The following is a 56,795-nucleotide window of genomic DNA, read 5'->3' on the forward strand; positions in this document are numbered from 1 at the left end:
CTTCGAGCATCGCGTCGTCGAGCGGGGCGCCGGCCGGTGGGCAGGTGCGGCCTAGCCAGGTGCGGACGAGGCGGCCTTCCTCGCCGGCGCGTGCGGCGTCGTCGACGTACGCGACTGCCAGCGGGAAGCGTCTGCGCAGCATGGCCAGGTTCTTGAGCCCGTCGCCGGACGTCTGGCCGTAGATCGCGCCGAGTACGGCGAGCTTCGCCTTCGCGCGGTCACCGGAGAACGCCTGGTCCGACACAGCCTTGTAGAGATCACCGGGATCACTCGAGACCTCCATCAACGCCGGATCGCGAGAGATCGCGGCGAGGATACGCGGCTCGAGCTGGGACGCGTCCGCGACCACGAGGCTCCAGCCGGGGTCGGCGACGACCGCGCGACGGATCACCTTGGGGATCTGCAAACCGCCACCGCCGTTGGTGATCCAGCGCCCCGAGACCGTCCCACCAGGCACGAACCCAGGCCGGAACCGGCCGTCATGCACCCAGTCCTGCAGCCAGGACCACCCGTTCGCCGTGTAGATCCGATAGAGCTTCTTGTACTCGACCAGCGGCACGACCGCCGGATGGTCGATCGTCTCCAGCTCCCACCGCCGGGTCGACTTCAGCTGGTACCCGGCCTGCTTGAACGCCTTCAGCACGTCCGCCGGCAGATCCGGCCGCACCCGCCGCCCGAACGCCGCCGACACCTCGTCCGCGAGCTCGGTCAGCCGCCGCGGCTCACCGGTCCCGCCGAATCGCTCACCCAGCAGCTCGGTCAGCACGGCGCGATGGGCTTCCGAGCTCCACGGCAAACCGGCCCGGTCCATCTCCGCGGCGACCAGCATCCCCGACGATTCCGATGCCGTGAGCAACCGCATCCGGTCCGGGTACTCCGCCTCTCCATGCCGCCGGAGCTGATCGGCGTACACCCGGAGCAGCGCCTCGAAGGCAACCGGCTCCTCCTGGATCTCGAACAAAGACGACTGCTCACCTGGTACGACGGCGCGCAGCGGCGGATCCGGTGGGACAGGCCCACCGCTCAGCCGCCCCCAAGCCGCAGCCGCCGAGCGTGGCTCGCCCAACCGGCCCGCATGCCCGAGCAGCAACCCTTCGCTGTTCTCGATGTCGTAGCAGCGCTCCACCCGTACGCCGCCGGCCAGCAACCGTGGATAGATCTCGGCAGACGATCGCCACACCCACCGGGACACGTGCGGACGCGAACCGACCGCGCCTGCCAGCGACGGCTCATGCAGCACCGGACCAGCAGGCTGCCCATCCGGATGCAAGGCGACGAGCACAGCCCCGCCACCGTCCTCCGGCGCAATCGCCCACCGTTCATCCACCTCCCAATCCTCACACCTCCCACCGACAGTCCGTCCGCCGGCGACGAGGACGGTTCGATGGCGGCTTGTTCGACGGCTGGCGGGATGTACGGCGTCAGCCGCCAAACAACCCGCCAGCGGGCGGACGGAGCGACCGCCGTCAGGCCACTGGTGTCAGACTGGACTTATGTGGCGGGAGATGGATCTCGACCCGGCGGACGGGACGAAGACCGAGCAGGTCGAGGCGCTGGTCCTGCGCCGGATCGAGCGCGGCGACCTGTCCATCGGCTCACGCCTCCCCTCGGAACGCGTCCTGGCCGATCGACTCGGCGTCAGCCGGGTGACCGTCGTACGAGCGCTGGACCAACTGCGGACAGACGGCGTACTGGAGACCAAACGAGGCTCCGGCACCCATGTCAGACCACTCGACCGCCTACTGGACCCGATCGCGCCGGCCTCGACAGTCACGGCGGGCGACGAGCCTGTCCTAGACCTCCGGTTCGCAACCACAGCGGCACCGCACGACGTGGCGGAAGTGGCAGCGCAAGTAGTCGAGAACGCCCTACCGCACGCCATGGGCGGAGACGGTCCGCCACCCGGCGGGTCGCTGGAACTGCGCCAAGCCCTAGCAGAGCGCCTCACGATCGAGGGCGTGCCGACCGAGCCGGACCAGCTCACGCTGACCGTAGGCGCAGCAGCCGGGCTGAACGCCGCACTGGCCGGACTGGACCTCGGACCGGGGGTAGCGATCACCGAGACACCGACGTACCCCGCTGCCTTCGACCTGCTCCGCAAGCACCGCCTCGACGTGGCCGGCTGGCCCGCAGGCGTCTGGGACACCGACCAACTCGCCCACCTCTGCCGACGGCACCGTCCCAAGGTCATCTACCTCCAGGCCGACAACCACAACCCCACCGGCCTCAGCATCCCGGCAGATCGCCGTACGACGATCATCGAGATCGCCCGCCGGTACGGCGCCGCACTGATCAGCGACGAGACCATGCGACCGCTCTGGCTGGCCAGTGGGGAACAAGCCGAGCCACTGAGTCGCTACCCGCGCACTGTGAGTGTCGGCTCGCTCTCGAAGACGGTGTGGGGCGGACTGCGCGTCGGCTGGGTCCGGACGGGCAAGCAGCTCCGCAGACGCATCAACACGGCCGCACAGCTCAGTGTGGCGTCGCCCAGCGCTCTCGACGACCTCCTGGCCCAGGCCATCATCCAGAAGCTCGACAAGGTGATCGGCCGCCGCCGTACCCGGCTGAGGGCGAACCTGATGGCGCTGGAGGCCGGTCTCAAGACGCTCGACGGTGTGGCGTGGCCCACGCCGACCGGAGGTATGACGCTCTGGCTCGAGCTGACCGAAGTACGCGCACGACGGGTGCTGGAGGCGGCGAGAGAGCACGGACTGCTGTTGGGGGCCGGAGACCTGTTCACACCAGAGGGCACGGACCGCCGTCATATCCGCATTCCGTTCACCGCGCCGCCTGCCACGCTCCGGCTGGTGGTGGCACGTCTGGGTACCGCGCTGGCTCAGTCCACTTGATCCAAGGTGGACTGAGGATCGGTGCCCACTGCCCCCTAATCTGGAGGGGAGCCCCACGACCAGGAGGATGTAGTGACCGAGAACCAGACCCCCCAGACCGGCCCTGTGACCGGCCCTGAGACCGGCACCGCGAAGGTCAAGCGCGGCATGGCCGAGATGCTCAAGGGCGGCGTGATCATGGACGTCGTCACCGCCGAGCAGGCCAAGATCGCCGAGGACGCCGGTGCGGTCGCGGTGATGGCGCTGGAGCGGGTCCCGGCCGACATCCGCGCGCAGGGCGGCGTCTCGCGGATGAGCGACCCGGACATGATCGACAGCATCATCAACACTGTCTCGATCCCGGTGATGGCCAAGGCCCGGATCGGTCACTTCGTCGAGGCGCAGGTGCTGCAGAGCCTCGGTGTGGACTACATCGACGAGTCCGAGGTGCTCACCCCGGCCGACTACGCGAACCACATCGACAAGTGGCAGTTCACCGTGCCGTTCGTCTGCGGTGCGACCAACCTGGGCGAGGCGCTGCGCCGGATCACCGAGGGTGCCGCGATGATCCGCTCGAAGGGCGAGGCCGGCACCGGTGACGTGTCCAACGCGACCACTCACATGCGCCAGATCCGCCAGGAGCTCCGCAAGCTGCAGGGCCTCCCCGAGGACGAGCTGTACGTCGCCGCCAAGGAGCTGCAGGCGCCGTACGAGCTGGTCAAGGAGGTCGCACAGGCCGGCAAGCTCCCGGTGGTGCTGTTCACCGCCGGTGGCATCGCCACCCCGGCCGACGCCGCGATGATGATGCAGCTCGGCGCCGAGGGCGTGTTCGTCGGCTCCGGCATCTTCAAGTCCGGCAACCCGGCCCAGCGCGCCGAGGCGATCGTCAAGGCCACCACGTTCCACGACGACCCCGACGTGATCGCCAAGGTCTCCCGCGGCCTGGGCGAGGCCATGGTCGGCATCAACGTCGACGAGATCCCGCAGCCGCACCGGCTCGCCGAGCGCGGCTGGTGACCAACAGCCTGCAGTCAGTGGACGAGCGGACCGCGCGGGAGCTGCGCGGCCTCGCTCGCGTCCTGGTGCGGTCCGGGTACGCCGACCACGCGGCCATCACCGCTGCGCTGACGGAGGCGGTCCAGGAGGACGCTCCGTCGATGGACGCTGCCGCTCTGGTGCCGCTGCTCATCGGTGAGGCCGTGATGGACCTGAACGCCGAGTCTGCCGAGTGGCCGGCGGCGACGGATCCGGACCGGCTGGACGCCGTACTCTCCGAGCTCGAGAAGCTGGGACTCGTGGTGGTCCGGTACACGTCGGACCACCACGCCGCCCGGCAGGCGCTCGAGGCAGCTCCGGATCCCAAGGGGCTGGTGTTCTTCACCGACACCGACGTCTGGCACGCGGTCGACTTCAGCATGCTCGAGCTCAAGCTGTGGCACCCGGACACCGCGAACGTCGCACCTGGTGAGCCGCTCCTGGAGGACGTACTCACGCTGCTGCACGAGCACGACCTGCCCGCCACGTTCGACGAAGGCCGCATCGAGGTCACGCTCGACTGGAAGCGAAGGGTGACGCTATGACAGTCATCGGTGTGTTTGCGTTGCAAGGCAATGTGCGGGAGCACGTCGCGATGCTGACCGAGGTCGGTGTCGAGGCGCGGCCGGTCCGGCGTCCGTCCGAGCTGGAGCAGGTGGACGCGCTGGTGCTGCCGGGCGGCGAGTCGACCACGATGGACAAGCTGGCCCGGGCGTTCGAGCTGTTCGAGCCGCTGCAGAAGCGGATCGCCGACGGGATGCCGGTCTTCGGCACCTGCGCCGGGATGATCATGCTGGCGAACGAGATCACCGGCGGGATCGAGGGTCAGGAGACCCTCGGCGGACTCGACGTGACGGTACGCCGCAACGCGTTCGGGCGGCAGGTGGACTCGTTCGAGGCGGACCTGGACTTCGCCGCGTTCGACACGCCGTACCACGCCGTGTTCATCCGGGCACCGTGGGTGGAGCGGGTCGGACGGGATGTCGAGGTACTCTCGACGGTGAGCTCGGGCCCCGCCGCGGGTAGGATCGTCGCCGTTCGCCACGATCGGCTGCTGGCCACGTCGTTCCATCCGGAGATGACCGGGGACGCCAGGCTGCACGGCTACTTCGCCGAGCTGGTCCGCGGCCTCTGAGTCGGTAGCAGCAGTAGAAGGGTTGGGTTCGCCATGTCAGGCCACTCCAAGTGGGCCACCACGAAGCACAAGAAAGCCGTCATCGACGCGAGGCGCGGCAAGCTCTTCGCGAAGCTGATCAAGAACATCGAGGTGGCCGCCCGGATGGGCGGCGGCGACCCTGGCGGGAACCCGACCCTGTACGACGCCATCCAGAAGGCGAAGAAGTCCTCGGTCCCGAACGACAACATCGACCGCGCGGTCAAGCGTGGCTCCGGTGCCGAGGCCGGTGGCGCGGAGTACCAGACGATCATGTATGAGGGCTACGGCCCGAACGGCGTGGCGATGCTGGTCGAGTGCCTCACCGACAACCGCAACCGCGCGGCGGCGGATGTCCGGACGGCGATGACGCGGAACGGCGGCTCGCTGGCCGACCCGAACTCGGTCGCCTACATGTTCAACCGCAAGGGCGTCATCGTCGTGGCCAAGGACCAGGACGGGAAGTCGCTGTCCGAGGACGACGTGATGGAGGCCGTGCTCGAGGCCGGTGCCGAGGAGGTGAACGACCTCGGCGAGTCCTGGGAGGTCGTCACCGAGGCCACCGACCTGGTCCAGGCCAGGACCGCACTGCAGGGCGCGGGCATCGACTACGACTCGGCCGACGTCCAGTTCGTCCCGTCGATGACGGTCGAGCTGGACGCCGACGGCGCCGGCAAGATCTTCCGCCTGATCGACGCGCTCGAGGACAGCGACGACGTCCAGAACGTCTACGCGAACTTCGACGTCTCCGACGAAATCATGGCCGAAGTCGGCTGACACAGCCAACGGAGGGCGCGGGAATCCCGCGCCCTCCGGCCTTTACGGATTGACGATCTGGTCGCCGACCAGCGCGAGCGTCTGGATGGCGGCCAGGCCGTAGAGGGCCGTGGTGTTGGTCGAGACCCACTTGGCGGCCTGAGTCGGGTTGAGCGTCGACTTCACCTCTTCGGAGGCCCATGGGAGGTTCGGGCCGTAGCCGTCGCCGGTGTAGAACTCCTTCCACGCCCGCGCGGCCAGGTCGTCGCGATCCAGGCGTACGGCGGCGTACGCGGTGAGCCGGGAGTGGCCCTGGCGGAGGATCAGGTTGCCGAAGTACGCACCGCACTCCGCCGTCTGCTCCTCCCGGGTGGCGTTGAAGAGACGGCAGTACTGCAGCCAGGCCGCCTCGAACGCCGGCATGTCCACCAGGTCGATGATCTCGGCGCAGATCTCCACCTGGCCGAACATCGCGCTGAGGTGCGACACACTGACCGTCTTCGCCGTGACCGGCGCGAACCGTCCGGTGTCCAGGTCGTACAGACCGCCACCGGTGACGAAACCGTTCGGCATCGCGCCGATCGTCTCCATCGTGCCGAGAAGCTTGCTGTGGGCAACGTCCGCCTTCGGCCCCTGCCGCTCCCATTCGGTCAGCCAGGCGGCAGCCAGACCGCTCCAGTCCGTGCCGAGACCGATCGCGAGCGCATGCGGGTCCGGCTCGTACGGCTCGGTCCTGATCTTGCGTAGCGGGTCCAACACCAGGAACGTCTGGTCGGAGTCGACCAGCTCGGACAACAGATCGCCAGTGCGCTCGTCGGCCGTGAGGTAGTAGTAGAACCGCCGGTAGATCGCCGTACTGATGCGCTGCTGCTTCGCGCTGTCCGCCCAGTGCTGTACGCCGTGCCGCGTACCCAGACCGGCCCACTGCCCGAGGTGATAGACGTCGACCTCGCCGGTATGACGGGTCATCGCTTCCGCGAACCGGAAGATGTCGGCCCGTCCGGAGCGCAGGAACGAGTACCAGAGCCACAGATCCGGTGACAGTTCCGAGTTGTCCCACGCATACCCGCCGACGTCGTACCGCCAGACCAGCCGGTCCTCGTCGAACGTGTGCATGATGTCGCCGTAGTCCCAGAACCCGTACCAGTGCCGCGACTCGACCTGGCCCCGGTAGAAGTCGAAGAGGAAGTCCAGGTGGTCCTCGATCGCCTTCTTCGCCGGCACCGAGCGGTCGACGGGCGAGACGAGCCCGCCGAAGACGCGCGTACTGATGAGCTGATCCACCGGATTGATCAGCTGCGGGGGAGTCCGCACCTGGTCGGCCAGGTCGCCGAGCCGGGCGGCCGTCGGCGTCGCCGCAAGCGCCCAGAAGGTGAGCTCGGACGTCCGCGCGATCCCGTACGGCGTACCGAACTTGGGCTCGTAGTCCTCGTAGGTGATCTCGAGGGCGTCCAATTGCTCCGGATACGTGTCCTCGCCCATGCCGTCGTGGTAGAACCGCGTGTCCATCGCGCCGGCGTCCGGCGACCACAGCCACACAGTGACCTCGGCCTCCTCGGTGAACGCACCCCGGATGTCCAGTTGCGTGGGGTGGCGCTGCCAGAAGTCCCTGAGACCGAAGGCGAACCCGCCGCTCACGCCACCGACGTACCCAAGGCCCGACGCGCGTCCGCCTTGGTCGACCGAGACCCAGCCGTACCCCTGCTTGGTCCGCTTCTTCACCGTGAAGCCGTCGGCGTTCAGCTGGCTCAGCGTGTAGTCACCCCACTCGGGGATCCACTTCAGCCGCGTCGTCACCCGCTGGTCCCAGGTGGCCGGATCGGGCAGCTTGGTCCCGGCGATCTGCGCAGCGCGGACGGTGGCACCCGGGTCACGCCGCAAACCGGTGATCCCCTTCACCGCCTCGGAGACCATGCCATGACCCTCGCCGACGAACCGGACATGCCGGTCGTACGCCGCATCGCGCATCGGCACCCGGAAGCGCACCCCGAGGCCCGCGATGTAGTCCTGCTGCCCATCGCGGTCGTACACGAACGTGTGCACCATCCGGACGTTCTCCGCACCGGCCACGAAGTACAGCCGGACCGAGAACGGCAGCCAGGTCTTGCCCTTCTTCGACTTGTGCCGGCCCTCGATCCGGACCACCGCACGGACCGGGCCGGACTGCTCGACGGTGACGCGCGTGATGTCGCTCTCGTAGCGTTCGCGGACGCTGCCGCCTTCCTCGTCCTCGGCGATCTTGTCCTGCTTCAGGTTGACGAGCTGACCTTTGCGCGCGATCAGCACGTCACCACGCCAAATGTGACTGATCAGCTCCGGACCGCTCTTGCGGATCCGGGTCTTGATCACCCCCGTGTCGACATCGACGTACGTCTTCTCGTTCTTGACCGTGACCGGTTGCGGCGGTGCGGCTGCCGTACCCGGGCCGAGGGTGTACGACTCCGCCGGGGCGTCCACTGCGATGGCGTGCGCGCTCCACTTGAGCGAGCCGTCCGGCCAGTAGGCAGTCGGCCAGCTCTGCACGGGTACGGCGCTGCCGTCGGCGGCCTTGAGCGCGAAGGTTTGGTCTGCAGGTACGGCGCCCTTCGGCCACGGCGTACCCCAGGTCGTGACGGCAGCCGTGGTCGGCTTGCCCTCCAGCCAGCTGAGCTTCACTTCTGGTACGTCGGCCACCGCCGTGGAGCGGGTGTCGAGCAGGGACGCCGCGGGGACAGCGGCCATACCTGCTAGGACTGTACGTCGGGAGACCTCCATGCCTTTCCACCTCTGTCGTATCGGTGTTCGGGGATCAGGGACAGGTTCTGGATCGCTGCGAGTGCGTACTGCGACGCGGAGTTGGTGCTGACGAAGGCGGCCTCCTCGACCGGCATCAACGCACCGTCGACCTGGGTCGTCTTCCAGTCCGTCTCCCGTTGCAGAGCACTGCGGTAGAGCTGGTCGCCATCGCCGACGAAGAACTTGCGCCAGGCCAGCCGCGCCAGCTCCGCGTCGCCGGTGCGGGCGGCGGCGTACGCGGCGAGACGGCTGTGCGCCTGGACGAGTGCGATGCCTTGGAGTGGGTGGCCGACCTCAGCGGTCTGCTCCTCCGGTGTGGCCAGGTAGAGCCGGCAGTAGTCCAGCCACGCCTTCTCGAACCCGGGTACGTCGAGGTCCAGGTCGATGAGCTCCGAACAGATCTCGGGGAGCCCGAAGAGCGAGGACAGGTGTGAGACCGCGATGCCGCGCCGGCTGGTGTCGAAGCGACCGGTGGACAGATCCAGCCGCCCGTTGCCGGTGAGGAAGCCGTAGTGCATTGCTGCGATGTCGGCCATCGTTCCGACCAGCCGCGCACGGGCTCGCTCGTCGCCGTGCCGCTCCCACCGCGTGAGCCAGGCCGCAGCGAGTGCACCCCAGTCCACACCGAGCTCGACCGAGAGCGCATGCGGGTCGGGGGCGTAGACGTCGGGTCGCACCTTGCGCTGAGGGTCGACGACCAGCAGCGTCTCCTCGACCGCCGCCAGCTCGTCCATCAGGTCACCGGTCCGCTCGTCCGCGGTCAGGTAGTAGTAGAAGCGCCGGTAGAGCGCACTGGAGATGCGGACCTGCTTGCAGCTGCAGCCCCAGTGCTGCACGTTGTGCCGCGAGCCGAGGCCCTTCCACCGACCCAGGTGGAACACGTCGACCTCGCCGGTATGCCGGGTCATCGCCTCGGCGAACCGGAACACGTCCGCCCGGCCGGTCCGCAGGAACTGGTACCAGAGCCAGAGGTCCGGCGACAGCTCCGAGTTGTCCCACGCGTAGCCGCCGACGTCGTACCGCCAGGTGTGCCGATCGCGGTCGTAGGTGTGCATGACGTCGCCGTAGTCCCAGAAGCCGTACCAGCGCCGGTCCTCGCGCTGGCCGACGTAGTACTGGAACAGGAAGTTCAGCCGTGCCTCGATGTCCTGGTCGTCGGCGGTGGGCAGACTCCAGCTGCCGAAGACACCGGCCTCCAGGAACCGTGCCGGCGCGGCCGCGAGCAGACCGGGGGAGTTGAGCAGGGCAACGTGCTCGGCGAGGTCGTCTGCCGACGGAGTGGTGTCGTGGACTCGCAGCGTCAGCTCGTGCGTCCGGGCGATTCCGTGCGCGTTGCCGAAGCCTGGTTCGTAGTCCTCGTAGGTGATCTCGAGACCTTCGAGCTGCTCGGCGTAGCTGTCCTGGTCCATGCCGTCGTGCCAGTAGCGCACGTCCATGGCCGGCGCGCTGGGCGACCACATCCACATCGTCGCGGTGGCTACGTCCGTGGCCGCGTTGCGGATGTCCAGGCGAGTCGGGTGCAGCTTCCAGAAATCGCGGAGTCCGAATCCGAGTCCGCCGCTGGCACCGCCGACGTACCCGTAGCCGGGTGACCTCGTCCCGGCTGGGATGGTGACCCAGGCGTGCTCCGATCCGGTGCGCTTGCGGAGGGTGAAGCCGTCGGCGCTGCTCTGGTCCAGCGTGTAGTCGTTCCACTGTGGGATCAGGTGGAGCCGGTCCGACACTTCGGGGTTGGGGATGTCCTCGATCGCTCGCCCGGCGACCTGTGCGCGACGTACCTCTTCACCTGGATCGCGGCGCAACCCGGTCAGGCCGCGGACTGCCTCGGTGAGGAATCCGGACGGCCCGGCCAGCCGGATGTGCCGGTTGTGCGGCTCGTCGCGCATCACCACGTCCGCACTGAGACCCAGCCCGGCCAGGAAGTCCCGATCCGGCTCGCCGTCCCAGATGAAGCTGTGCACGATGCGTACGTCGGTCGCACCGGCATAGAAGTAGAGGCGGACCGAGAACGGCAGCCAGTCACCGTGCTTGCCATCCAGCTTGACGACGGCTCTCACGGGCCCGTCCTGTTCGACAATGAGATTGTCAACAATCGCCGTCGTCTGCACGCGATTGTGGGTCAGATCCTCGTCCGGCGCGTCCTGGCGAATGCTGACCAGCCGGACGTCGCGTACGACCTCCTGGTCGTTGTAGACAATCGACGCGATCAGGTGCGGCTTGGTGAGCGTCCACGTGACCTCGCCGGTGGTCACTCGCACGCCGTCCGCAGTCCGCTCGACCTGGACCGGCGTACTCGGCGTCGTCGGCTCTTGACCCGGCACAAGCTCGTACGACGACTCCGGGTGCTCAGCCGGCCCGATCGCGTGGGCCGACCATTTGATCGAGCCGTCGGGCCAGGTCGCGGTGGTCCAGCTCTGCACCGGCGGCCAGGGCGAAGTGTGTGCCCTCGGCAACGGTACCGCGCGGCCAGGGGACACCCCAGGAAACACCTTGCCGGCAGGGAGTTTCCAGCCATTGCAGTGTTGTCATTCTTTCACCGATCCGATCAGGACGCCTTTGGCGAAGTGCTTCTGCAGGAACGGGTAGAAGAACAGGATCGGCAGCGTCGCGACCACCACGACCGCGAACTTCAGGCCCTGCTCGGGGAATGTGACGGTCTCCAACTGCTGCAGGACGTTCGCCGAGTCCGCGTTCGCCGCGGTCAACTGGCGGACGATCATCTGCAGCGTCCATTTCCTGCTGTCGTCGATGTAGAGCAAGGGCGACATGTAGTCGTTCCAGATGCCGACCGCGTAGAACAGCGAGAACGTCGCGATGATCGGCTTCGACAGCGGCAGCACGATCCGCAGGAACACGTTCAGCTCGTTGCATCCGTCGATCCGGGCCGCTTCCTCGAGTGCCTCGGGCAACTCCTGGAAGAAGCTCTTCACCACGATCAGGTAGAACGGGTTGATCGCCAGCGGCAGGATCAGCGCCCAGTAGCTGTCCAGCAGACCCAGATCACGCACCACCAGGTATGTCGGGATCATGCCGCCGCTGAACACCAGCGTGAAGATGACCAGGTTCAGCATCAGCGCGCGGCCGGGCAGGAACCGCTTGGCCAGCGGATACGCCATGGTCAAGGTGAGCGCCAGCTGGATCACCGTGCCGACCGCGGTCACGGCGATCGTGGTCAGCAAGGCGCGGACGAAGGTGTCGGTCGAGAAGATGTAGTGGTACGTGTCGGTCACGAACCGGTGCGGCCACAAGAAGAACGGCCGCGAGCTGATCTCGGACTCGGTCGCGAACGATCCCGCCAGCACGTACAGCAGCGGCAGGACCGTGACGATCGCCAGACCGGTCAGCAACACGACATTCAGTACGTCGAACACCCGGCTGCCGACCGAGTCGTAGTACCGGACCCGTTGTTTCATGTCTTCTCCTCAGAACAGCCCACGCTGGCCGAGCCGCTTGGCCAGCAGGTTGGAGCCGAAGATCAGGACCACGCCGATCACACCTTTGAACAGGCCGACGGCGGTCGCGTAGCTGAACGAACCCTGGGTGATGCCGATGTAGTAGACGAAGGTGTCGAAGACGTCGGCGACATCGCGGTTCAGCGATGTGGTCATCAGCCAGATCTGCTCGAACCCGGAGTCCATCAGGTGGCCCGAGGTCAGGATCGCCATCACCACGATCGTCGGCCGGATCGCCGGCAGCGTGATGTGCCAGAACTGCCGCCATCGGCCGGCGCCGTCCACCCGGGCCGCCTCGTACAGCTGCGAGTCGACCCCGGCGAGCGCGGCGAGGTAGATGATCGTGCCCCAGCCGGTCTGCTTCCACAGCAACTGCATCACGATCAACGGCCGGAACCAGTCGGCCTGTGCGACGTAGTCGGTCTTCTGCCCGCCGACCAGACCGTGGATCCAGTTCGCGATGACCCCGAAGTCCACCGAGAACAGCAGGTAGGTCAGCGACGCGACGATCGTCCAGGAGAGGAAGTGCGGGATGTAGATCAGCGACTGCACCGAGCGCTTCAGCACGCGGACCCGGAGTTCGTTCAGCATCAGCGCGACAACGATCGGCGCCGGGAAGACGAAGACTATTGTCAACAATGCGAGCAGCAGAGTGTTGAACATCAACCGGCCGAAGTCCGGTCCGGTGAACAACTCCTGGAAGTGCTTCAGGCCGACCCACTCACTGCCGGAGTACCCGAGGAACGGCACGTAGTCCTTGAACGCGATGGTCAGGCCGTACATCGGCAGGTACTTGAAGACGATGAAGTACACCAGCCCGGGCAGCAGCAACAGGTAGAGCCAGCGGTAGCGCAGCAGGTCCCGCCACAGCGGCACCGGCCGGGGGCGCCGCTTGCGGCGCGGCGCCTCCGGGGTGGCCTCCGCCGAGGGCGGCACCACCTGGCTCGGGACCAGATCGGTGGCCATCTGTCAGCCGCCGGCCTTGGCGGCCAGGTCGTTGACCTCCTGGGCGATCTGCGTGCCGCCGCCGTCGTACCAGCGCTTGATCTGCGCCTTCAGCTGGTCCTCGGTGATCGCACCGGACAGGTACTTGATCCGGGCGTCCGGGATGATCGTGTCCAGCGTCTGGCCCTTCGAGACCGCGGTCGGCGCGACGATGCTGAGTGCCGGGTTGAAGACTGCCGTCTTCAGGTCCTCGTTCATCAGGACGTCGAAACTCTCCCGCATCGCCCGGCTGGTGGCGTCGTTCGGCCGCGGCTGGTACGCACCGATGCCGACGCCGGCCCGGGTGCCGAGCTGGATGAAGGCCTTGTCCACGTCGTTCTGGATCGCCTTGACCTTCGGATCGGTTTCGTTGATCGGTACGGCGTACTGTCCGTCGGCCTTGAAGTTGCGGCCCTCGATGCCGTTGGCCAGCAGGACCGAGCCTTCCTTCGACTCGAGCTTGTCCAGCGTCTGCAGCACCTGGTCGAGCTGCTCGTCGGTCCGCACGTGCTGCTTGGAGATCGCGATCACCATGTTGTAGCCGGTGAACGGGTAGGAGTGCTTCTCGCCGTCCGGGCCCTTCAGGTTGCCGACCAGCGTGACCTTGTCGAAGTCCTTAGGGTTCTTCTCCTTGAACAGGTCCAGCAGCTGGGTGGCGCGGACGTTGACGTCGATGATCATGCCGCCCTTGCCCTGGACGAACGGGTCGTTCCAGTTCGCGCTGTCCAGGGTGGCGAAGTCCGGATTGACCAGGCCTTCGGTGACCCACTTGCGCAGCCACGCGTTGGCAGCCAGGAACTCCGGAGTGTCGAAGCCGGGGACCAGCTTGCCGTCGCGCTCACCCCAGCCGTTCGGGGCGCCGAACCAGGTCTCGACCACGTCGTACGGGCTGGCGCTGGCGTAGTTGCCAGGCCACTTCGGGATGATCAGGCCGTAGGTGTCCTTCTTGCCGTTGCCGTCCGGGTCCCGCTCGGTGAACGCCTTGGCGATCGCATAGAGGTCGTCGACGCTCTGGGGTTCCTTGAGCCCGAGCTTGGCCAGCCAGTCCTTGCGGATCACGATGCCGGACCGCAGCAGCGGACGGTCCCGGTAGATGCCGTAGGTCTTGCCGTTGGTCTGTGAGTTCTTCGCCCGCTGCTCGTTGTCCGGCTTGAGGTTCGGGTACTTGTCGAGCTTGCCGGTCAGGTCCCAGAACGCGCCGGCCTCGGCCGCCTTGAGGAACGCGGGGCCCTTCTCGTTCACCACCATCACGTCCGGGATCTTGTCCGAGGCGAAGGTGACGTTCGACTTGTCGCCGTACTCGGCGTTCGGCACCCAGGTGATCTTGAGCTTCTTGCCGATCTGCTTCTCGACGGCCTGCTGCAGCTCGCCGCTCGGATCGGGTGCGGTGCCGAACAGCGGCGCCATCACGGTCAGCTCGTTACTGGCCGCCTGGCCTTTGCTGTCGTCGTCGCCGCCGGAGCAGGCAGACGCGGCGAGCAGTGCCGTCGAGGCGGCGACTGCGACGGCGAGACGCCGTCGGGAGAAGATGGTCATGAGTTCCCTTTCAGGTGCAGGCGCGCCTCGTTCTCGGCGAAGAAGCGCAGGCAGAGCCAGGTGTTGAGCTGGATCCAGCCGCCGCCGGCCAGCACGATCCCGAGAACGGGGAACCGGCTGGAGACGTAGGCGATGGACACCGCGACGAACAGCAGGACCAGGGACGAGGCCGGCCGCGCGAGCGCGACCAACGATGCCTTGGGCAACAACTCGCGGACCTTGAGGTCGTAGTGCACGGCCATCGGGAGCAGGTAGGCCGCGATCACACCGAGCGCGACCAGGGCTACGAGGCTGGCCAGCCGGGGGAGTGACGCCTTGGTCCCGAGCGACGCGAAGTACAGGTAGTTGCCGATCAGCAGCACCGCGGCCGCGACCAGCGGGAGTACGACGAGGCAGCCGCGGCGGAACTCGCGGCGGAACGCCGTACGGAAGGCAGGTAGAGCATGAAACGATTCACCAGAAGACCTGCGTCTGGCCAGTGAATATGCTGCGAGCGTCGCCGGGCCGATACCCAGCGCGACACCGCCGACCAACGTGAAGCCGATCCACAGCGCGTTCAACTTGATCGCCCAGACGACCTCGTCCGCGGCCTCGTACAGCCGGATCGACCAACCGGTCGCGCTCATCATGGGCCGCCATCAGGCCGGCGGAAGGCCTTGTCAGGTTGATGATTCATGCGGATCCCTGCCTTGTGACGAGGGTGATTCGGGCGAAAAGTGATGTGACCATATGGTTGAATCGTCTCAATTGTCAACGGCTGGGAAAGCGTTTGTCAGAGAACGGTCAGGCGGGGGCGTGCGGACTGCTTGAAGTCGCAGTCAGGAACGGGAAATCCGCAGGTTCGCGTACTCGCCGATGAGTGGCGCCATCTGGCGGAAGCCGAGCCGGCCGCCGGCCAGCGGCTGGTCGTCGTACCACTGGAAACTGACCAGGTCGTTGATCGCGAACGTGATCTCGCCGCGATGGACCGAAAGCCTCAGTTTGTAAGGACCTTCGGCGTCGAGAACGCCGGGGATCGGGTCCGCGCCCTGGGCGACGAGGTGGAAGCCGTAGCTCTTGCGCAGATTGCAGGTGTGGAACGCGCGCTCGGCCGGCCAGCGGCGGCGGTAGTACGAGACGTGGTACGTGTCCAGGTCGCCGTGGTGGTACTGCTCGTACGGGCCGGTCCTCGGCGCGAGGTCGAAGAGATCCTCGCCGTGGCGGCCCTTCGCGTGGAAGAACAAGATGCAGAGGCCGGGCTCGCGGATCGGCCAGAAATCCCACTCCACGGTGATGTCCGGCGGGAAGTCCTCGGGACACCACAGCACGACGTTCGCGTCCTGTCCGTCCTCGGGTGGTCGCGTGCTCTCCAGCCGCAGGCGACCGAGCGGGAACGAGACGGCCCCGTCACCCTCGAGCCGAAAGCCGTCAAGATCGGCTTCAGACGCGAGCGGGTTCTCGTACAGCACCGGCGGCGCTTGGGTCTGGTCGTGCGGGAGAGGCGGCGTGTGCTGCGCTGGGGTCTGGTCGTCCGGCGTCTGCTGCGCGTTCATTTGCTGCGCCGGGTGTGGTCGCTGGATTCGCGGACGATCAGGTCGGGCTGGAAGATCACCTGCCGGTGCCGGTGCTGCTCGGCCGCCTCGACCTCTTCCTGCAGCAACTCCATCGCCGACCGCCCGAGCATCTCGGCCGGCTGCCGCACAGACGACAGCGGTACGGCGGCCGCCCGGGCGAAGTCGATGTCGTCGTACCCGACGATCGCCATGTCGCGGGGAACCTGCAGTCCGGCGACGGACATCGCCTGCAGGAAGCCGAGGGCGAGCAGATCGTTGGCCAGGAAGGCCGCGGTCGGCCGGGACCGTGGTGGCAGCGCCGCGATCTTCTCGCCGATCACGCGACCCTCCACGACACCCATCACGTCGACCTCGTACCGCTGCAGTTCAACACCGTCGGCCCGCTCGACCGTCGAGGCGAACCCGGCCATCCGGTCGGAGACCTGCTGCATGGTGAAAGGCCCACCGATAAAGGCGATCCGGCGATGCCCGGACTCGATCAGGTGGTTCCCGGCAAGACGTCCGCCGAGCTGATCATCGACCGACACCGAGCAGAACCCGCGATCCGCAGCACGGTCCACGAGGACAACCGGCGTACCGCGCGACACCAACGCCGTCAGCCGTGGATCGTTGCTGTCGAACGGGGTGATCAGGATGCCCATCACACGCTGCTGCTCGAGCTGGTCGAGGTGGTGCCCTTCGCGGACCGGATCGGTCTTGCTGTTGCAGAGCATCACCACGGTGTCGTGCTCGTAGGCGAGCGCTTCGGCGCCTTCTGCGAGGTCGGTGAAGAACGGGTTCGCCACGTCGAGCACGACCAGGCCGACGGTCCGGCTCTTGCCGGCGCGCAGGTGACGGGCGGCCTCGTTACGCACGAACCCCAGCGCGCGGATGCTGTCCTGCACGCGCTGGCGGGTCGCGGGAGCCACGATCCACGGCCGATTCAGTACGTTGCTGACCGTCCCGACCGACACACCCGCGCGATGCGCGACCTCTTTGATGCTGGGCGTTGCCATCGTCCCCCGGTCGCGGCCGTAGATCCTCGTCACAACCACTCTATCCACCCCACGATTGAATCGTCTAAATCCCTCCGCCCCAACGGACACCACCCCGGCTGCTGAAAGGACACCGCTTCGGGGCGGCTGCCTTTCTGGCCGCCTCCTGCGACGAACGGCCGACCGGTGATCCGGGTGGGGGATCGGCGGACAGCACTACGTCGGGTGCAAAGGACACCGCTGCGCGGCGGCTGTCTTCTGGCCGCCTCCGGCGGCAAACGGCCGACCGGTGATCCGTGTGAGGTGATCGGCGGACAGCACCCCATCCGGGATGGAAAGGACACCGCTGCGCGGCGAACCGCCGACCGGTCTCACGCGCGAGGTGATCGGCGGATGCACCGCCGGTCGGACAGGAGAGGACGCCGGTTTGTCGTGGCTGTCCTCTGGCCGGGCGCCGTACGTACGGACAGGAGGTAGTCCAAGAATCTGAGATTTGACTCGGTCCGCTGAGCGGGTGGCGGCGACTCGCGGTCGACTACCTCATGTCCTCAGGTACAGCTCGGCCGTCGGACGTGCCAACGGACAGGCGCGGGTGAGCTCAACGGCCACGACACCGCCGGCCGGTCGGAAGGGACACCGCTTCGCGGTGGTTGACTCTCTGGCCGGCGACCGCCGGCGGTGACGACACAGAGGAGGTGGTCGATGGAGGTGCACCGCCCCCGGCGAGCGAGCGAACCCAGACGGCCGCCGCTGCCAGCTGGACGGGATCGGAGTGTTCGCGGTGGTTGTCCTCGGCCGCGCCGTACCTCAGAACAGGAGGTAGTCCGAGGATCTGGGCTTTGGGTCGGCCTGCTGAGCGGGCGGGTGTGGCTCGGTGCCGACTACCTCCTGTCCCGAGGTACGGCTCGGCTGTCGGACGTGGTCGATGGATGGGCGCGGGTGAGGTGGTGGGCGGGAGGCAGTAGCTGTCGGGTATGAGAGACAGGCTCGGGGGCCGGGGCGGAGTTGTGGGGGGCGGAAGGGCGAACTGCTTGTGGTCATCGGCCCGGGGACAACCACCGGCGTCGGGGGACTAGTCGACGTGGGAGCGGATGCCGGCTTGGTAGGCGTTGATCTGGCGGAGCATTGAGGGGTGGATGTCCAGGGTTCCGAGGTCTTCGAAGGGGAACCAGGCGACCTCGCTGGCCTCGGCGCTGATGGTTGGTTCGCCGGTGATGGGGCGGCCTATCAGGGTGATCTCGAACTCTTGGCGGGTTTCGCCGTCGGAGTACTTCACGATGTGGCTTGGGTCCGAGTAGATGCCTAGGAGGTCGGTGACCTCGGCTGTGATGCCGGTTTCTTCCCAGCACTCTCTGACTGCGCATTCGCTCGGCGTCTCGCCGAAGTCCTGTGCGCCGCCGGGTAGCGCCCACTGGCCGGTGTCACGACGCTTCTGTAGGAGGAGTTGGCCGGCGTCGTTCACCACGAGCAAGTTGCAGGCCGGGACGAGCGAGTTGGGGGCGGGGGCGTCGGGGTCGCCGTAGTACTCGGTGCGCGTCATTCAGCGTCAACTCCGGGTCGAATTGTCAGCACCAGCGGTTCCGCAGGGCCGTCGCCGAGCGGGCCGCCGCGTGCTATCCAACCCACGCTGGCGGGGTTATGTGACTCGTGGGTAACATCACCGTATGGCGAGTCGGGTGTTGGGGATGTGGGAGCGGTTGCGGGGCCTGCCGGGTGGGGAGCGGGTGTTTTCGCGGGCGTTTACGTGGCAGGCGCCGTACTTTCGGTCTGTTCGGCCGCGGTTCGTGCAGGTGAGTCCCAACTACGCGGCGCTGGTGTTGCCGAAGCGGCGGGCGGTGCAGAACCACATCGGCACGGTGCATGCGATTGCCGTGTGCAACGGTCTCGAGGCGGCGATGGGGGCGTTGGCGGAGGCGACCGTTCCGGTCGGGAAACGCTGGCTGCCGAAGGGGATGGAGGTCGCGTACCTGGCCAAGTCGACGTCCGATCTGACCTGCTCGGCCGAGACGGATCCGGATGCTTGGACGGCGGGGCCGGATGTGCCGGTGCGGGTCCAGGCGACGCGGGATGACGGCACGGTGGTTGTCGAGGGCACCATCCATCTCTGGGTGACGGACCGGAAGTAATGGTGAGCAGCGCGCCGAGGGCTCACGTAGGGTCTTCGGCGTGATGGATGCGCTGCGGGTGGTGGATGTTTCCGAGGCTGATCTGGACTCGGTGTGGGAGGTCCGGCTGCGGTCGTTCGGGCCGGGTGGGGACAAGGACAAGTGGCGCGAGGATGCGCTGCGGTTCATCGAGGACGGCCGGTACGTCGGAGTGGCCGACGGGGATGTCGTCGTCGCGGCGGCCCGGATCTGGCCCTTCCAGCAGTGGTGGGGTGGCCGACGGGTCCCGATGGCCGGTATCGCGGGCGTCGTGGTGTCGCCGGAGTACCGCGGCCGCGGGGTCGGCAGCATGCTGATGCGCGGGGTGCTGCAGCGCAGTGTCGAGATGGGCTGTCCTCTGTCCGGGCTGTATCCGGCGACGACTGTGCTCTACCGGCACCTGGGGTACGAGTTCGGCGGCGGCCGGTACAAGTTCTCCTTCCAGTCCTCCGACCTGCGGTCGCTCGGCGGCAAGGGCGTGGCGCTGCGGAAGGCCGGGCGGGAGGACGCTCAGCTGGCCATCGATCTGGCGAGCAGGGTGCACGAGAGCCGCCGGTCCAACGGTCCGCTGATCTGGCCGCTCGCCCAGGTGGAGTCCTGGCTGGAGGACGAGGCCAACTTCGCGTACGTCGCCGACGACGGTTTCGTCGTCTACAACTGGTCCGAGCAGAACCTGTCCGTCGACGAACTGATCGCCGGATCCGAGGAGACCACGCGGGCGTTGTGGGCGACGGTCGGATCGGGTGCGTCGATCGCCCGCACCGTGCACGCGTACACGCCGCCGACCGATCCGATCAACCTGATGGCCGAGCACGAAGCGGACTCCGCCGCGAACGTCTCGCGCTGGATGCTGAGGCTGCTCGACGCCCCAGCCGCGATCGCGGCACGGGGTTTCGCACCCGGTGCAGCAGTGGAGGTCGGCCTGCGGATCGACGACCCCGACGTACCGGCGAACACGGGCGACTGGCACCTGTCTGTCGCCGACGGCGCCGGCAGTCTCACGTCCGCGCAGCCGTCTGGCGACGCACTGCGCCTCGGCCCGCGTGGACTGGCTGGTCTGTACGCCGGTACGCCGCTGAACACCCTGCGATCGGCGGGACTGGCCACGGGCGCCGGAGCGGTCGATCAAGCGATCGACACGGCCTTCGGCGGCCCCACGGCGTACATGCTCGACTTCTTCTGAGGCGGGGCGGCGCGTCGATTTCCGGGGCCTCGCGGGCGGCCGTTAGGGTTGTCGAACAAACGTTCGGAGGTGATCCATGCGCGTGCTCGGCGTCGACCCGGGATTGACCCGGTGCGGCCTCGGCGTCGTCGAGGGCACCCCGGGCAAGCCGCCGGCGCTGGTCGCGGTCGGAGTGATCCGGACGCCGGCCGAGCTGGACGTGTCCCGGCGGCTGGTGCAGATCGAGGCCGAGCTGGACGAGTGGATCAGCAAGCACCGGCCGGATGCGGTCGCGGTGGAGCGGGTGTTCGCGCAGCACAACGTGCGCACAGTGATGGGCACTGCGCAGGCTTCAGGGGTCGCGATGGTGGTGGCTGCTCGGCGCGGTCTACCGGTGTCGCTGCACACGCCGAGTGAGGTGAAGGCGGCGGTCACGGGTTCGGGACGGGCCGGCAAGGAGCAGGTGACGACGATGGTCACCCGGATCCTCAAGCTGGCCGAGCGTCCGACGCCCGCCGATGCCGCCGACGCGTTGGCGCTGGCGATCTGTCAGGTCTGGCGCGGCGGCGTGACCAGCAAGCTGCAGGAAGCGGCCGCCAGCCGGTCGAATCTGGAGGCCATGGCGCAGGCGCAATCGCGTCTGCAGGTGGCCAGACTGCGTGCGGCAGTGGCGGCCCAGGAGAGCAAGAGATGAGCACGGTCGTGCAAGGAGGTCGGGGATGATCGCGTTCGTGCGCGGCCCGGTGGCGGCAATCGGGGTGGACAGTGCTGTGATCGAGGTCGGGGGACTGGGCCTGCAGGTGTTCTGTCACCCCGGCACGCTGGCGGGGCTGCGTCCTGGGCAAGAGGCGCGGGTGTCCACCTCGATGGTGGTGCGCGAGGATTCCCTGACGCTGTACGGGTTTGCCGACGACGACGAGAAGAGCCTGTTCGAGTTGCTGCAGACGGCGTCCGGTGTCGGGCCGAAGCTGGCGCAGGCCGCGCTCGCCGTGCTCAGCCCGGACCAGTTGCGCCAGGCCGTTGCCTGCGAGGATCTCGCCGTGCTGGTGAAGGTTCCGGGGATCGGTAAGAAGGGCGCGCAGCGGATCGTGCTGGAGCTGAAGGACAAGATCGGTGCGCCGTCGAAGACGGTGACCGGCCGCCCCCTGCAGTCCCAGGAAGCCTGGCGGGATCAGGTGCATGCCGGCCTGGTGGGCCTGGGCTGGTCGACGCGTGACGCGGAGGACGCTGTCACCGCGGTGTCGCCACTGGCTGCCGACAACCCGAACCCGTCCGTTCCCGACCTGCTCCGCGCCGCGCTGCGCGTGCTCTCGAAGGCTTGATGCATGGACGACAACGTCCGGCCGCTGGTGTCCGCGGATGCGGTGGACCTCGAGGAACGCAAGATCGAGTCCGCGCTGCGGCCGCGCACGCTGGCCGAGTTCGGCGGACAGCGTCGCGTTAGTGAGCAGCTCGAGCTGGTGCTGCATGCGGCGCGAGGCCGCAATCGGGCGCCGGATCACGTCCTGCTGTCCGGACCGCCCGGGTTGGGCAAGACGACGCTGGCGATGATCATCGCCAGCGAGCTCTCCGCACCGCTGCGGATCACCAGCGGGCCGGCGATCCAGCATGCCGGTGACCTGGCCGCGATCCTGTCCGGACTGAGCGAGGGCGAGGTCCTGTTCCTCGACGAGATCCACCGGATGTCCCGACCCGCCGAGGAACTGCTCTACATGGCGATGGAGGACTTCCGCGTCGACGTGATCGTCGGCAAGGGCCCGGGCGCGACCGCGATTCCACTGGAGATTCCGCCGTTCACGCTGGTCGGCGCGACCACGCGGGCCGGGCTGCTGCCGGGGCCGCTGCGTGACCGGTTCGGGTTCACCGGTCACTTGGAGTTCTACGAGGCGGCCGAGCTGGAGAAGATCGTGAACCGGTCGGCGGCGCTGCTCGACGTCGACATCACGCCGGAGGGCGCGGCCGAGATTGCTTCCAGATCCCGCGGTACGCCGCGCATCGCGAACCGGCTGCTCCGTCGCGTCCGCGATTACGCAGAGGTGCGGGCCGACGGAATCATCACGCTCGCGCTGTCGAAGGCGGCCCTGGAGCTCTACGAGGTGGACAAGATGGGCCTGGACCGGCTGGACCGGTCGGTCCTGGACGCCTTGTGCCGCCGATTCGGTGGCGGACCGGTGGGTCTTTCCACGCTCGCTGTTGCGGTCGGCGAAGAACGTGAGACTGTGGAGGAAGTGGCCGAACCGTTCCTGGTCCGGTCGGGCTATCTGGCCCGTACGCCGCGTGGTCGCGTCGCCACGCCCGCGGCCTGGCGGCACATCGGCCTGAAAGTCCCGAAGGGCGCGACGTTCGCAGACACGCTTTTCGACGAAGACTGAATACTGTCTGTCAATCGGTCCGCCGGCCGAGTCGAGTAACTCAAACGTGACCCGGTGTCATGAGGTACTTGTTGTCGCCCACGGCTAGACTCCCCGGTGGCCTGACCTAAGGTCATTCCGCTGCGACCTGCGCGCTTGCAGAGCGTGCCGGACGCCCGTACTCCCAACGACGAAGGATTCTGAGTCCCGATGCAACTCATCGCCGTACCGCTCGCCTCTTCCGGGGGCGGTGGCTCCGCCTTCACCTTCCTGCTTCCGCTGATTCTGATCGTCGGAATGATCTGGTTCATGAGCCGCACCCAGCGCAAGCAGCGGGCGCGCCAGGCCCAGACGGTGGCCGCTCTCACCCCGGGCACGAAGGTGATCACGACCAGTGGCCTGGTCGGGATCGTCGAGGAGACCGACGACGAGTACGTGACCCTGGAGATCTCCGAGGGCGTGCTGGTGCAGGTGGTCAAGGCCGCGGTCGGCCGGGTGATCCCGGAAGAGGAGCCCGCCGAGACGATCGAGGAGCCGGCCGGGGACGACCTCGCCGAAGCCGCGAAGGACTCCGTCGACGTCCCGGACGCCGGCAAGGACAAGGCCGCGGACAAGGTGCAGGACGCGCCGAAGCTCCCGCCGACGCACACCGAGAACTGATCCACCGCCCCTGACGGAGTGCGGCGCGGTCATCAGCGTCCACAAGATGGTGTGGCGCGCCCAGAAGCACAAAGGTTGAAACTGACGTGGCAACGACGACGACATCCCGCCCCGGGCGGCTACTGATCGTCCTGGGGGTCATTGTGGTCCTGCTGTTCGGGATCATGGGGCTCACCAAGACGTGGAAGCCCAAGCTCGGTTTGGACCTGCGCGGTGGCACCACCATCACGCTGACGGCCAATTCCCTCGCCGGTGGTGGTTCGGTGACCGCCGACCAGCTGAACGAGGCGAAGAACATCATCTCCCAGCGGGTCAACGGTGCGGGTGTCGCGGAAGCCGACATCACCACCTCCGGCGCGAACCACATCAACGTGGCCGTGCCGGGTGCCACGCAGGACGCCCTGGTGAAGCAGGTCGGCCAGACCGCCCTGCTCTACTTCCGGGTCGTGTACGACTCGCAGGCCGCCGCGCCGGCGCCGGTACCGACGCCGACCCCCACGGGTACGCCGAAGCCGAGTGCGAAGCCGACCACGACGCCCAAGCCGAGCACCACGGTCAAGCCCGGTACGCCGACGACCACGCCGAAGGGGCGGGCCTGGAGCAGCGTTCTCGGCAACGCCACGCCGACGCCGACCCCGAAGCCGAGCACCCCGGCCGCGACGCCGAGCACACCGGCCACGCCGGCTGCCAACGGTGATCCGCTGAAGTACACCCCGGACGCGGCCACCCAGGCGGCGTTCGCGGCGTTCAAGTGCGACGACAAGGACATCGCGCAGCAGAACGACGACCCGAACAAGCCGTTGTTCTCCTGCGACCGCCAGAAGACGACCAAGTTCCTGCTCGGTCCCGCGATCATGAAGGGCACCGACCTGTCCGACGCCACCGCGGGTATCCCGCAGGGCGGCTTCCAGTGGCAGGTCAACCTGAAGTTCACCGGCGAGGGCGGCGACAAGTTCCTCGACGCGACGACGGCCATCTCCCAGCGTGGCGAAGGCCAGAACCTGTTCGCGATCGTGCTGGACGGCGAGACCATCTCGACCCCGAGCGTCGCGCAGCCGATCCCCGGCGGTCAGGCGCAGATCACCGGTACCTTCACCGAGACCGAGGCCCGCGACCTGGCGAACGTGCTGAAGTACGGCGCGCTGCCGGTCTCGTTCGACATCTCCTCGGTCGAGACGGTGTCGCCGCAGCTCGGTGGTGACCAGCTGTCGGCCGGCATCTGGGCCGGTCTGATCGGTCTGGGCCTGGTCGTGATCTTCTCGTTCCTGTACTACCGCGGTCTGGGCATCGTGGTGGTCGCGTCGCTCGCGACCGCCGGCGTACTGACCGGCGCCTGCGTGATCCTGCTCGGCAAGGCGATCGGGTTCACCCTGAGCCTGGCCGGGATCGCGGGTCTGATCGTCGCTGTCGGTATTACCGCGGACTCGTTCATCATCTACTTCGAACGCCTCCGCGACGAAGTGCGTGAGGGCCGCAGCCTGCGCTCGTCGGTCGAAACCGGCTGGGCCCGGGCCAAGCACACCATCATCGCGGCCGACTCGATCTCGCTGCTCGCCGCGGTGGTCCTGTACGTCCTCGCCATCGGCAGCGTGAAGGGCTTCGCGTTCACGCTCGGCCTGACCACGCTGATCGACCTGCTGATCGTCTTCATGTTCACCAAGCCGCTGGTCACGCTGCTGGCCCGGACCGACTTCTTCGGGCACGGGCACAAGCTGTCCGGCCTGGATCCGGAGCATCTCGGAGTCGAACGGCTGCCAGGTCAGATGAAACCGACGGTGCGGCCGCGCAAGACGCCGTCGACGCGCAAGCCGGTCGGAGGGGAGGTCTGATGTCGAAGCTCGGACAACTCGGTGCCAAGCTGCACCGCGGTGACGTCTCCTACGACTTCATCGGTCATCGCAAGCTCTGGTTCAGCGTCTCCGCGATCCTGGTGATCGTGTCGCTGGCCGGCCTGTTCGCCCGCGGCCTCGCGCTCGGGATCGAGTTCAAGGGCGGTGTCGAGTACCAGGCGAAGGTCAAGGTCACCAGCGACACCGTGCAGAACTTCACCGACGCGGTGAAGGCGACCAACGCCAAGGACCTCGGCGACCCGGTCGTCACGACCATCGGCGACGGCTCAGTGCGGGTGCAGACCAAGCCGCTCGGCCAGGACGACATCGCGAAGGTGCGGGCCGCGGTCGCCAAGGAGGCCGGCGTACCGATCGAGCAGGTGACCTCGCAGCAGATCGGCGCCTCCTGGGGGCAGCAGATCGCGAACAAGGCGATCCTGGCGCTGATCGTGTTCCTGGTCCTGGTGTTCGCGGTGATCTGGCTGTACTTCCGAGAACCCAAGGCCTCGATGGCCGCCATCATCGCGCTGATCCACGACGTGACGATCACGGTCGGTATCTACGCGATCATCGGCTTCGACGTCACGCCGGCCACGGTGATCGGCGTCCTGACCATTCTCGGTTACTCGCTGTACGACACGGTCGTGGTGTTCGACAAGGTGCGGGAGAACACCCGGGGCATCACCGGGTCCAACCGGTACACGTACTCCGACGCCACCAACCTGGCCGTCAACCAGACCGTCGTCCGGTCGATCAACACGACGATCACCGCGCTGCTGCCGGTCGGCGCGATCCTCGTCGTCGGTACGGTCGTGCTCGGGACGGGGCCGCTGAAGGACCTGTCGCTGGCGCTGTTCGTCGGTATTGCGGTCGGTGCGTACTCGTCGATCTTCATCGCTCCGGCGCTGCTGGCGGTCTTCAAGGAGCGTGAGCCGGGCATGCAGGCGCTGCACCGCCGGGTGATGGCCAAGCGGGCTCAGACCGCGGCCGCCGGTACGCCGGCTCCGGCCGTGGCGACTGCCGGTGCTGGTGCGGTTGCCGCGCGGACCGCCGTACAGGACAAGCCGCGTAAGCAGGACCGCCCGGCCGGTACGGCGCCGACGCCGGCTTCACGCCCGATGAAGGCCACCGCGGCCGGACGCCCGCAGCCGTCGCGCAAACCGCGCTCGAAGCGCGGCAAGTGACGATGCGGACGCTGGAGCAGGTCCTCGCCGACGGCATTCGCGACATCCCGGACTACCCGCAGCAGGGGGTGATGTTCAAGGACATCACCCCGCTGCTGGCCGACCACAGCGGGTTCGCCCAGGTGGTCGACGCGCTGGCCGCGTTCGGGCGTGACGACGACGGGAACCCGGTGGTCGACAAGGTGGTCGGGATCGAGGCGCGCGGGTTCATCCTGGCCGCCCCGGTCGCGCTCGCTCTCGGCGCCGGGTTCGTGCCGGTGCGGAAGAAGGGGAAGTTGCCGGCCGCGACGTACGAGGAGTCGTACGCGCTGGAGTACGGCGAGGCGACCATCGAGGTGCACCAGGACGCGTTCACACCGGGTGACCGGGTGCTGGTGATCGACGACGTACTCGCCACCGGCGGGACGGTCGAGGCCTGTCTGCGCCTGATCCGCCGCTGCAAGGCCGAGGTGGTCGATACGGCAGTGCTCCTCGAGCTCTCGTTCCTCCCGGGCCGCAAGCGGCTGGCGGGGGAGCAGTTGCGCGCCCTCATGACGGTCTGACAGTTCCGATTCCGGGCAAACTCTCCGCGACCGGGAGTTGACCCGGCGTGTTGTCCACAGGGTATTTCTGCCTCGTTGGCCGACGCCCCCTAGACTGGTGCTCTGTCGGCGGAGGGACACAACGTGGGCGAAGACCCGGCGATTGCATCAGCGGTGCCGAACGTTGCACCGCAGGAGCCTCCGCGCGCGCCGTCACCGGTGCGCCCGGCGCCGGTGCCGCCTGCCGCCCAACCGCCGCGGATCGCTCCAGCCCGGGTCCGGGCCCGTCTGGCCCGCCTCGGCGGCACCAGGCATCCGAACCGCGCGCCCATGCTCGAGCCGCTGTTCCGGGTCGTCCGGGCGACCCACCCGAAGGCCGATCTCGGCATGATCGAGCGCGCCTACCGGACCGCGGAGAAGTACCACACCGGCCAGATGCGCAAGAGCGGTGACGCGTACATCACCCACCCGCTCGCCGTCGCCACCATCCTGGCCGAGCTCGGTATGACCGCGCCGACCCTGTGCGCCGCGCTGCTCCACGACACCGTCGAGGACACGCCGTACACGGTGGACGAATTGACCCGCGACTTCGGCGAAGAGATCGCCATGCTGGTCGACGGCGTCACCAAGCTGGAGAAGGTTCGCTACGGAGAGTCAGCGCAGGCCGAGACCATCCGCAAGATGGTGGTCGCGATGTCCAAGGACATCCGGGTGCTGGTGATCAAGCTCGCCGACCGGCTGCACAACATGCGCACGCTCGGCTTCCTGCGGCAGGAGAAGCAGGAGCGCAAGGCCCGCGAGACGCTCGAGATCTACGCCCCGCTGGCGCACCGGCTCGGTATGAACACGATCAAGTGGGAGCTCGAGGACCTGTCCTTCTCGACCCTGCACCCGAAGGTGTACGACGAGATCGTCCGGCTGGTCGCCGAGCGCGCGCCGTCGCGGGACGAGTACCTGGCGTCCGTGATCGACCAGGTGCACGAGGACCTGCGCGCCGCCAAGGTGAAGGCGACCGTCACCGGCCGGCCCAAGCACTACTACTCGATCTACCAGAAGATGATCGTCCGCGGCCGCGAGTTCGGCGACATCTACGACCTGGTCGGCATCCGCGTGCTGGTCGAGTCGGTCCGGGACTGCTACGCCGCGCTCGGCATCCTGCACGCGCGGTGGAATCCGGTGCCCGGCCGGTTCAAGGACTACATCGCGATGCCGAAGTTCAACATGTACCAGTCGCTGCACACCACGGTGATCGGCCCGCAGGGCAAGCCGGTGGAGCTGCAGATCCGGTCCTTCTCGATGCACCGGCGGGCCGAGTACGGCATCGCCGCGCACTGGAAGTACAAGGAGGACCCGACCTCGGGCGTGCCCGAGGCGGCCGGTCCGTCCAGCACCGAGATCGGCGGGCCCAACGAGATGCCGTGGGTCCGGCAGTTGGTCGACTGGCAGCGGGAGACCTCCGATCCGTCGGAGTTCCTCGACTCGCTGCGGTTCGAGATCAACAACTCCGAGGTGTACGTCTTCACCCCGCGCGGTGACGTGATGTCGCTGCCGACCGGATCGTCGCCGGTCGACTTCGCGTACGCGATCCATACCGAGGTCGGGCACCGCTGCATCGGCGCCCGGGTCAACGGCCGCCTGGTGCCGCTGGAGAGCACGCTCGAGAACGGCGACGTGGTCGAGGTCTTCACCTCGAAGGCGCAGGGCGCGGGTCCGTCCCGCGACTGGCTGTCCTTCGTGAAGAGCCCGCGGGCGCGGAACAAGATCAAGCACTGGTTCTCCAAGGAGCGCCGGGACGAGGCGATCGAGCACGGCAAGGACGCGATCGCCAAGCAGCTGCGCAAGGAAGGCCTGCCGCTGCAGCGCCTGCTGTCGCACGAGACCCTCACCGCGGTGGCGAACTCGCTGCGCTACCCGGACGTCACCGGTCTGTACGCCGCGGTCGGCGAGAGTCACGTCAGCGCACAAGCCGTCGTACGCCGCCTGATCGAGACGTACGGCGGTGAGGAGGGCGCGGCCGAGGACCTGGCCGAGGGCGTCCACCTGCCGGCCACCCGCGAGCGGCGGAAGCGGACGGCCCGTGGCGATGCTGGTGTCATCGTCAAGGGCGCGACCGACATCCTGTCCAAGCTGGCGCGCTGCTGTACACCGGTTCCGGGCGACGAGATCATCGGCTGGATCACCCGCGGCGCCGGCGTCTCGGTGCACCGGGCGGACTGCGCGAACGTCGAGAACCTGCAGACCCAGCCGGAGCGGATCGTCGAGGTCGAGTGGGCCCCGACCGCCCAGTCCGTCTTCCTGGTCGCGATCCAGGTCGAGGCGCTGGACCGGGCGCGGCTGCTGTCCGACATCACCCGCGTGCTGTCCGACTACCACGTGAACATCCTGTCCGCGGCCCTGACCACGACCCGCGACCGGATCGCCAAGTCCCGCTTCACCTTCGAGATGGGCGACCCGACCCACCTCGGCCACGTCCTCAAGGCAGTCCGTTCCGTCGAAGGCGTCTTCGACGTCTACCGCGTGACTCAGTAGGGGCGGTGGGCAACGCCTTCGGCAGTTCGGTGGCCGGGCCGCGTGTGCGGCTGTCCAATGGTGGTTCGGACGTGTTCTTGGACGTGCTCGCGCTGGCGGCGTGCGAGCTGGCGGTGACCGAGTTCCAGCGTGGATTCGCTTTGCTGCTGTGCAATTCGCGGATCGGGCTGGGTAACGAGAGCTTCGATCTGGACGAGTTGCCGTGGCCGTCGGTCGGCTGGGAGGCCGAGCGTGGGTTCCTGCTGCGGGTGATCGGGTTGGCGAAGGCGCGCTTCCGGTGGGAGTTGCTGTCGTACGAACCGCCGTACGCGGAGAAGTATCTGGCGGATTACGAGGACGTGGTGCGGGACTACCGGCCGCCGGCTGAGGCGGTGGAGTTGCCTCGGATGTGGGATCCGGAGCCGGCTGCTGCGGCGTTCACTCGGTGCCGTGAGCATGGGTTGTTCCTGGGCGACTACACGGACTGCCGAGTCTGTTCGTGAAACGCCGCAGTCTGTTGATCGTCGGGGCCGGGTTCCTGGCCGGCTGCAGCAACCCTTCAGCCACCTCGGCGCCCGCCGCCACGGCACCGCCTACCTCGGCGCCGACCACCTCGGCGCCGACCGCCTCGGGGCCGACCACCTCAGCGCCGTCGGCCACAGCCTCGCCGTCTCCACGTCCGACGGTTTCGGCGACTCCGCGACCCACGGTTGCGTTGCCGTCTGTCCGCCCGTGGGTTCCTGGAGCGGGGGAGATCCATCCTGAGGTCAAGCGGGCTGCGGTGGCGGCGGTGGTGAAGTTGCTGGGGCGGCCGAAGACTGCGGTTGACGTGATCGACGCCCAGTACGGCGGGATCCTGAGCGACTCGGCCAGTGTGCTGGTGCCTTGCCGGGTCTACTCAATTTCTGGCGGACGCGTCGTGACCAGCGGTACGACGTACGACGTACGGCTGAGCAGGTCGGGCGGGAGCTGGAGGGTGACCGCAACGCATCCGGCGCGACCCGGAGCGGCGACGTCCCGGCTGTCCTCGGCGGCTCGGCAGGTCCTGGCCAGCGAGCGGATCGCACTCCCGCCTGCGTCCGCGGCGGACATCCGCTCGGGACAGGTCCACGACAGTGTGCTGCGGACGATGCTCGAGCTCGCCAAGACCTACCGGATCGGCATCAGCGTGATCCGCTCCGGCCATCCGATCAACGTCTTCGGGACCAACCGCCCCAGCGACCATCCGCGCGGACGGGCCTTCGACACCTGGCAGATCAACGGCCGCGCGGTCGTTGCCCCAGGCACGTCACGCTCACTCATCACGTCGTACATGCGTGCCGCTGAATCCCTCGGCTCCTACAACGTCGGCGGTCCGTACCAGCTCTCCGGCGCTGCCTTCTTCTCCGACCAAACCCACCACGACCACGTCCACGCCGGCTTCCGCAGCTAGTCCCACTCCCACGCGATGCCGACTGTGCCGGGGTCGGCGGACGGCTCCACGACGTGGGCGCGTCCGTCGGCGGTGAGCATCAGGTCGCGGCGCAGGAGATCCGGACCGCTGGTGTGTCTGCGACGGAACTCGTTCACGCGGACCGGCAGAGCGGCCCGGTCGAACTGCACCTCGAGCACACAATGCGCACCGCCCCACTCGCTGAATCGCTGGTAGTCCACCGACGGCAGCCCGTTCCGGTCCTCGATCTCGTAGTGCACCACGGCCGTGTCGCCAACGGCGAGAACGCGGTCGAGCAGGAGCTCAGCCAGCATCGCGCCGGCCTCGGGAGCGCGCGCGACCCGGCCGGTCCGGCAGCCGCTCATCGCGTGCAGCGTGAGTTGGTCGACGTCGCACCCGGGTTCGCCTTGGTGCGCGATGATCAACAGGTCCACCGGCTCCACGGCGACAACGCTCTGAGTCACTCGTCGCCGGTGGGCGCTCCGGTCCGGGCCGAGGTGGATCTCGTCGAGCGCGGTGAGGGTGCGGAGCCGGCCGTGGGCGTCACGACGGAGTCGATCGAGCAGCGGGGTGAGGGACACGGCGTAGTCGACGACGGCGTACGGCGGTGTCGTGGCGGCCGGTTCGCTACGCGCCGGCGGGATGCGGACGGTGAGCCAGCCGGGTGGCAGCTGCAGGAGCTCCTCGAGCGCGCTGATCACGGCCAGCGAGTCCTCGCGCGGGACCCGGCGGCCGCTCTGCCAGGTGCTGAGCGTCGCGACGCCGACGTGGAGCCCGCGGTCGGCCAGATGCGTGCGGATGCGGTTCAGGGCCAGGCCACGGCGCGCGATCGCCTGCCGCAGCGCCTCGGCGAACGACGTCTCCGGAGTCACAGGCCGCACCGACGATTCGATCATGGTGATGCTCCTCGGGTCCCGCCGGTCAGTGTAAACATTCACAGCACTGTCCGGCAGTAGTTCGTCACACGCTGTTCACGGCGGCTTCGCGTTCACACGGGCCATTCGGGCGGTACGCCGGTTCTTGCCGGGCGCGGGCGTGCTCCTGACGATGGACCCCTCCCCACCCACCGAAGGAGGATCCATGCGCAGGCTCCGCCCCCGCCGTACCTGGTCATTGCTTCTGGCAATGATCATCGGCCTGGCCACGCTGGTACCGCTCGCTCCGCCGGCCTCGGCCGCGCCCGGCAGCTACTACCTCGACGTCACCGGGCAGGCGCAGCAGAAGTCGAACTGGTGCTGGGCCGCTACCGGCAACAGCATCGCCGCGTTCTACGGGAAGTCGTACTCGCAGAACCAGTTCTGCAACCTGGCCTTCGGCAACAGCACGAACGTGACCTGTCCGAACAACCAGGCCACGCTGGCCAACGACCAGCGGGCGTTCCGGTCGATCGGGATCAGCGCCGGCAGCTACGTCTCGTCAACGCTCAGCTTCAGCACGCTCGTCAGCGAGATCGCGGCCGGGCGCCCGGTGATGACGCGCATCGGCTGGTCGTCGGGCGGCGGGCACATGATGGACATCATCGGGTACGACTCCTCCGATTCGACCATCGAGTACTACAACCCTTGGCCGGATGACCCGCGCTACAACTACTCGACGTACAACTGGTACCGGTCCAACTCGCAGTTCACCTGGACCCATTCCCTGTACCGGATCGGAGCCTGACATGCCCCGCCCGAAGAACATCCTGCTCCGTCTCAGCGCCGTACTGGCCGTCGGTCTCGGCCTTGTACTGACCGTCGGTGGCGCTGCCAGCGCAGCCGGTCCCGAACCGGTGTCCGGCAACGAGTTGTCAAAGGCAACCACCGCGGCGCACTCGCCGACCGCTTTCAGCCTGCTCGGCAAGGTCCCGGCCGTATCCGCGAAGACTGCGGCCACGGTCTCGCACGACACGCACCCGGTGTACGCGCTCAACCCCGCCTTCGTTCGCGACGCGTCGGCGCCGGTGGCGACCTTCTGGTACGCCGCCACGCCCGCCAGCAAAGGCGGTCAAGCCCTGACCGTCTACACCGCTCCCGACCCGGTAACGGGTGCTTGGCAGGCAGTCAACGTGGCGAGCGGGAACACCGAAGCCCGCATGATCGCGGCAGCTCGTGGCGCCCTCGTCTTCACCGAGCCCCAGATCGGAGCCTGGTACGCCCTCACCGGCACCCAGATCCGCCCCCTCAACCCCTCCGCCACCAAGTCCATCGGCCGCGCCCCGATCACCATCGCCGCCTACAACGACCTCATCTCCACCCGCTACAACGACAAACTCCCCGGCACCCCCTACTCCGACCAAGGCAAAGCCGGCGGGTACGACACCACCACCCCGGCACCCACCCACAACTACCAACTCCCCATCGCCACCACAGGAGCCGCCCTCCTCCTAACCGCCCTACTCCTCCAAACCCTCCACCACCGCAAGCCCACCCCCGCCAGCTAACCCCCTCCAAACCAGTCCTGTTCGCCGTACGTGTCCCCTCGGTACGGCGAACAGGACTGTCCAGCGTTGGCTGCTGGAAGGCGAGCCGCTGGTCCGAGTGCCGCGCTGGTGACGACCGGCGGGGGAGGCGCGGGTGTTGGCAGAGAAGGCGCTGGCCGCGAGCAGTAGAGCTGAGTTGGGGCTGCAGAGATCGGTCCGCCGGATGGGATCAGGTGCTAGCGAAGGCATTCGACTTCGTACGGCGAGCAGGGTGTCCAGCGTTCCGAGGGGTGTGGTGATTACCAGCGGCGGGGGAGGCGGGGGTGTTGGCAGAGGAAGGCGCCTGCGGCGAGTTCTAGTGCGGGGTAGCGGCCCCAGAGGTCAGTTCGCCGGACGGGGATCACGTGCCAGCCGAGGGCGTCCAGTTCGGTACGGCGGGTTTCGTCGCGGAGCTGTTGTTTCTGGGTGGAATGCCATTGGTCGCTGTCGTACTCGAGCCCTAGCCGCTTCCCATCCACTGGGCGATCGGGGTAGCCGAGGTCCAGGCGGTAGGTGCGGTTCGGCCCGTCCACGGGGACCTGGAGGTCGGGGCGGCCGAAGCCGGCGTCGATGAGGCGTAGGCGTAGCCAGGACTCGCCGGGGGAGGCGGCTCTGCGGTCGGCGTACCGCAGGATGTCTTGGCTTTGGGGGTAGCCGCGACGGCCTTCATAGGCTGCTGACGCAGAACGGAGGGCCCAGCGATCGGCTTGGCCTGAGCGAAGGAAGGCGTCTACGGCGGAGAGGGCGAACGGGCGAGGTAGTTGCATGGCGAGCTCGACGGCGGTGGCGACCGGGCTGGTGACTTGTACGCCGCGCACTTCGACTACGTCGGTGGCCTCGTGGGTCCATTGGGCTTCGATCAAATCCTCCGGACCGATCGCGGTGGTGTCGAGGCCGTGGATCCAGGCGGCGAGCCGGCCGCAGGCTGCTGCACCGTTCGGTACTACGAGTTGGGCGGCGTTGGCGCGAAGGGTGAGCGAGTCGGGGACTCGGACGTCGACGTACACACCCTTCATGACCGGACGGATGTCGCCGCCGCCGAGCAGCCAGCGGAGCTTGCGGCCGACCTGATGAGCACGGAACGGCAGACCGCAGAAATACAAGGGGAACTCGGCAGGCAGCATCCCAGCAGGATGGCCCAAACACCCTCAACCGTGCCGACAGTTGTCCACAGGCTTCAGCTGAAGTCGGTTAGGGCGTTTTGGGCTTGGGTTAGCCATTCTCGGCGGGCGGCTATTGCTTCGCGGGCTTCGGTGGCTTTGCGGGTGTTGCCTTGGGACTCGGCTTTGGCTGCTTGCTTCTCGAGGTCTGCGATCAGGGACTGGAGTTGCTTGACGGTTGCCTCGGCGCGGGCGCGGGCCTCGGGGTTGCTGCGGTTCCAGACCTCGTCCTCGGCGGCCTTGACGGCTTGCTCGACGGCGCGGAGGCGGGAGTCTACGGAGCGCATCGCGTCGCGGGGGACCTTGCCGATCTGGTCCCAGCGGTCGAGGTACTCGCGCAGTTGCTCGCGGGCGGCCTTCGCGTCCTCCACGGGCAGGATCGTCTCGATCTCAACCAGCAAGGCCTCCTTGGCGCGGAGGTTCTCGACCTGCTCGGCGTTCTCCTCGGCTTGGATCGCGTCGCGAGCACCGAAGAACATGTCCTGCGCGGCCCGGAAGCGCGCCCACAGTTTGTCGTCCACCTCGCGCGGCGCGGGGCCGGCGGCCTTCCACTGCCGCATCAGGTCGCGGAAGCGGCCCGACGTCGGACCCCACTCGGTCGACGCCGCGAGCGTCTCCGCCTCGGCGGCGAGCCGCTCCTTCACCACGGCCGCCTCCTCGCGCTTGGAGGACAGCTCGGCGAAGTGCTGCTTGCGATGCCGGGTGTACGTCGTACGCGCGGAAGAGAACCGGTGCCACAGCTCGTCGTCACTGGACTTGTCCAGCCGCGGCAGGGCCTTCCACTCGTCCAGCAGTTCGCGCAGGCGGGTGACGCCGTGGCGCCAGTCGGTACCGGCCGCGATGGTCTCGGCCTCGGTGGCGATCTTGGTCTTGGCGGAGCGCGCTTCCTCGACCTTCGCGGCCCGTTCGGCCTTGCGCCGCTCGCGCTGCTGGGCGACGAGGGGGGAGAGCGCCTCGAGCCGGGTCCGCAGGCCGTCGAGATCGCCGACCGCCTGGGCCTCCTCGATCGAGCTGGTCACCTTCTTCACCGCGGCGCGCGCGTCGTCGGGCGACACGGTGCCCGCCTGGACCCGCTGTTCGAGCAGATCCACCTCGAACGCCAAGGCGTCGTACCGGCGGGTGTAGAAGGCGAGGGCCTCCTCTGGGTTGGCGTCCGGCCACTGGCCGACCGCGCGTTCACCGTCCTTGGTCCGTACGAAGACCGTTCCGTCCTCCGCTACCCGGCCCCAGCTCTCTCCGGCCACAACTCGCCCCTTCCGGCGGTATGTACTGCGCTCGTGCCCATTCTGGTCAGTCCCTGGTCCAACCGCGCGAACAGGGCCTGGCCGGGCGCGTCGAGGCGCTTTCCCGACGCTTATCCCTGAACAATCACAAACTCCTGTCGCGGACGCAACGGTGTTGCGTCACAATCCGGTTCGAACTCACCGGTCCGGCACCGGTAGCCTTAGTGGTCCCGAACCGTTCCAGGAAGGTCAGTCGTGCTCATCGCCGGGTTCCCCGCGGGGTCGTGGGGTACGAACTGCTACGTCGTCGCCACCGGCCAGGGCGCGGAATGCATCGTTGTCGACCCGGGCCAGGACGCGGCCGCGGGCGTCGAGCAGGTGGTCCGGGAGAACAAGCTCAAACCGGTAGCCGTACTGCTCACACACGGTCACATCGACCACATGTTCTCGGTCCTGCCGGTCTGCGGGACGTACGACGCGACCGCCTGGATCCACCCGGACGACCGGCACCTGCTGACCGACCCGATGGCGGGCATCGGCGCGGAGTCGGCGCGCATGCTGCTGGGCGGCAAGCACGAGTTCGCCGAGCCTGACGACGTCTCCGAACTGAAAGACGGCCTGAGCCTCGAGCTGGCCGGACTTGGCTTCACCGTCGACCACACGCCGGGGCACACCCGGGGTTCGGTCACGTTCACCATGCCGTACGACGGGCCGGAAGACGTGCCCGCGGTTCTGTTCTCCGGTGACGTGTTGTTCGCCGGGTCGATCGGCCGGACGGATCTGCCTGGGGGCGACCATCCGGCGATGCTGCATACGTTGGCCACCAAGATCCTGCCGATGCGCGACGAGATCGTCGTCCTGCCGGGTCATGGTGGCCAGACCACGATCGGCCGGGAGAAGGCGACCAACCCCTACTTGCAGGACCTGGAGATACCGAAACCATGAGCAAGGTGACCCCACTCAGCGGGTTCCCCGAATTCCTTCCGCAGGACCGGATTGTCGAGCAGCAGTTCCTCGACGTGATCCGGGAGACGTTCGAGCTGCACGGCTTCGCGTCGATCGAGACCCGTGCGGTCGAGCCGGTCGAGCGTTTGTCCAACCAGGGCGAGGATGCGGACAAAGAGATCTACGGCGTACGGCGCTTGGCCGCCGGTGCCGATGAGGACGCGGCGCTCGGACTGCACTTCGACCTGACCGTGCCGTTCGCGCGGTACGTGCTGGAGCACAGCGGCAAGCTGGTCTTCCCGTTCCGCCGCTACCAGATCCAGAAGGTCTGGCGGGGTGAGCGTCCGCAGGAAGGCCGCTACCGCGAGTTCACCCAGGCCGACGTCGACATCATCGACTCCGGCGAGCTGCCGAACCACTACGAGGTCGAACTCCCATTGGTGATCGCGGACGCGCTGCGCCGGCTGCCGGTGCCGGAGTTCGTCATCAAGGTCAACAACCGCAAGATCCCCGAGGGCTTCTACCGCGGCCTCGGCCTGGACGACGTGACCTCGGTACTGCGGATCGTCGACAAGATCGACAAGATCGGCCCGGACAAGGTCGTCGAGCGCCTGATCGAGGCGGGTGCGACCGACAAGCAGGCGCGGCTCGCGGTGCAGTTGGCCGACATCTCCAGCACGGACACGTCGTTCGCGGATCAGGTCCGCGCGCTGGGCGTCGAGCACCCGACGCTGGATGAGGGCCTCGAGCAGCTGAGCCAGGTGATGGCCGCAGCCGCCGAGCACGCGCCCGGTCTACTGATGGCTGACCTGCGGATCGCGCGCGGCCTGGACTACTACACCGGCGCGGTCTACGAGCTCTACCTGGTCGGCCAGGAGTCGTTCGGGTCGGTCGGTGGCGGCGGCCGGTACGACGCCCTCGCGTCCGACGGCAAAACGACGTACCCGGGTGTGGGCATCTCGATCGGCGTGTCCCGGCTGGTGCACCGGCTGGTCAGCCAGGGGCTGCTCAAGGGCACTCGCAGTACGCCGACCGCCGTACTCGTGGCCCTCACAGCGGAAGAGGACCGGGCCGAGGCCATGCGGACCGCAGCGACGCTGCGCGGCCGGGGGATCCCGGTCGAGGTGGCGCCGGCCGCGGCGAAGTTCGGGAAGCAGATCCGGTTCGCGGACCGGCGGGGGATCCCGTTCGTCTGGTTCGCCACCGAGAACGGTGCCGAGGTGAAGGACATCCGCAGCGGTGAGCAGGTGCCCGCCGACGCCGCCACCTGGACGCCGCCCGAGGTTGACATCCGACCCCGTATCGACACCACTACTCAGGAGAACTCGTGATCCGTACCCATTCCGCAGGCTCGTTGCGCGCCGAGCACACCGGGCAGACCGTGATCCTGGCGGGCTGGGTGGCGCGGCGACGCGATCACGGTGGCGTGGCCTTCATCGACCTGCGTGACTCGACCGGCACTGTGCAGGTGGTCATCCGCGATGAGGACGCCGCGCACGGCCTGCGTTCGGAGTACTGCCTGAAGATCGTCGGTGAGGTCGCGCTGCGCCCGGAGGGCAACGCGAACCCGAACCTACCGACCGGTGAGATCGAGATCATCACCACCGAGGTCGAGGTGCTGAACGAGGCCGCACCGCTGCCGTTCCCGGTCGAGGAGCACCACGCGACGCCGGTGAACGAAGAGGTCCGTTTGAAGTACCGGTACCTCGACCTGCGCCGCCAGGGCCCGGGTACGGCGATCCGCCTGCGCAGCGAGGTCAACAAGGCTGCCCGCGAGGTGTTGGCGAAGCACGACTTCGTCGAGATCGAGACGCCGACGCTCACCCGCTCCACGCCGGAAGGCGCGCGCGACTTCCTCGTGCCCGCTCGCCTGCAGCCGGGCAGCTGGTACGCGCTGCCGCAGTCGCCGCAGCTGTTCAAGCAGTTGCTGATGGTGGCGGGGATGGAGCGGTACTTCCAGATCGCGCGCTGCTACCGCGACGAGGACTTCCGCGCCGATCGGCAGCCGGAGTTCACGCAGCTCGACATCGAGATGAGCTTCGTCGACCAGGACGACATCATCGCCCTGTCCGAGGAGGTCCTGACCGCGCTCTGGAAGCTGGTCGGGTACGACGTCCAGACGCCGATCCCGCGGATGACGTACGCCGAGGCGATGGCGCGGTTCGGTAGCGACAAGCCGGACCTGCGGATGGGCCTGGAGCTGGTCGAGTGCACGGAGTACTTCAAGAACACGCCGTTCCGGGTGTTCCAGGCGCCGTACGTCGGTGCCGTCGTGATGCCCGGGGGAGCGGACCAGCCGCGCAAGCAGCTGGACGCGTGGCAGGACTGGGCCAAGCAGCGCGGAGCTCGCGGTCTGGCGTATGTGCTCGTTGGTCAGGACGGCGAGCTCGGCGGTCCGGTGGCGAAGAACCTGTCCGAGGAGGAGCGTGCGGGGCTCGCCGACCATGTCGGTGCCAAGCCGGGTGACTGCATCTTCTTCGCTGCTGGGCCGGTGAAGTCGTCGCGGGCGCTGCTCGGCGCGGCCCGGTTGGAGATCGGCCGCCGCGGTGGCCTGATCGACGAGTCGACCTGGTCGTTCGTGTGGGTCGTCGACGCGCCGCTGTTCGAGCCGGCTGACGAGGCGACCGCCGCCGGTGACGTCGCCGTCGGTTCGGGTGCCTGGACCGCAGTGCACCATGCCTTCACCTCGCCGAAGCCGGACTCGCTGGAGACGTTCGACACTGACCCGGGCTCGGCGCTGGCGTACGCGTACGACATCGTCTGCAACGGCAACGAGATCGGTGGTGGGTCCATCCGTATCCACCGCGAGGACGTGCAGAAACGGGTCTTCAAGGTGATGGGCCTGACCGACGAGGAGGCTTCGGAGAAGTTCGGCTTCCTGCTCGACGCGTTCAAGTTCGGCGCGCCGCCGCACGGCGGGATCGCGTTCGGCTGGGACCGGATCACCGCGCTGCTGGCCGGCACCGAGTCGATCCGCGACGTGATCGCGTTCCCGAAGTCCGGCGGCGGGTACGACCCGCTGACCGCCGCGCCGGCGCCGATCACCGCCGCGCAGCGCAAGGAGGCCGGCGTCGACGCGAAGCCGGAGCCCAAGGACAAGTCGTAATCGAAAGGGTTGAGCGTGACCCGGTCGTAAAGGAAACTGGCGGCGTCGTGAGAAGGTTTGGTTAGCTTTTCACGGCGCCGCCCGTCTCCTACCGCCCCGGGAGTGCTCATGCGTCGTCTGCTCACTGTGGTGCTCGCCTGTCTAGGCATCACCGCGACCGCCCTGGTCGCCGCGTCACCGGCGTACGCGACCGTCTTCCAGACTTATGGCACCGGCGTGAACGTCCGCGCCGACGCCTACCTGTCCTCCGCCGTCGTCGGGACGCTGGCCGGTCCGACAGCCATCGACGTGGACTGCCAGAAGGAGGGTGACCTCGTCACCGTCTCCGGCGGTTCGAGCAGATGGTGGGCCCACGTGCCGGCCCTCGGCGGGTACGTCACTGTCGCGTACGTCGCGATTCCCGGGGACAAGTTGCCCGGCGTACCGGACTGCGATGGCGACGACCCGCCGCCGGCGGGTGACATCACGTTGGCCGACGTACAGGCGATGTTCGGCAGCCGGATCGCGAACCCGTCGATCGTCCAGACCGGGTTGCCGTCGCTGAACCAGGCGATGCGGGACGCCAATATCAACACGCCGTACCGCAAGGCCGCGTTCCTGGCCACGCTGGTGCACGAGTCGCGGCTGGAGTACAACATCCGCGAGATCGGCGACACCCGCCCGTACGGCGGCCGCGGCTACATCCAGCTGACCGGCGACTTCAACTACGGCCCGGCCGGCCAGTACCTCGGCATCGACCTGCTCGGCACCCCGGACCTCGCGCTGTCGCTGCAGTGGAGCGCTCCCATCGCCCGCTGGTACTGGACCGTTGCCCGCAACATCAATCCGTACGCCGACAATCTCGACATGGGCCGGGTCAACGCGGCGATCGGCTATCCGGCCGGCGCGGAGGACCAGCGGCGCTGCGACTCGTTCAAGAACGCGATCCGCTACCTCACCGGCTCCGTCCCGGGCGGCGTCATCTGCACCCGCCCGGCCAAGCTCGCCGGCGACAGCAGCAAGCTGACCCGCAGCCAGTTCGACGTACTGGCCAAGAACGGCAGCGGCCTCGGCTGACCCCTCTACAGCCGAGGCGAGCCGGCCGGACCCCCCGATGGTCCGGCCGGCGCCTGCCGTCAGCCGTACTCGACGTCGCTGAAGACCTGCTTGCCCGCGGTGTCGAAGGCACGGACGTCAATCTCCATCTCGCCCCGCTTCGCGACCGCACCGGGTTGCGAGGCCGCGATGTACCCGGCCCCGTCCGAGAACGTCACGCCGTACCAAGGCGACGCGCCGCCGGTCCACCGGATCCGCAGCTCCATCCGGACGACGCTCGGCAGGGTCACGAAGGAGTACTCGGCGAGCAGCAGTGGGCTGCCTGCCTCGGTGCCTTGCTGGAGCCTCCAGTCCCCGAGGACTGGGTCGGCCACGTTGAGGCCGCCCGGTGAGTCTCCGTTCGGGCGGGACCGCACCAGTTCATCCCCCAGGCACTGGAACCAGTAGCCCTTCGCGGTCGTGAAGGTCTGCATCAGGATCCTCGGAGCGCCGGACCCTGCCATCGTCTTGATCCATCGGGCCTGGCGCACGGTCGCTGAGTCGGCGTCCGCCGACGTCGCCGGGGCGTTGCCGTTGTCACGCGGGCTCATGTCGGCCAGGCAATTCCGAGCTGCCGCTCTCGCCTCGCTTGCTGACGCCTGGCCGAGGTCGAGGGAGACACGGGCCGACTTCGCGGGCGGGACCTGCACGACCGTCGGCGAGGGTGTCGTCGCAGATGTGTTCGCGGCTGGTGCGCCGGAGTCGTCGCCGGGCCGGCTCAGCAGAACGACCGCGATGGTGATGACCGCCATCCCGCAGGCCGCCGCGAGCACCGGTACCCAGGCCGGGCGCTGCCGCTTGCGGACCTTGCGGACCAGCTCGCGCCGAAGCTGGTCGGCGTACTCGGGGTCGAGCTTCTCGACCGGAGGCGGTGTCAGAAGGTTCATCGGTGCTCCTCCAGCAGAGCGGGCATGCGATGACGGGCGCGGGAGAGACGCGCCTTGACGGTCCCCTCCGCCACGCCCAGTACGGTGGCAGCCTCGGCCACGGAAAGCTCTGCCCAATAGACGAGTTCGATCGTCTCGCGTTCGTGGGGCGGGAGGGCAGCCAGCGCTGCCCGAACAGTCTGGATGTGCTTCTCCGAGTCCACCCGGGCTGCGACCGCCTCCGCGTGGTCCGGCTGGTGCAGCGGCGCCGCCTGCCGGCTGAGGAACTGCGTCAGCCGTCGACGGGCCCGGGTGGTGTTCCGCAGTTCGTTGCGTGCGATCGCGAGCAGCCACGGTCGAGCGCTGTCGTACTGCAACGGACCAGGATCGGACCGGGTGAACAGGCGCCACGCGGTGACGAACGTGGCCTGTACGGCGTCATCCGCGGAGGCGTACGAGCCCGTGTGCCGGACCGCAAAGGCGTGCACGACGTTGGCGTAGCGGCTGAACAGCTCACCGAGCGCCTCCGGCTCCGCACGACGCAGCGCGTCCCACAGATCGTCGTCGCGCGCGGCAACGGGTGGCTTGCCCCGCCGGCTCGAAGTCATGGCCATACCCAACAGGGTCCGCACGGTTCTGTCAGGTTGCCGCGGTCAGATCGGTTGCGCTCGGACCCAGGTCTTGTCGGGGGTCAGGTAGTCGGCCAGTGTCAGCCCAGCTTCGATCAGCTGGGCTGACAGTTGGTCGTCGCTGAGGTTCTGGGTCAGGATCCGCTGCGACCACGAGCGATCGCCGATCGTGTGGGTCAGCGTCGCCGCCTGGCGGTTGCCGGGGAGCTCCTCGACGTCGGAGACGACCAGCCGGCGGTGGTCGTTCACCATCACGGTGGGACCGCGGAGCATCCCGGGGACCTGCTGCTGGAGCAGGACGGCGCCGCCCGGGCGGACGTGGTGGGCGCAGGTGCGCAGCAGGCGCAGGCGTTCCTCGTCGTCGGCGACGTTGATCAAATACGACATCATCAGGACGACGTCGAAGCGGCGGTCCAGCCGGAGGTCGCCGATCGTCGAGCAGATCGTCTCGGTCTCGGTGACGCGCGCGACCATGTCCGGTGATTCGTCGACCGCGACCACCTGATGCCCGAGGGTGAGCAGCGGCCGGGTGATCCGCCCGGTACCGCAGCCGAGCTCGAGGATGCTGCTGCCAGGTTCGATCGCGGCGTTGATCAACTCGTCCTCACCGTGTGCCGGTGTGACCTCGTAGAGTTCGATTGCACTGCCGTCCGGGGTGTGTGGCCCAGGTCCGGTCCCGCCTTGTCCGACTCTCATACGAGCCAGCTTCACGAATCGGCCGGTAGTCTCCAAACCTTCGGTCCACACCGAAAGAAGGGGGAGCGATGCGGCCCGTCGTACCGGTGGAGCTGCTGGCGCACCTGCGCCGTGCCCGGGATGTTGCCGATCGCAACTATGCCGAGCCGCTCGACCTTGCTGGGCTGGCGGCCGCTGCAGGGGTGTCGAAGTACCACTTCCTGCGGTGTTTCGCGGCCGAGTACGGCGAGACGCCGATGCAGTACGTCACCCGCCGGCGGATCGAGCGGGCCACCGATCTGTTGCGGGCGACCAACCTGACGGTGACCGAGGTGTGCGGCATGGTCGGGTACAGCAGCCTGGGGTCGTTCTCGCAGCGGTTCACCGAGCTGGTCGGGATGACGCCGACGCAGTACCAGTGGACCCAGACGGGCGCGCGGATCCCGGGCTGCTTCGTGTTCATGCTCGGGCTGAACTCCGCAATTCCGGAGAAGCACCCCGAGGCTGCCGGGGCCTACCGTCGTACCAACGATGAGGAGGAACAGTGATCACCAACGTCAGTTTGGTCACGGTCTATGTCAACGACATCGACGAGGCGAAGGCGTTCTACACCGACAAGCTCGGGTTCGTGGTGGGCGACGACATCACGCTCAGCGAGGACTTCCGCTGGTGCACGGTGCACCAGGCCGACCACCCCGAGCTCGAGCTGGCGCTGATGCTGCCCGGGCCGCCGATGGACTCCGAGTCCGCGGACTCGATCCGCCGGATCATGGCCAAGGGCTCCATGCACGGGTTCGGCATGGCCACGGACGACTGCCACAAGACCTTCGCCGACCTGGTCGCCAAGGGCGTCGAGTACATCCAGGAGCCGTCCGACCGCCCGTACGGCGTGGAGGCCGTTCTGCGCGACAACTCCGGCAACTGGCTGGTCCTGGTGGAGCAGAGGCCTTACACCGCAGCGGACTTCGCTTGACCTCGAGTCTTTGTATCAATACGTTTGATACAAAGACTCGAGGGAGATGCAGATGGACGTGTTGTGGCTGGTCGCCTTTGCCGAACCGCTGTCCGTGGGGGCCGTGGGGCTCTTATGTGTGATGTGGACGGTAGCCGCCAGCCGCCGCGGCCTACGACGAGTGCACCGGGTCGTCGGATGATCATCTCGGTCGACCCAGGCGCGGCCAAACCGCCGTACGAACAGGTGAAGGACCAGATCGACGGGCTGATCCGGGCTGGTCAACTGGCGCAGGGGACGAGGTTGCCTACGGTCCGGCAGCTGGCGGGGGATCTTGGGTTGGCGGTGAATACGGTGGCGCGGGCGTACAAGGAACTCGAGGCCGACCGCCTGGTCGAGACCCGTGGGCGGAACGGGACCTTCGTCCTCGCCTCCCGCAGCCGAGTCGACGACGAAGAAACCCGCGCCGCCGCCACCGTCTTCGCCCGAGCCGCCCACCGAGCCGGCCTCAGCCAAGCCGAAGCCACCGAAATCCTCCACCGAGCGTGGTAAGCGGGTGCGTCCAGCCCCATGCTTGCTGCCGCCCGCCTCCGGTCACCGGCCCGGACCTCATGCCCGGATACAGCTGGACGGCTTTCCGGAAACTTGTCGTCGCCTGGTGGCACTTTGTTTCCGGGTATCGCATCACCGACGCTCCAGGCTAGCGGGCCAGCACTGCCGCGAGGCCGTCTTGTAGGTCTTTGACGAAATACTCGGGGACCTCCAGTGACGGGAAATGGCCTCCGGTTTCGGGGGTCCTCCAGCGGACGAGCTGGCGGTAGCGCTCCCGGGCCCAGGCGCGCGGGCATTTCTCGATGTCGCGGGGATACATGCTGATGGCTGTCGGGACGTCGACCCGAAGTTCAGGGTCGAGCGAGTTGTGGCTTTCGTAGTAGATGCGGGCCGCCGATGCGCCGGTGCGCGTCAGCCAATACAGGGTGACGTCGTCGAGAATGCGGTCTCTGGAAATCCGCTCGAACGGGCTGTCTTCGGTGTCTGACCACTCGGCGAACTTGTCGAGGATCCAGGCGAGAAGCCCGACCGGTGAGTCGACGAGCGAGTAGCCGATGGTCTGGGGTCGGGTCGCCTGCTGCTTCGCGTACGCCGCGCGGTGGCGCCAGAAATCGCGGGTCTCCTCGGTCCACTTGCGCTCGAGGGCCGTCAGCCCGTCCGTTGTCAGCCCAGGCGGTGCCTGCGCCAGGACGGTGTGGATGCCGAGAACGTGCTCCGGGAACCTGCCGGCGAGGACCGTGGTGATCACGCCTCCCCAGTCGCCGCCGTGGGCCGCGAACTTGCTGTAGCCGAGCCTTCCCATCAATTCCACCCAGGCGGCCGCGATCTTTTCGGTTCCCCACCCGGTGGTGGCCGGTTTGTCGCTGTAGCCAAAGCCCGGCAGCGACGGGACCACGACGTGGAATGCCGGCGCGTCTGCATCTTTCGGATCTGCCAGCTCGTCGACGACATCGACGAACTCGGCAATGCTGCCTGGCCAGCCGTGCGTCAAGATCAGCGGAGTGGCATCCGCGCGCGCGGATCGGCGGTGCAGGAAGTGGATTCCCAGATCGTCAATCGTCGTACGGAACTGGCCGATCCGGTTGAGGCGCGCGTCGAACGACCGCCAGTCGTACCCGGTGCGCCAGTAGTTCACGACATCGACGAGATCGGCGAGAGGAACGCCCTGATCCCATCGGCGAGGGTCGGGCGCGGCGCGATAGACCGTCTCCGCCTCCGGTAGTCGCGCCGCGGCCAATCGCGCGCGCAGATCGTCAAGGTCAGCGTCAGGTGCGTGGGTTTCAAAGGCTTGTACGTCGCTGGTCAGACGGGGCATGAGACCTCCTGGTCGTCGTGGAACTGGCTACGAACGAATGCGAACCGTCTAAGATGGTTCTAACACGCCTGTACGCCGACGTGCAACCGGCTAAGGTGGTTCCATGCGAGCTGAGTTCCCTGACTTCCGCCTCGGTACCGTGCTGGCGACCAGCTTCACGGGGACCCTGTCGGAGCGTCGTGGCAACCCTGTGGAGCGCATTCCCACGCCGCAGCGACTCGTCGACTGGCTGGCGGTATACGGCCTCGCCGTGGACTCCTGCACCACTGCCCAGCTCGACCTCGCTCGGGAACTGAGGGAGTCGATTCACGCCGCCGCAACAGCGGCCGCGATCCAGGACGCTCTGCCTGCAAATGCTGTCCGAGTCATCAATGACTGCAGCGTTCAGGGTCGGGCCGCGGCGATCCTCGCGCCCGACGGTCAGCGGCAATGGCAGCTGAGCTCGGCTTCCAGTGTGGAAGATGCCCTCAGCGTGATCGCCGCCGACGCGATCAGCATCATCGCCGGCGAACGAGACGGAAAACTGGCCCTGTGTGCGTCGCCAACCTGCCAAGCCGCCTTCTTCGACACCAGCCAAAGCCGCACCCGCAGATGGTGCGACATGAACACCTGCGGAAACCGCCAGAAGAAAGCCCGCTTCAACGCCACCCACCGCAAAACCCCCACACCAGCGGAGTGATCGCTACCCTGGTAGCCGGGGGAGGTGGGTACGTGCCGAGCGGGTCTGGACCGGATTGCTGCACTGCCGTGGTGGCGGTGGGTGTGGCAGTCTGGAGTTATGGGTGGGGGTGGGCTGGGCACCCTGGGTGCCGCAGTTCCCGGAGTTCAGGAGCGGAAGGCGTACGGCAAGGACGCTCGCCGGCGGGTGTCGCGTCGTGCGCACGCCCAGTGGGAACCGGCACCTGATCGACCTGACCCGCTCGACATTCTTCAAGCCCAGGCGGCGACCCGGGATCCGGACCTGGTTCCGGTGCGTTACGGCAGGATGCTGGCCTCGCCGTTCGCCTTCTTCCGCGGCGGTCCGGCGATCATGGCGAACGACCTGGCCGGTACGCCGAGCAGCGGCATCACCGTCCAAGTGTGTGGTGACGCCCACCTGGTCAACTTCGGCTTGTTCGGAACGCCGGAGCGCGACCTCGTCTTCGATGTGAACGACTTCGACGAGACTCTTCCCGGCCCGTGGGAATGGGACGTGAAGCGCCTCGCCACCAGCGTCGCCGTCGCTGCCCGGCAGAACGGCTTCACGGTGGAGCAGCAGCGCCAAGCGGCTCGCGACACGGTTCGGGAGTACCGCGAAGCCATGGTCACGTTCGCCGAGTTGGCCACCCTCGACCTGTGGTACCTGCACCTGTCGTCGGCGCAGTTGATCGACATCATCGGCCGCCTCGAAACGGAGTTCGGGACCACGGCGCCGAAGTTGACCCCCGCCAGGCTGCAGAAGGTGTTCGCCAAGGCGAAGTCGCACGACAACCTGCGCGCGTTCGCCAAGCTCTGCGTACATGGCGGCACCGACGTACGCCTCGCCAGCCATCCGCCGCTACTCGTCCCGGTCCGCCAACTGCTCACCGCGGCAGACGCTGACCGAGTCGCCGCCGGCATTCGCGAGGCCGTCGACAAGTACCGGCACACTCTCGCCGACAGTCGCCGAGCGCTCTTCGACCAGTTCGAGATCGTCGACGTGGCGCGCAAGGTGGTCGGCGTCGGCAGCGTCGGCACCCGTTGCTACGTCGTGCTGCTCCGCGGCAAGGGCGCCCATGACGTGCTGTTCCTGCAGGTCAAGCAAGCCGAAGCCAGCGTCCTCGAGCCGTACGTCGGCGCCAGCGAGTTCCCGCACCACGGCCGGCGCGTGGTCGCCGGACAACGGCTCCTGCAGTCCCTTCCCGACATCTTCCTGGGCTGGACGACCGGACCGCGCGGCTTCGACTACTACATACGCCAACTGTGGGACATGAAGGGCTCGATCGACCCGTCCAAGCTCACCCCCGGCGGCCTCGGCGTGTACGGCGGAATGTGCGGCTGGACCCTCGCCCGCGCCCACGGCCGAGGAGGCGACGAAATCGCCATCGCCGGCTACCTCGGCAAATCCGAAGTCTTCGACGAGGCCATCGCCGACTTCGCCCTCACCTACGCCGACATCAACACCCGAGACCACAACCGCCTAGCCGCAGCAGTAGAAGCCGGCACCATCCCCACCACGCCGGAAACCTGACTCGTAGGTGTTGGGCGCGGTCGCAGGAACCGCGCCGCACACGCGCGCCTACCCAGCACACGGGCGGCAGCCCGCAGGGTGCGGGCGATAAGCACGCAAGAAGGCCGGCGGTAGCCGGCAAGGAAGTACCGGCGATGAGCCGGGGGTGGGTGGGAGCGGGCGTAGCGGGTGCGACGAGGAGCGGAGCGACGAGGAGTGGCTGCGTAGCCGCGTGGGACAGACCAGTCTCGGAAACGATTCCAGATTCTTGGGTCAACGTTGTAGTGAGCTCTGTACACGGTGTCGTCGGGTTGCTACTGTCCCGGCTGATTTGACATCGATGTCAACGACAGGGAGTGGTCACGATGGTGTCGAGACGAACGTTCCTGGCGGGCAGCGGTGCGGTGACGGCGGGTGGGTTCGGGATGGTTCCGGCCCTCGCTTCCAACGCACAGGCTGCGGTTTCATCGACGTCCGGCAGCCCCGCTCGGCTGCTGCCGGTGTTCAGCCGCCCGAAACACCTGGATTACGGCGACGTCAGCAAACTCAGCGGTGGAGATCAGACATTGCTGACAACGTTGCAAGGCGTCGTCAACCGTACCGAGCCCGAGCTGTACTTCCTTTACGACACGGGCACCATGAGCACGCCGGACGCCAAGTGGCTGGCCGACATGCACTTGCCCACGAAGCTGTACAAGAACCCGCTGGACCTGGTCGCCAAGTACCGGAGCCGCGTCCGGGGTGCGATCGTGCACGACCCCGCCGTACCCGACTCGCTGAACGTCGCCACAACCCTGGCCGGCTTGGAGAATGCCGTCGTCGCCGACGCGGACCAGGCCAAGGCGCACGGGCTGCGGATCGTGAAGGATCTGCGCGGGATGTTCGACGACAACCGGTTGACGACGTACCGGTGGCAGCTCGACAACCTGTTCCCGCGGGTCACCAAGAAGCTGCTCGCCGGACTGCCGCCGACCCGGGTGGTCGCGGTGGAGAACGTGCAGTGGCAGGAGATCGCGCGGGAGACCGAGCAGATCCGGGACTCGTCGAACAAGGGCAACTACGACCTCGACGTCTCGGCCAAGCTCGGCCAGGAGGCCGTGTTCGTCCGGTTCCAGGACTCGTTCACCGACGACGGCTGGGGACCCTCGGTCTCCGAGGTCACGGTGAAGGCGAACGGCACCCAGATCGCGCACTTCCTGCCCGGTACGCCGGAAGAAGAGCCGTACCTGTTCGACGGCGTCAACTCGTCGATCGGTGGGGACGCCAACCGCTTCAGCGACGGCGGCGGCTACTTCATCTACCGGTTCGAACCACCGGCCGGTACGACGTCCCTCGTCGTCACCGTGACCATGTGGAACCAGTACCTGGTCACCGCCACCGACACCGCTCCCACGCGGATCGAGGCCTTCCCGTACTTCCGCGACTATGTGGTGGCGACCAAGGCGATGGTGAGCTGGCTGCCGCCGTCCGGGGAGACGGGGGAATTGCTGATCGAGCACTTCGCCAAGTGGCCCACGCTCGCGCCGTACATGGGTTGGTTCGCCAACGATGTGGCCGGTGAGTGGGACGGGGTCGATCTCGCCTCGCAGGGTGGTTCGCCGGTGGTCGCGGCCGACTTCTACATGAACGGGACTGTGCACTCCGGGTTCACGGCACCGATCTCCGACAAGGTCCGGCCGGTACGGCGAATCACCACGCCGAAGAACAAGGTCTACGTGACCCTGACCTTCGGCGAGGGCGACAACATCCAGTACTGCCAGCGCCGGCTGCGCGACATCTGGGACGACCCGAAGCGCGGTCAGGTGCCGACCAACTGGACCATCAGCCCGCTGCTCGCCGAGACCGGTCCGGGACTGTACAGCTACTTCCAGCGGACGGCGACGGCCAACGACCTGCTCGTCTGCGGTCCGTCCGGCGGCGGCTACGCCTACCCCGGCTCGTGGAAGCCCGAGGAACTGACGCAGTACCTGCAGATGACCGGCGGCTTCATGCGTCGTACCGGCCTCGACCAGGTGTACTCGTACAGCAGCCGGCAGGACAACAAGTGGATCCTGCTGTCCAAGGAGATCGCCGAGGGGTTCGCGAAGTACACGCCGGTCAAGGGGATCATGCAGACCTGGGACGGCGACCCGCTGGTGGTTCGGCAGGGTGGTCTGCCGATCACCAACGCCTGGGGCGCGCCGGGCAAGGCGGCCGAGTTCAAGGCCGCGCTCGACCAGCGGATCGCGAACTGGGACGGTGCGAGCCCGTTGTTCGTCTCGGGTCTGATCGGCGCCTGGTCGTGGACGCCGTCCGACATGGCCGAGCTCGGACCGTTGCTCACCGATCCCTATGAGCTGGTCCTGGCCAATTCCTTCTACGACCTGCTCAACCGAGTGCTGTAGCAAACCACAGCGCGGTCGCCCGGAGGAGGATCCGGGCGACCGCTGGGTGGGGGCTTACCAGTGGTGGGCCACGTCGAGCACGAGGCGGGTGTTCGACCCCGGACCGGTCAGCGTGAAGACCCGGAACGGGAGCCTGGCGCGAACGCCGACGCCGATCGTGGTCTGGCCCTCGAAGCTGCCGGCGAGCGCCACCTGGCGGAAGGTGCTGTAGCCCGTCACCGTGGACAACTCGCGCGGCTTGGCCGGGTTGTACGTCGATCGCCCGGCCGCGTCGTACGACGGTGCGCGGACGACGAGTTGCAGTTTCGCCCCACCGCGCAATGGGACGAGGTGGCCGGCGCCGTCGGTGAAGACGTTCGGCACGTAGCGGACGTCGTACCCGGGCACGCGACCGCGGATGTCGACGACGAGCCGGTCGTAGCAGGCGTGCCGGCCGGTGCGGACGGCGGTGACAGGAGCCTGCGTCATCCGGCTGTTTGCCTCGGGCAACGAGCCCCAGCCGGTCGGGCAGGACGCGGCGGCGACGGTTGCGGTCGAGGTGGTGCGGGGGGCGGAAGTGGAGCCGATGAGGGCCGGTGCGGCGACCGCGGCCGCGGGGATCGCCATGCAGGCGACGGCGGCGAGGATCGTCTTGCGAGTGATGCCGTGGATGTTCATGATGTTCCCCCCTTTTGAGGACACTTACTTGGACGAGACCAGTGGCCAACTGGTTGGCTTCAAATCCGGTGATTTCAGGTAGTCGATCGGGCACGATGTGCAGATGACCCCTGACGAGTTGCTCGACGTGTTCCACCGCCGGATCCGGCTGCCGGACGCGGACACGATCCCCGGCTGGAAGCAGGAACACGACGGCCTCGTGCATCGCTCGTACGTCGAGGGGCCGGACGGCGCAGGGTTCGTCGAGACGCCGCGCGGTCTGGGTGACGACCCGGACGCGGTCATCGCCGGCCAGTTGGAGTTCTTCCGCGACCGCGGGCTGCCGTTCGAGTGGAAGACGTACGCGTACGACGAGCCGGCCGACCTCGGTGACCGGCTGGCGCGGGCAGGGTTCGTCAAGGGGGAGCCGGAGACGCTCATCCTCGGCGAGGTGGACCGGGTCCTGCAGCGGCCGTCCGCGTTGCCGTCGAAGGTGCGGTTGCGGGAGGCCGACGGCCCGGGCGACTACCACCGGATCGCAGTACTGATGGACACGCTGTGGCACAACGGGCTGGAGCGGATCGAGGAGCGGCTGGCCGCCGAGGGGCGGATGTTCCCGGACCGGCTGTCGGTGTTCCTGGTCGAGGACGCGCTGAAGGGACCCGACGGACCGGCGCTGACCGCGGCATGGGTCCGGTTCCATCCGGGGACCGGGTTCGCCAGCCTCTGGGGCGGCGGGACGCTGCCGGAGTGGCGGCGGCAAGGGCTGTACAGCGCGGTCCTCGTGCACCGGGCCCGGCTGGCGAAGGAGCGCGGGTACGAATTCCTCCGGGTGGACGCGTCCGAGGACTCCCGCCCCATCCTGCAGAAGCTGGGGCTGTACGGCGTCACGACCACCACGCCGTACGAGTGGGAACCAGGTAGCTGACGGCGCCGGGAGCTGACACGCGGGGGTGTGCTACGGAACGTCGGCGCGACGCTGTACGTTGCGGTCATCATGGCACTGAAAATCGCGTCACGCTTCCGCCGGCTGCTGCAGCGCCCCGGTTCGATCGATCTCGGCCCGTACGAGCGCCTCACCCAGCTGGTCGGTGAGGCGGAGGAGTCCGTCCTCGCTCTGACCGACGAGGAGCTCACCGAGGCGGTCGGCGAACTGCGGACGACGGGCGGCCTGCACGAGGACGAGCAGATCGAGTTCCTCGCGCTGGCCCGGGACGCGGGCAACCGGGCGATCGGCGAGCGGGCGTTCGACGGCCAGGTCGTCGGTGCGCTGGCGATGCTGCAGGGCCGCGTGGTGGAGATGGCCACCGGTGAGGGCAAGACGCTGGCCGGCGCGATCGCGGCTGCCGGCTACGCGGTCGGCGGCCGCAAGGTCCAGATCCTCGCGGTGAACGACTACCTGGCCCGCCGCGACGCCGAGTGGATGGGCCCGGTGTACGAGCTGCTCGGGGTCAGCGTGTCGCACATCGGCCAGGCGTCAACGCCGGACGAACGGCGTACGGCGTACGAGGCGGAGGTCTGCTACGTCCCGGTGAGCGAGGTCGGGTTCGACGTACTGCGGGACCGGCTCGTCACCGACGTCGCCGACCGGGTCACGGCGGAGCTGGATGTGGCGCTCGTGGACGAGGCCGACTCGGTGCTCATCGACGAGGCCCGGGTGCCGCTGGTGCTGGCCGGTGCGACCCGGACCGAGGAGCTCGACGAGGACGTCGTCCAGCTGGTCCGGACGCTGCGTGCTGGGGTCGACTACGAGATCGACGGCGACGGCCGGACGGTCGCGCTGACGGACAAGGGCACCGACAAGGTCGAGGCGGCGCTCGAGGGCATCAACCTCTACGAGGACGACAACCTCGACCGTTTGACCCAGATCAACGTCGCGCTGCACGCCGAGGTGCTGCTGCGCAAGGACGTCGACTACCTGGTCCGCGACGGCAAGGTCAGCCTGATCAACAACAACCGCGGCCGGATCGCCAAGCTGCAGCGCTGGCCCGACGGTCTGCAGGCCGCGGTCGAGGCCAAGGAGGCCGTGCCGGTCAGCGACTCCGGTGAGGTGCTCGACAGCATCACCGTGCAGGCGCTGATCAAGGGCTACAAGACTCTGTGCGGCATGACCGGTACGGCGGTTGTCGTCGGGGAGTCGCTGCAGGAGTTCTACGAGGTCGACGTGGCCGTCGTACCGCCGAACAAGCCGAACATCCGGATCGACGACCCGGACCGTTTGTACCTGACGGTCGAGCAGAAGAACGTGGCGCTGGTCGAGCACATTGCCGAGGTGCACGAGGCCGGGCGCCCGATCCTGATCGGCACGCACAGTGTCGAGGAGTCCGAGCAGCTGAGCGACCGGCTCGAGGCCGCGGAGATCCCGCACGTCGTGCTGAACGCGAAGAACGACGCGGAGGAAGCGGCGATCATCGCCGAGGCCGGCGTACCCGGGACAGTCACCGTTTCCACGCAGATGGCGGGTCGCGGAACCGACATCCGGCTTGGTGGCCGGGACGAGTCGCACGACAAGGACAAGGCCATCGAGCTCGGTGGCTTGTATGTCATCGGCACCGGCCTGCACGCGTCGCGACGACTTGACGACCAGCTGCGCGGTCGCGCCGGCCGTCAGGGTGACCCGGGCGGATCGCTGTTCTTCGCCAGCCTCGCCGACGAGCTCGTCACCCGGTACTCCGTTTCGTCCGGCCTGCGACCGCATCCCGACGACACCGGCCGGCTCACGGACCGCAAGTCGCTCGGCGTTCTCGAGCACGCGCAGCGCGTCGCCGACGGCGCCAACGCGGAGCTCCACCGGACCACCTGGTCGTACCACCGGCTCACCGGTCAACAGCGCGCCATCCTGCTCGACACCCGCGAGAAGGTGCTGACCGAGGACCTCGCCGCCACCGAGCTGGCCGAGAAGGCCAAGGAGCGGTACGACGAACTGGTCGAAGAAGTCGGCGAGGACACGGTCAAGGACGCGGCCCGGCGGATCGCGCTGCATCACCTGGACCGGCGCTGGACCGACCACCTGGCGTACCTGGCTGACCTGCGCGAGGGTATCCACCTACGGTCGCTGGCCGGCGGCATCGTGCATCTGAAACCGATCGACGAGTTCAACAAGTCGGCGATCGCGTCGTTCGACACGCTGATCGCTGACTCGTGGACGGACGCGGCGGAGACGTTCAAGACGGCTGAGATCACGTCCGAGGGGCTGGACGAGGCGGCGTCCGGGGTGCCGCGGCCCACGGCGACGTGGACGTATCTGATCAACGACAACCCGTTCGGCACCGAGGCGGATCGGATCCTTGGGCGGCTTCGGAACGCGATCAAGCCCGAGTCGGTGGCTGAGGCCGAGGAGATCCTCCCGGAGGAGTTCGACGAGGACGAACTGCCGGAGGAACTGCGGGACGCGGACGACGACGAGCTCCCGGAAGAACTGCGCGAAGCCGATGACGAGGACGAGCTGCCCGAGGAACTGCGGGACGCCGATGACGAGGACCCCAAGGACAGCAGGAAATAGTTGGGTTGACCCCCCGACTTTGGTCTAGGGGGTGGTCCGAAGGGCTCGGTACGGGCAGCCGTCGGCCCGATGCCGGGTGGCGGCCCCCTGGGCGAGTCTCAGGTCATGTCCTCCCGGTCCGGCCGCCCGTGGCTCCTCGCCCTCGATATCGCGATCCCGGTTGCGCTGTTCTACGGCCTGCGGGCCGTCGGCGTCAGCAACGTGACTGCGCTGCTGATCAGCACCGTGCCGGCCTTGATCAGCTCGGTGGCCTCGCTCGTGCGCCAGCGCCGTGCCGACCTGGTGGGTACGGCGGTGATCTTCAGCCTGGTCGGGAGCGCGGTCATCGCCTGGCTTGGTGGGGATGCTCGCATCCTGCTCGTCCGCGGGGCCTGGATCAGCCTCCCGTTCGCCGGCGTGACGCTGTGGTCGCTCAGGCATCCGCAGCCGCTCTGCTACACCTTCACCCGGGCGATCATGCCGAGGCGGGCCGCCATCATGGACCGCCTGTACGACGAGGACCCGCGCTTCCGGCTGGCCTGGCGCCGGATCACGGTGCTCTGGGGGATCTTCTCGATCATCGACGCGGTGCTCCGGGTCGTGCTCACGTACACGCTGCCGCTGTCCGTCGTACCGGCGCTGGAGCCGATCATCACGGTGGCCACCATCGTGGCTCTCCAGATCCCGACTCATGTGCTGCTTCGGCGCAGCGGGACCATTCACCTGGTCTTCGGCCCGCGGCGATTCCTGGAGCAGGCGGAGCGCTCCTGACCGCGACGGATCCGAGTGTCGGTGCTGTTGGTTAGGCTCAGGGCGTGAGTGAAGGTCTGTTCGATCTGCCAGGCGCGCCTGCCCCTGCTCGTGGGGGTGGCAGCCTCGCCGACGTCGACCACACTGCCGCTCCGTTGGCCGTGCGGATGCGGCCGCGGAGCCTGGACGAGTTGGTGGGGCAGCAGCACTTGCTGGCGCCTGGTTCACCGCTGAGGCGGCTGGTCGAGGGTGACCAGCCGATGTCGCTGCTGCTCTGGGGTCCTCCCGGCACAGGGAAGACGACGATCGCGGCGGTTGTGTCGCATCAGACCAACCGGAAGTTCGTCGAGCTGTCGGCTGTCACCGCCGGGGTCAAGGACGTCCGGCAGGTGATCGACGGCGCCCGCCGTGAGCTCTCCAAACCCTCGGGTTCAGTGGAGACAGTGCTGTTCATCGACGAGGTGCACCGGTTCACGAAGGCGCAGCAGGACGCGCTGCTGCCAGGTGTCGAGAACCGCTGGGTGACGCTCGTCGCCGCGACCACGGAGAACCCGTTCTTCTCCGTCATCTCCCCGCTGCTGTCGAGGTCGTTGCTTCTCACGCTCGAATCACTCACCGACGACGACATCGCCGTACTGCTGGATCGGGCGCTGACCGACGAGCGCGGGCTGAACGGTGAGTTCCAGTTGGCCGATGACTCGCGGGCGCACTTGCTCCGGATGGCTGGGGGAGATGCTCGCCGGGCGCTGACCTATCTGGAAGCGGCCGCCGGCGGTGCACGGGCCAAGGACGCCAAGGTCATTGATCTGAAGACGTTGGAGACGGCGGTCGATCGGGCCGCGGTGCGGTACGACCGGGCCGGGGATCAGCACTACGACGTGGCGTCGGCGTTGATCAAGTCGATCCGTGGTTCGGACGTGGATGCGGCGATGCACTACCTGGCCCGGATGATCGAGGCCGGCGAGGACCCACGGTTCATCGCGCGACGGCTAGTGATCTCGGCGAGCGAGGACATCGGCATGGGTGACCCGACAGCGCTCGGTGTCGCGGTGGCCGCAGCCGACGCGGTGCAGCTGATCGGTATGCCGGAAGCGCGGATCAACCTCGCTCAGGCAGTCGTCGCGCTCGCTCTGGCGCCGAAGTCCAACGCGGTCATCATGGCCGTCGACGCCGCCATCGCGGATGTGAAGGCGGGGAAGGTCGGCCCGGTCCCTCCACATCTGCGCGACGCCCACTACGCCGGAGCGAAGAAGATCGGCCACGGCAGCTCGTACCAGTACTCGCACGACGACCCGCGCGGCATCGTTCCGCAGCAGTACGCGCCGGACGTGATCGACGGAACGGACTACTACAAACCCACCCGCCGTGGCGGTGAGGCGGCGTACGCGGACCGGGTCGCCAACATCCGCAAGATCCTGAGGGACCGCAAATGAGCCGGACCACCGAGCACGTGGACGCCTTCAACCACGCCGTCACCAGCGGCGAGTGGGATACGTTCGCCCAGCGTTTCGCGACCGACGCCCGGATGTCCTTCGTAGGCGTCCCGGCCGGACCGTTCGAAGGCCGTACGGCGATCGCCGCG

General features: G+C 67.9%; 52 protein-coding genes and 1 pseudogene (2 of these 53 only partly in view). 34 read left to right on the plus strand and 19 right to left on the minus strand.

All coding sequences use genetic code 11. The features are described from left to right. A protein-coding gene (locus tag E0H73_RS10665) for a bifunctional 3'-5' exonuclease/DNA polymerase (protein WP_131353479.1) crosses the window boundary here: on the minus strand, window positions 1-1,327 show its 5' portion. It extends 329 nt beyond the left edge of the window; the window shows 1,327 of its 1,656 coding nt (coding positions 1-1,327); its start codon is at window positions 1,325-1,327; its stop codon lies off the left edge, out of view. A 166-nt stretch (window positions 1,328-1,493) separates the two neighbouring features. Between E0H73_RS10665 and E0H73_RS10670 the strand changes: the two genes are divergently transcribed. The 5 genes from E0H73_RS10670 (at window position 1,494) to E0H73_RS10690 (ending at window position 5,793) form a co-directional block, all read left to right on the plus strand. Continuing rightward, window positions 1,494-2,849, plus strand: a complete 1,356-nt coding sequence (locus E0H73_RS10670; protein ID WP_131353481.1) for an aminotransferase-like domain-containing protein — start codon at window positions 1,494-1,496, stop codon at window positions 2,847-2,849. 72 nt (window positions 2,850-2,921) lie between these two features. Then, the gene (gene pdxS / locus E0H73_RS10675; RefSeq protein ID WP_131353483.1) at window positions 2,922-3,845 is read left to right on the plus strand and encodes a pyridoxal 5'-phosphate synthase lyase subunit PdxS; all 924 of its coding nucleotides are present in this window, start codon (window positions 2,922-2,924) and stop codon (window positions 3,843-3,845) included. 17 nt (window positions 3,846-3,862) lie between these two features. Continuing rightward, on the plus strand, window positions 3,863-4,408 hold the full coding sequence (locus E0H73_RS10680) for a DUF6891 domain-containing protein (protein ID WP_238163931.1): 546 nt from the start codon (window positions 3,863-3,865) through the stop codon (window positions 4,406-4,408). Then, entirely contained in the window at window positions 4,405-4,998 is a 594-nt protein-coding gene (pdxT, locus tag E0H73_RS10685) for a pyridoxal 5'-phosphate synthase glutaminase subunit PdxT (protein WP_131353485.1), read from the plus strand. The genes E0H73_RS10680 and pdxT overlap by 4 nt, the downstream gene beginning before the upstream one ends. Window positions 4,999-5,031: 33 nt before the next feature. Further along, window positions 5,032-5,793 carry a YebC/PmpR family DNA-binding transcriptional regulator gene (locus tag E0H73_RS10690; protein ID WP_131353487.1) on the plus strand — a complete coding sequence of 254 codons (762 nt, stop codon included), beginning with the start codon at window positions 5,032-5,034 and terminating at the stop codon, window positions 5,791-5,793. Window positions 5,794-5,835: 42 nt separating this feature from the next. Here E0H73_RS10690 and E0H73_RS10695 read toward each other — a convergent pair whose 3' ends face one another. The 10 genes and pseudogenes from E0H73_RS10695 to E0H73_RS10735 form a co-directional block, all read right to left on the minus strand. Next, window positions 5,836-8,493 (minus strand): exo-rhamnogalacturonan lyase family protein, encoded by a 2,658-nt coding sequence (locus E0H73_RS10695; RefSeq protein ID WP_238163932.1) that lies wholly within the window; start codon window positions 8,491-8,493, stop codon window positions 5,836-5,838. Window positions 8,494-8,498: 5 nt separating this feature from the next. Then, window positions 8,499-10,868, minus strand: coding sequence for an exo-rhamnogalacturonan lyase family protein (locus E0H73_RS10700; RefSeq protein WP_337590318.1), 2,370 nt, complete (start codon window positions 10,866-10,868; stop codon window positions 8,499-8,501). A gap of 57 nt (window positions 10,869-10,925) precedes the next feature. Continuing rightward, window positions 10,926-11,076, minus strand: a pseudogene (locus tag E0H73_RS48225) (RIFT barrel domain-containing protein); the annotation flags it as partial. Beyond that, entirely contained in the window at window positions 11,073-11,960 is an 888-nt protein-coding gene (locus E0H73_RS10705; protein WP_131353491.1) for a carbohydrate ABC transporter permease, read from the minus strand. The pseudogene E0H73_RS48225 and the gene E0H73_RS10705, both read right to left, overlap by 4 nt. Before the next feature lie 9 nt (window positions 11,961-11,969). Next, window positions 11,970-12,965: an ABC transporter permease gene (locus E0H73_RS10710; RefSeq protein ID WP_131353494.1), complete on the minus strand. Its 996-nt coding sequence runs from the start codon at window positions 12,963-12,965 to the stop codon at window positions 11,970-11,972. Window positions 12,966-12,968: 3 nt separating this feature from the next. Then, a complete protein-coding gene (locus E0H73_RS10715; protein ID WP_131353496.1) occupies window positions 12,969-14,519 on the minus strand; it encodes an extracellular solute-binding protein in 1,551 nt (516 codons plus the stop codon). Continuing rightward, window positions 14,516-15,145, minus strand: coding sequence for a YesL family protein (locus tag E0H73_RS10720; protein ID WP_131353498.1), 630 nt, complete (start codon window positions 15,143-15,145; stop codon window positions 14,516-14,518). The genes E0H73_RS10715 and E0H73_RS10720 overlap by 4 nt, the downstream gene beginning before the upstream one ends. Before the next feature lie 192 nt (window positions 15,146-15,337). After that, complete coding sequence (locus tag E0H73_RS10725) at window positions 15,338-16,051, minus strand: DUF1961 family protein (RefSeq protein WP_131353500.1); 714 nt, start codon at window positions 16,049-16,051, stop codon at window positions 15,338-15,340. Next, complete coding sequence (locus tag E0H73_RS10730) at window positions 16,048-17,106, minus strand: LacI family DNA-binding transcriptional regulator (protein ID WP_238163933.1); 1,059 nt, start codon at window positions 17,104-17,106, stop codon at window positions 16,048-16,050. The genes E0H73_RS10725 and E0H73_RS10730 overlap by 4 nt, the downstream gene beginning before the upstream one ends. Window positions 17,107-18,118: 1,012 nt before the next feature. Beyond that, complete coding sequence (locus tag E0H73_RS10735) at window positions 18,119-18,586, minus strand: NUDIX domain-containing protein (protein ID WP_131353502.1); 468 nt, start codon at window positions 18,584-18,586, stop codon at window positions 18,119-18,121. A gap of 124 nt (window positions 18,587-18,710) precedes the next feature. Between E0H73_RS10735 and E0H73_RS10740 the strand changes: the two genes are divergently transcribed. From E0H73_RS10740 to E0H73_RS10795, 12 genes are all read left to right on the plus strand, one after another. Further along, window positions 18,711-19,172 (plus strand): hotdog fold domain-containing protein, encoded by a 462-nt coding sequence (locus E0H73_RS10740; RefSeq protein WP_131353503.1) that lies wholly within the window; start codon window positions 18,711-18,713, stop codon window positions 19,170-19,172. Window positions 19,173-19,215: 43 nt separating this feature from the next. Next, window positions 19,216-20,373, plus strand: a complete 1,158-nt coding sequence (locus E0H73_RS10745; protein ID WP_238163976.1) for a GNAT family N-acetyltransferase — start codon at window positions 19,216-19,218, stop codon at window positions 20,371-20,373. Window positions 20,374-20,449: 76 nt separating this feature from the next. Next, window positions 20,450-21,046: a crossover junction endodeoxyribonuclease RuvC gene (ruvC, locus tag E0H73_RS10750; protein WP_131353507.1), complete on the plus strand. Its 597-nt coding sequence runs from the start codon at window positions 20,450-20,452 to the stop codon at window positions 21,044-21,046. A gap of 25 nt (window positions 21,047-21,071) precedes the next feature. Continuing rightward, window positions 21,072-21,674, plus strand: a complete 603-nt coding sequence (ruvA, locus tag E0H73_RS10755; RefSeq protein ID WP_131353509.1) for a Holliday junction branch migration protein RuvA — start codon at window positions 21,072-21,074, stop codon at window positions 21,672-21,674. Window positions 21,675-21,677: 3 nt separating this feature from the next. Continuing rightward, a complete protein-coding gene (gene ruvB, locus E0H73_RS10760; protein ID WP_131353511.1) occupies window positions 21,678-22,724 on the plus strand; it encodes a Holliday junction branch migration DNA helicase RuvB in 1,047 nt (348 codons plus the stop codon). 189 nt (window positions 22,725-22,913) lie between these two features. Next, window positions 22,914-23,363, plus strand: coding sequence for a preprotein translocase subunit YajC (gene yajC, locus E0H73_RS10765; RefSeq protein ID WP_131353513.1), 450 nt, complete (start codon window positions 22,914-22,916; stop codon window positions 23,361-23,363). An 86-nt stretch (window positions 23,364-23,449) separates the two neighbouring features. Next, window positions 23,450-25,192 carry a protein translocase subunit SecD gene (gene secD / locus E0H73_RS10770; RefSeq protein ID WP_131353515.1) on the plus strand — a complete coding sequence of 581 codons (1,743 nt, stop codon included), beginning with the start codon at window positions 23,450-23,452 and terminating at the stop codon, window positions 25,190-25,192. Next, window positions 25,192-26,376, plus strand: a complete 1,185-nt coding sequence (gene secF, locus E0H73_RS10775; RefSeq protein ID WP_131353517.1) for a protein translocase subunit SecF — start codon at window positions 25,192-25,194, stop codon at window positions 26,374-26,376. The genes secD and secF overlap by 1 nt, the downstream gene beginning before the upstream one ends. A 2-nt stretch (window positions 26,377-26,378) precedes the next feature. Beyond that, window positions 26,379-26,918, plus strand: a complete 540-nt coding sequence (locus E0H73_RS10780) for an adenine phosphoribosyltransferase (protein WP_131354629.1) — start codon at window positions 26,379-26,381, stop codon at window positions 26,916-26,918. A gap of 309 nt (window positions 26,919-27,227) precedes the next feature. Continuing rightward, complete coding sequence (locus E0H73_RS10785) at window positions 27,228-29,426, plus strand: RelA/SpoT family protein (RefSeq protein ID WP_202867366.1); 2,199 nt, start codon at window positions 27,228-27,230, stop codon at window positions 29,424-29,426. Window positions 29,427-29,497: 71 nt separating this feature from the next. Further along, window positions 29,498-29,908: a hypothetical protein gene (locus E0H73_RS10790; protein WP_131353521.1), complete on the plus strand. Its 411-nt coding sequence runs from the start codon at window positions 29,498-29,500 to the stop codon at window positions 29,906-29,908. 287 nt (window positions 29,909-30,195) lie between these two features. Then, window positions 30,196-30,837 carry a hypothetical protein gene (locus E0H73_RS10795; protein ID WP_238163934.1) on the plus strand — a complete coding sequence of 214 codons (642 nt, stop codon included), beginning with the start codon at window positions 30,196-30,198 and terminating at the stop codon, window positions 30,835-30,837. On the opposite strand, the gene E0H73_RS10800 is transcribed toward E0H73_RS10795, so the two are convergent. Further along, the gene (locus E0H73_RS10800) at window positions 30,834-31,733 is read right to left on the minus strand and encodes a hypothetical protein (protein ID WP_131353523.1); all 900 of its coding nucleotides are present in this window, start codon (window positions 31,731-31,733) and stop codon (window positions 30,834-30,836) included. The two genes, E0H73_RS10795 and E0H73_RS10800, sit on opposite strands and share 4 nt — an antisense overlap. Before the next feature lie 184 nt (window positions 31,734-31,917). Here E0H73_RS10800 and E0H73_RS10805 point away from each other — a divergent pair, with 184 nt between their 5' ends. Together E0H73_RS10805 and E0H73_RS10810 are read left to right on the plus strand one after the other, a co-directional pair. Then, window positions 31,918-32,499, plus strand: a complete 582-nt coding sequence (locus E0H73_RS10805) for a papain-like cysteine protease family protein (protein ID WP_202867317.1) — start codon at window positions 31,918-31,920, stop codon at window positions 32,497-32,499. Between the two features lies 1 nt (window position 32,500). Then, window positions 32,501-33,259 carry a hypothetical protein gene (locus tag E0H73_RS10810; RefSeq protein ID WP_131353527.1) on the plus strand — a complete coding sequence of 253 codons (759 nt, stop codon included), beginning with the start codon at window positions 32,501-32,503 and terminating at the stop codon, window positions 33,257-33,259. A 278-nt stretch (window positions 33,260-33,537) separates the two neighbouring features. Here the strand turns inward: E0H73_RS10810 and E0H73_RS10815 are convergent, their stop codons facing one another. Together E0H73_RS10815 and E0H73_RS10820 are read right to left on the minus strand one after the other, a co-directional pair. Further along, a complete protein-coding gene (locus E0H73_RS10815; protein WP_131353529.1) occupies window positions 33,538-34,401 on the minus strand; it encodes a hypothetical protein in 864 nt (287 codons plus the stop codon). A 53-nt stretch (window positions 34,402-34,454) separates the two neighbouring features. After that, the gene (locus E0H73_RS10820) at window positions 34,455-35,681 is read right to left on the minus strand and encodes a DUF349 domain-containing protein (RefSeq protein ID WP_131353530.1); all 1,227 of its coding nucleotides are present in this window, start codon (window positions 35,679-35,681) and stop codon (window positions 34,455-34,457) included. A 234-nt stretch (window positions 35,682-35,915) separates the two neighbouring features. Between E0H73_RS10820 and E0H73_RS10825 the strand changes: the two genes are divergently transcribed. From E0H73_RS10825 to E0H73_RS10840, 4 genes are all read left to right on the plus strand, one after another. Next, the gene (locus E0H73_RS10825; protein WP_131353532.1) at window positions 35,916-36,605 is read left to right on the plus strand and encodes an MBL fold metallo-hydrolase; all 690 of its coding nucleotides are present in this window, start codon (window positions 35,916-35,918) and stop codon (window positions 36,603-36,605) included. Further along, on the plus strand, window positions 36,602-37,936 hold the full coding sequence (gene hisS, locus E0H73_RS10830; protein ID WP_131353534.1) for a histidine--tRNA ligase: 1,335 nt from the start codon (window positions 36,602-36,604) through the stop codon (window positions 37,934-37,936). Before E0H73_RS10825 ends, hisS begins: the two co-directional genes overlap by 4 nt. Beyond that, window positions 37,933-39,711 (plus strand): aspartate--tRNA ligase, encoded by a 1,779-nt coding sequence (aspS, locus tag E0H73_RS10835; RefSeq protein ID WP_131353536.1) that lies wholly within the window; start codon window positions 37,933-37,935, stop codon window positions 39,709-39,711. Before hisS ends, aspS begins: the two co-directional genes overlap by 4 nt. A 108-nt stretch (window positions 39,712-39,819) precedes the next feature. After that, a complete protein-coding gene (locus E0H73_RS10840; RefSeq protein ID WP_131353538.1) occupies window positions 39,820-40,767 on the plus strand; it encodes a glycoside hydrolase family 19 protein in 948 nt (315 codons plus the stop codon). Between the two features lie 59 nt (window positions 40,768-40,826). Here E0H73_RS10840 and E0H73_RS10845 read toward each other — a convergent pair whose 3' ends face one another. Genes E0H73_RS10845 through E0H73_RS10855 form a run of 3 tightly spaced genes read right to left on the minus strand, consistent with a single transcriptional unit; the run spans window position 40,827 to window position 42,976 of the window. Then, entirely contained in the window at window positions 40,827-41,672 is an 846-nt protein-coding gene (locus tag E0H73_RS10845) for a hypothetical protein (RefSeq protein ID WP_131353540.1), read from the minus strand. After that, complete coding sequence (locus E0H73_RS10850) at window positions 41,669-42,265, minus strand: RNA polymerase sigma factor (protein ID WP_238163935.1); 597 nt, start codon at window positions 42,263-42,265, stop codon at window positions 41,669-41,671. The genes E0H73_RS10845 and E0H73_RS10850 overlap by 4 nt, the downstream gene beginning before the upstream one ends. Window positions 42,266-42,304: 39 nt before the next feature. Then, complete coding sequence (locus E0H73_RS10855) at window positions 42,305-42,976, minus strand: class I SAM-dependent methyltransferase (protein ID WP_131353542.1); 672 nt, start codon at window positions 42,974-42,976, stop codon at window positions 42,305-42,307. A 68-nt stretch (window positions 42,977-43,044) separates the two neighbouring features. On the opposite strand from E0H73_RS10855, the gene E0H73_RS10860 reads away from it, so the two are divergent. The 3 genes from E0H73_RS10860 to E0H73_RS10870 all read left to right on the plus strand — a co-directional run bounded on the left by E0H73_RS10860 (window position 43,045) and on the right by E0H73_RS10870 (window position 44,459). Further along, a complete protein-coding gene (locus E0H73_RS10860; protein ID WP_131353544.1) occupies window positions 43,045-43,503 on the plus strand; it encodes a helix-turn-helix transcriptional regulator in 459 nt (152 codons plus the stop codon). Continuing rightward, window positions 43,500-43,928, plus strand: coding sequence for a VOC family protein (locus E0H73_RS10865; protein WP_131353546.1), 429 nt, complete (start codon window positions 43,500-43,502; stop codon window positions 43,926-43,928). Before E0H73_RS10860 ends, E0H73_RS10865 begins: the two co-directional genes overlap by 4 nt. A 177-nt stretch (window positions 43,929-44,105) precedes the next feature. After that, window positions 44,106-44,459, plus strand: coding sequence for a GntR family transcriptional regulator (locus tag E0H73_RS10870; protein ID WP_131353548.1), 354 nt, complete (start codon window positions 44,106-44,108; stop codon window positions 44,457-44,459). A gap of 148 nt (window positions 44,460-44,607) precedes the next feature. Here the strand turns inward: E0H73_RS10870 and E0H73_RS10875 are convergent, their stop codons facing one another. Next, window positions 44,608-45,774: an epoxide hydrolase family protein gene (locus tag E0H73_RS10875; RefSeq protein WP_131353550.1), complete on the minus strand. Its 1,167-nt coding sequence runs from the start codon at window positions 45,772-45,774 to the stop codon at window positions 44,608-44,610. A gap of 103 nt (window positions 45,775-45,877) precedes the next feature. On the opposite strand from E0H73_RS10875, the gene E0H73_RS10880 reads away from it, so the two are divergent. From E0H73_RS10880 to E0H73_RS10890, 3 genes are all read left to right on the plus strand, one after another. Next, window positions 45,878-46,453, plus strand: a complete 576-nt coding sequence (locus E0H73_RS10880; RefSeq protein WP_131353552.1) for a CGNR zinc finger domain-containing protein — start codon at window positions 45,878-45,880, stop codon at window positions 46,451-46,453. Between the two features lie 99 nt (window positions 46,454-46,552). Continuing rightward, window positions 46,553-47,983 carry a DUF2252 domain-containing protein gene (locus tag E0H73_RS10885; RefSeq protein ID WP_131353554.1) on the plus strand — a complete coding sequence of 477 codons (1,431 nt, stop codon included), beginning with the start codon at window positions 46,553-46,555 and terminating at the stop codon, window positions 47,981-47,983. A 344-nt stretch (window positions 47,984-48,327) separates the two neighbouring features. Continuing rightward, window positions 48,328-50,346 carry a GxGYxYP domain-containing protein gene (locus E0H73_RS10890; RefSeq protein WP_131353556.1) on the plus strand — a complete coding sequence of 673 codons (2,019 nt, stop codon included), beginning with the start codon at window positions 48,328-48,330 and terminating at the stop codon, window positions 50,344-50,346. Window positions 50,347-50,400: 54 nt separating this feature from the next. On the opposite strand, the gene E0H73_RS10895 is transcribed toward E0H73_RS10890, so the two are convergent. After that, the gene (locus E0H73_RS10895) at window positions 50,401-51,003 is read right to left on the minus strand and encodes an AMIN-like domain-containing (lipo)protein (protein ID WP_202867318.1); all 603 of its coding nucleotides are present in this window, start codon (window positions 51,001-51,003) and stop codon (window positions 50,401-50,403) included. Between the two features lie 103 nt (window positions 51,004-51,106). Here E0H73_RS10895 and E0H73_RS10900 point away from each other — a divergent pair, with 103 nt between their 5' ends. From E0H73_RS10900 to E0H73_RS10920, 5 genes are all read left to right on the plus strand, one after another. Next, the gene (locus E0H73_RS10900; RefSeq protein WP_131353558.1) at window positions 51,107-51,910 is read left to right on the plus strand and encodes a GNAT family N-acetyltransferase; all 804 of its coding nucleotides are present in this window, start codon (window positions 51,107-51,109) and stop codon (window positions 51,908-51,910) included. A gap of 69 nt (window positions 51,911-51,979) precedes the next feature. Next, a complete protein-coding gene (secA2, locus tag E0H73_RS10905; RefSeq protein ID WP_131353559.1) occupies window positions 51,980-54,484 on the plus strand; it encodes an accessory Sec system translocase SecA2 in 2,505 nt (834 codons plus the stop codon). Between the two features lie 105 nt (window positions 54,485-54,589). Next, complete coding sequence (locus E0H73_RS10910) at window positions 54,590-55,234, plus strand: VC0807 family protein (protein WP_131353561.1); 645 nt, start codon at window positions 54,590-54,592, stop codon at window positions 55,232-55,234. A gap of 44 nt (window positions 55,235-55,278) precedes the next feature. Then, window positions 55,279-56,646 (plus strand): replication-associated recombination protein A, encoded by a 1,368-nt coding sequence (locus tag E0H73_RS10915; protein WP_131353563.1) that lies wholly within the window; start codon window positions 55,279-55,281, stop codon window positions 56,644-56,646. Further along, window positions 56,643-56,795: the 5' end (the start) of a nuclear transport factor 2 family protein gene (locus E0H73_RS10920; RefSeq protein ID WP_131353565.1), read on the plus strand. Its footprint extends 156 nt past the window's final position; 153 of the gene's 309 nt are visible here — the first part of the coding sequence; its start codon is at window positions 56,643-56,645; the stop codon falls past the right edge of the window. Before E0H73_RS10915 ends, E0H73_RS10920 begins: the two co-directional genes overlap by 4 nt.

Origin of the sequence: Kribbella pittospori, from assembly GCF_004331465.1 — a bacterium.
Taxonomy (GTDB): Bacteria; Actinomycetota; Actinomycetes; order Propionibacteriales; family Kribbellaceae; genus Kribbella; species Kribbella pittospori.

What these genes read in the sequence shown, in the direction of transcription:
- E0H73_RS10670 (WP_131353481.1), top strand. Translation starts at nt 1,494, where the DNA reads ATGTGGCGGGAGATGGATCTCGACCCGGCGGACGGGACGAAGACCGAG.
- pdxT (WP_131353485.1), top strand. Translation starts at nt 4,405, where the DNA reads ATGACAGTCATCGGTGTGTTTGCGTTGCAAGGCAATGTGCGGGAGCAC.
- E0H73_RS10690 (WP_131353487.1), top strand. Translation starts at nt 5,032, where the DNA reads ATGTCAGGCCACTCCAAGTGGGCCACCACGAAGCACAAGAAAGCCGTC.
- E0H73_RS10695 (WP_238163932.1), bottom strand. Translation starts at nt 8,493, where the DNA reads ATGGCCGCTGTCCCCGCGGCGTCCCTGCTCGACACCCGCTCCACGGCG.
- E0H73_RS10705 (WP_131353491.1), bottom strand. Translation starts at nt 11,960, where the DNA reads ATGAAACAACGGGTCCGGTACTACGACTCGGTCGGCAGCCGGGTGTTC.
- E0H73_RS10710 (WP_131353494.1), bottom strand. Translation starts at nt 12,965, where the DNA reads ATGGCCACCGATCTGGTCCCGAGCCAGGTGGTGCCGCCCTCGGCGGAG.
- E0H73_RS10715 (WP_131353496.1), bottom strand. Translation starts at nt 14,519, where the DNA reads ATGACCATCTTCTCCCGACGGCGTCTCGCCGTCGCAGTCGCCGCCTCG.
- E0H73_RS10720 (WP_131353498.1), bottom strand. Translation starts at nt 15,145, where the DNA reads ATGAGCGCGACCGGTTGGTCGATCCGGCTGTACGAGGCCGCGGACGAG.
- E0H73_RS10725 (WP_131353500.1), bottom strand. Translation starts at nt 16,051, where the DNA reads ATGAACGCGCAGCAGACGCCGGACGACCAGACCCCAGCGCAGCACACG.
- E0H73_RS10735 (WP_131353502.1), bottom strand. Translation starts at nt 18,586, where the DNA reads ATGACGCGCACCGAGTACTACGGCGACCCCGACGCCCCCGCCCCCAAC.
- E0H73_RS10740 (WP_131353503.1), top strand. Translation starts at nt 18,711, where the DNA reads ATGGCGAGTCGGGTGTTGGGGATGTGGGAGCGGTTGCGGGGCCTGCCG.
- E0H73_RS10745 (WP_238163976.1), top strand. Translation starts at nt 19,216, where the DNA reads ATGGATGCGCTGCGGGTGGTGGATGTTTCCGAGGCTGATCTGGACTCG.
- ruvC (WP_131353507.1), top strand. Translation starts at nt 20,450, where the DNA reads ATGCGCGTGCTCGGCGTCGACCCGGGATTGACCCGGTGCGGCCTCGGC.
- ruvA (WP_131353509.1), top strand. Translation starts at nt 21,072, where the DNA reads ATGATCGCGTTCGTGCGCGGCCCGGTGGCGGCAATCGGGGTGGACAGT.
- ruvB (WP_131353511.1), top strand. Translation starts at nt 21,678, where the DNA reads ATGGACGACAACGTCCGGCCGCTGGTGTCCGCGGATGCGGTGGACCTC.
- yajC (WP_131353513.1), top strand. Translation starts at nt 22,914, where the DNA reads ATGCAACTCATCGCCGTACCGCTCGCCTCTTCCGGGGGCGGTGGCTCC.
- secF (WP_131353517.1), top strand. Translation starts at nt 25,192, where the DNA reads ATGTCGAAGCTCGGACAACTCGGTGCCAAGCTGCACCGCGGTGACGTC.
- E0H73_RS10780 (WP_131354629.1), top strand. Translation starts at nt 26,379, where the DNA reads ATGCGGACGCTGGAGCAGGTCCTCGCCGACGGCATTCGCGACATCCCG.
- E0H73_RS10785 (WP_202867366.1), top strand. Translation starts at nt 27,228, where the DNA reads ATGCTCGAGCCGCTGTTCCGGGTCGTCCGGGCGACCCACCCGAAGGCC.
- E0H73_RS10800 (WP_131353523.1), bottom strand. Translation starts at nt 31,733, where the DNA reads ATGATCGAATCGTCGGTGCGGCCTGTGACTCCGGAGACGTCGTTCGCC.
- E0H73_RS10805 (WP_202867317.1), top strand. Translation starts at nt 31,918, where the DNA reads ATGCGCAGGCTCCGCCCCCGCCGTACCTGGTCATTGCTTCTGGCAATG.
- E0H73_RS10810 (WP_131353527.1), top strand. Translation starts at nt 32,501, where the DNA reads ATGCCCCGCCCGAAGAACATCCTGCTCCGTCTCAGCGCCGTACTGGCC.
- E0H73_RS10815 (WP_131353529.1), bottom strand. Translation starts at nt 34,401, where the DNA reads ATGCTGCCTGCCGAGTTCCCCTTGTATTTCTGCGGTCTGCCGTTCCGT.
- hisS (WP_131353534.1), top strand. Translation starts at nt 36,602, where the DNA reads ATGAGCAAGGTGACCCCACTCAGCGGGTTCCCCGAATTCCTTCCGCAG.
- E0H73_RS10840 (WP_131353538.1), top strand. Translation starts at nt 39,820, where the DNA reads ATGCGTCGTCTGCTCACTGTGGTGCTCGCCTGTCTAGGCATCACCGCG.
- E0H73_RS10845 (WP_131353540.1), bottom strand. Translation starts at nt 41,672, where the DNA reads ATGAACCTTCTGACACCGCCTCCGGTCGAGAAGCTCGACCCCGAGTAC.
- E0H73_RS10850 (WP_238163935.1), bottom strand. Translation starts at nt 42,265, where the DNA reads ATGGCCATGACTTCGAGCCGGCGGGGCAAGCCACCCGTTGCCGCGCGC.
- E0H73_RS10855 (WP_131353542.1), bottom strand. Translation starts at nt 42,976, where the DNA reads ATGAGAGTCGGACAAGGCGGGACCGGACCTGGGCCACACACCCCGGAC.
- E0H73_RS10860 (WP_131353544.1), top strand. Translation starts at nt 43,045, where the DNA reads ATGCGGCCCGTCGTACCGGTGGAGCTGCTGGCGCACCTGCGCCGTGCC.
- E0H73_RS10870 (WP_131353548.1), top strand. Translation starts at nt 44,106, where the DNA reads ATGATCATCTCGGTCGACCCAGGCGCGGCCAAACCGCCGTACGAACAG.
- E0H73_RS10875 (WP_131353550.1), bottom strand. Translation starts at nt 45,774, where the DNA reads ATGCCCCGTCTGACCAGCGACGTACAAGCCTTTGAAACCCACGCACCT.
- E0H73_RS10880 (WP_131353552.1), top strand. Translation starts at nt 45,878, where the DNA reads ATGCGAGCTGAGTTCCCTGACTTCCGCCTCGGTACCGTGCTGGCGACC.
- E0H73_RS10885 (WP_131353554.1), top strand. Translation starts at nt 46,553, where the DNA reads ATGGGTGGGGGTGGGCTGGGCACCCTGGGTGCCGCAGTTCCCGGAGTT.
- E0H73_RS10890 (WP_131353556.1), top strand. Translation starts at nt 48,328, where the DNA reads ATGGTGTCGAGACGAACGTTCCTGGCGGGCAGCGGTGCGGTGACGGCG.
- E0H73_RS10895 (WP_202867318.1), bottom strand. Translation starts at nt 51,003, where the DNA reads ATGAACATCCACGGCATCACTCGCAAGACGATCCTCGCCGCCGTCGCC.
- E0H73_RS10900 (WP_131353558.1), top strand. Translation starts at nt 51,107, where the DNA reads ATGACCCCTGACGAGTTGCTCGACGTGTTCCACCGCCGGATCCGGCTG.
- secA2 (WP_131353559.1), top strand. Translation starts at nt 51,980, where the DNA reads ATGGCACTGAAAATCGCGTCACGCTTCCGCCGGCTGCTGCAGCGCCCC.
- E0H73_RS10910 (WP_131353561.1), top strand. Translation starts at nt 54,590, where the DNA reads ATGTCCTCCCGGTCCGGCCGCCCGTGGCTCCTCGCCCTCGATATCGCG.